45 protein-coding genes and 1 riboswitch (1 of these 46 only partly in view) are annotated in these 57,671 nt (G+C 39.0%); of the genes, 7 read left to right on the top strand and 38 right to left on the bottom strand.

Features of this window, described 5'->3' with window-relative positions:
* The 17 genes from EM808_RS17325 to EM808_RS17405 form a co-directional block, all read right to left on the bottom strand.
* A protein-coding gene (locus tag EM808_RS17325) for an alpha-mannosidase (protein WP_328590385.1) crosses the window boundary here: on the bottom strand, window positions 1-2,609 show its 5' portion. It extends 517 nt beyond the left edge of the window; only the first 2,609 of its 3,126 coding nucleotides appear in the window; its start codon is at window positions 2,607-2,609; its stop codon lies beyond the left edge, outside the window.
* Window positions 2,610-2,701: 92 nt separating this feature from the next.
* A complete protein-coding gene (locus tag EM808_RS17330; RefSeq protein ID WP_127739459.1) occupies window positions 2,702-5,701 on the bottom strand; it encodes an endo-beta-N-acetylglucosaminidase in 3,000 nt (999 codons plus the stop codon).
* Between the two features lie 736 nt (window positions 5,702-6,437).
* The gene (locus EM808_RS17335) at window positions 6,438-7,334 is read right to left on the bottom strand and encodes an ROK family protein (RefSeq protein ID WP_127739460.1); all 897 of its coding nucleotides are present in this window, start codon (window positions 7,332-7,334) and stop codon (window positions 6,438-6,440) included.
* A 23-nt stretch (window positions 7,335-7,357) separates the two neighbouring features.
* Window positions 7,358-8,743, bottom strand: coding sequence for a glycoside hydrolase family 1 protein (locus EM808_RS17340; protein ID WP_127739579.1), 1,386 nt, complete (start codon window positions 8,741-8,743; stop codon window positions 7,358-7,360).
* Window positions 8,744-8,765: 22 nt separating this feature from the next.
* On the bottom strand, window positions 8,766-10,271 hold the full coding sequence (locus EM808_RS17345) for a response regulator transcription factor (protein WP_127739461.1): 1,506 nt from the start codon (window positions 10,269-10,271) through the stop codon (window positions 8,766-8,768).
* Window positions 10,264-12,054, bottom strand: coding sequence for a sensor histidine kinase (locus tag EM808_RS17350; RefSeq protein ID WP_127739462.1), 1,791 nt, complete (start codon window positions 12,052-12,054; stop codon window positions 10,264-10,266). The genes EM808_RS17345 and EM808_RS17350 overlap by 8 nt, the downstream gene beginning before the upstream one ends.
* Window positions 12,055-12,195: 141 nt before the next feature.
* Window positions 12,196-13,650: an ABC transporter substrate-binding protein gene (locus tag EM808_RS17355; RefSeq protein ID WP_127739463.1), complete on the bottom strand. Its 1,455-nt coding sequence runs from the start codon at window positions 13,648-13,650 to the stop codon at window positions 12,196-12,198.
* 211 nt (window positions 13,651-13,861) lie between these two features.
* Complete coding sequence (locus EM808_RS17360; RefSeq protein WP_127739464.1) at window positions 13,862-15,316, bottom strand: ABC transporter substrate-binding protein; 1,455 nt, start codon at window positions 15,314-15,316, stop codon at window positions 13,862-13,864.
* Window positions 15,317-15,337: 21 nt separating this feature from the next.
* Window positions 15,338-16,321, bottom strand: a complete 984-nt coding sequence (locus EM808_RS17365; RefSeq protein ID WP_127739465.1) for a carbohydrate ABC transporter permease — start codon at window positions 16,319-16,321, stop codon at window positions 15,338-15,340.
* Between the two features lie 48 nt (window positions 16,322-16,369).
* Window positions 16,370-17,299, bottom strand: a complete 930-nt coding sequence (locus EM808_RS17370) for an ABC transporter permease (protein WP_127739466.1) — start codon at window positions 17,297-17,299, stop codon at window positions 16,370-16,372.
* 192 nt (window positions 17,300-17,491) lie between these two features.
* Window positions 17,492-20,599: an alpha-mannosidase gene (locus EM808_RS17375; protein WP_127739467.1), complete on the bottom strand. Its 3,108-nt coding sequence runs from the start codon at window positions 20,597-20,599 to the stop codon at window positions 17,492-17,494.
* A gap of 24 nt (window positions 20,600-20,623) precedes the next feature.
* Window positions 20,624-22,504, bottom strand: a complete 1,881-nt coding sequence (locus tag EM808_RS17380) for a beta-N-acetylhexosaminidase (protein ID WP_127739468.1) — start codon at window positions 22,502-22,504, stop codon at window positions 20,624-20,626.
* A gap of 35 nt (window positions 22,505-22,539) precedes the next feature.
* Window positions 22,540-23,163, bottom strand: coding sequence for a YesL family protein (locus EM808_RS17385; RefSeq protein WP_127739469.1), 624 nt, complete (start codon window positions 23,161-23,163; stop codon window positions 22,540-22,542).
* A gap of 27 nt (window positions 23,164-23,190) precedes the next feature.
* Complete coding sequence (locus EM808_RS17390) at window positions 23,191-24,522, bottom strand: glycoside hydrolase family 125 protein (protein ID WP_127739470.1); 1,332 nt, start codon at window positions 24,520-24,522, stop codon at window positions 23,191-23,193.
* Window positions 24,519-27,224, bottom strand: coding sequence for an alpha-mannosidase (locus tag EM808_RS17395; protein ID WP_127739471.1), 2,706 nt, complete (start codon window positions 27,222-27,224; stop codon window positions 24,519-24,521). The genes EM808_RS17390 and EM808_RS17395 overlap by 4 nt, the downstream gene beginning before the upstream one ends.
* Window positions 27,225-27,519: 295 nt before the next feature.
* Entirely contained in the window at window positions 27,520-28,737 is a 1,218-nt protein-coding gene (locus tag EM808_RS17400) for an MFS transporter (protein WP_127739472.1), read from the bottom strand.
* A 175-nt stretch (window positions 28,738-28,912) separates the two neighbouring features.
* On the bottom strand, window positions 28,913-29,830 hold the full coding sequence (locus EM808_RS17405; RefSeq protein WP_127739473.1) for an AraC family transcriptional regulator: 918 nt from the start codon (window positions 29,828-29,830) through the stop codon (window positions 28,913-28,915).
* Between the two features lie 176 nt (window positions 29,831-30,006).
* Here EM808_RS17405 and EM808_RS17410 point away from each other — a divergent pair, with 176 nt between their 5' ends.
* The gene (locus tag EM808_RS17410) at window positions 30,007-30,273 is read left to right on the top strand and encodes an HPr family phosphocarrier protein (protein WP_127739580.1); all 267 of its coding nucleotides are present in this window, start codon (window positions 30,007-30,009) and stop codon (window positions 30,271-30,273) included.
* A gap of 11 nt (window positions 30,274-30,284) precedes the next feature.
* Here the strand turns inward: EM808_RS17410 and EM808_RS17415 are convergent, their stop codons facing one another.
* The 6 genes from EM808_RS17415 to EM808_RS17440 form a co-directional block, all read right to left on the bottom strand.
* Window positions 30,285-31,046: a class I SAM-dependent methyltransferase gene (locus tag EM808_RS17415; RefSeq protein WP_127739474.1), complete on the bottom strand. Its 762-nt coding sequence runs from the start codon at window positions 31,044-31,046 to the stop codon at window positions 30,285-30,287.
* Between the two features lie 120 nt (window positions 31,047-31,166).
* Complete coding sequence (locus tag EM808_RS17420) at window positions 31,167-32,240, bottom strand: sulfate/molybdate ABC transporter ATP-binding protein (RefSeq protein ID WP_127739475.1); 1,074 nt, start codon at window positions 32,238-32,240, stop codon at window positions 31,167-31,169.
* A gap of 21 nt (window positions 32,241-32,261) precedes the next feature.
* Window positions 32,262-33,140 (bottom strand): sulfate ABC transporter permease subunit CysW, encoded by an 879-nt coding sequence (gene cysW, locus EM808_RS17425; protein WP_127739476.1) that lies wholly within the window; start codon window positions 33,138-33,140, stop codon window positions 32,262-32,264.
* A gap of 16 nt (window positions 33,141-33,156) precedes the next feature.
* The gene (gene cysT / locus EM808_RS17430) at window positions 33,157-33,999 is read right to left on the bottom strand and encodes a sulfate ABC transporter permease subunit CysT (protein WP_127739477.1); all 843 of its coding nucleotides are present in this window, start codon (window positions 33,997-33,999) and stop codon (window positions 33,157-33,159) included.
* Window positions 34,000-34,079: 80 nt separating this feature from the next.
* Window positions 34,080-35,132, bottom strand: coding sequence for a sulfate ABC transporter substrate-binding protein (locus EM808_RS17435; RefSeq protein WP_127739478.1), 1,053 nt, complete (start codon window positions 35,130-35,132; stop codon window positions 34,080-34,082).
* Window positions 35,133-35,555: 423 nt separating this feature from the next.
* Entirely contained in the window at window positions 35,556-36,680 is a 1,125-nt protein-coding gene (locus EM808_RS17440) for an ROK family transcriptional regulator (RefSeq protein ID WP_127739479.1), read from the bottom strand.
* A 213-nt stretch (window positions 36,681-36,893) separates the two neighbouring features.
* Here EM808_RS17440 and EM808_RS17445 point away from each other — a divergent pair, with 213 nt between their 5' ends.
* From EM808_RS17445 to EM808_RS17460, 4 genes are all read left to right on the top strand, one after another.
* Window positions 36,894-37,670: an SDR family oxidoreductase gene (locus EM808_RS17445; protein WP_127739480.1), complete on the top strand. Its 777-nt coding sequence runs from the start codon at window positions 36,894-36,896 to the stop codon at window positions 37,668-37,670.
* Between the two features lie 24 nt (window positions 37,671-37,694).
* The gene (locus EM808_RS17450; RefSeq protein ID WP_127739481.1) at window positions 37,695-39,224 is read left to right on the top strand and encodes an FGGY-family carbohydrate kinase; all 1,530 of its coding nucleotides are present in this window, start codon (window positions 37,695-37,697) and stop codon (window positions 39,222-39,224) included.
* A 32-nt stretch (window positions 39,225-39,256) separates the two neighbouring features.
* The gene (locus tag EM808_RS17455) at window positions 39,257-40,615 is read left to right on the top strand and encodes an MFS transporter (protein WP_127739482.1); all 1,359 of its coding nucleotides are present in this window, start codon (window positions 39,257-39,259) and stop codon (window positions 40,613-40,615) included.
* Between the two features lie 328 nt (window positions 40,616-40,943).
* Window positions 40,944-41,363, top strand: coding sequence for a DUF1284 domain-containing protein (locus EM808_RS17460; protein ID WP_127739483.1), 420 nt, complete (start codon window positions 40,944-40,946; stop codon window positions 41,361-41,363).
* A gap of 44 nt (window positions 41,364-41,407) precedes the next feature.
* Here the strand turns inward: EM808_RS17460 and EM808_RS17465 are convergent, their stop codons facing one another.
* The 3 genes from EM808_RS17465 to EM808_RS17475 are packed head-to-tail and all read right to left on the bottom strand — an operon-like array spanning window position 41,408 to window position 42,658.
* Complete coding sequence (locus EM808_RS17465) at window positions 41,408-41,866, bottom strand: NUDIX domain-containing protein (RefSeq protein ID WP_127739484.1); 459 nt, start codon at window positions 41,864-41,866, stop codon at window positions 41,408-41,410.
* Window positions 41,856-42,410: a nucleoside/nucleotide kinase family protein gene (locus EM808_RS17470; protein ID WP_127739485.1), complete on the bottom strand. Its 555-nt coding sequence runs from the start codon at window positions 42,408-42,410 to the stop codon at window positions 41,856-41,858. The genes EM808_RS17465 and EM808_RS17470 overlap by 11 nt, the downstream gene beginning before the upstream one ends.
* Before the next feature lie 50 nt (window positions 42,411-42,460).
* A complete protein-coding gene (locus tag EM808_RS17475) occupies window positions 42,461-42,658 on the bottom strand; it encodes an acetyltransferase (RefSeq protein WP_127739486.1) in 198 nt (65 codons plus the stop codon).
* Between the two features lie 152 nt (window positions 42,659-42,810).
* Here EM808_RS17475 and EM808_RS17480 point away from each other — a divergent pair, with 152 nt between their 5' ends.
* The gene (locus EM808_RS17480; RefSeq protein ID WP_127739487.1) at window positions 42,811-43,113 is read left to right on the top strand and encodes a hypothetical protein; all 303 of its coding nucleotides are present in this window, start codon (window positions 42,811-42,813) and stop codon (window positions 43,111-43,113) included.
* Window positions 43,114-43,156: 43 nt separating this feature from the next.
* On the opposite strand, the gene EM808_RS17485 is transcribed toward EM808_RS17480, so the two are convergent.
* The 9 genes from EM808_RS17485 to EM808_RS17525 form a co-directional block, all read right to left on the bottom strand.
* Window positions 43,157-43,780 carry a GyrI-like domain-containing protein gene (locus EM808_RS17485; protein WP_127739488.1) on the bottom strand — a complete coding sequence of 208 codons (624 nt, stop codon included), beginning with the start codon at window positions 43,778-43,780 and terminating at the stop codon, window positions 43,157-43,159.
* Between the two features lie 15 nt (window positions 43,781-43,795).
* Entirely contained in the window at window positions 43,796-44,680 is an 885-nt protein-coding gene (locus EM808_RS17490) for an anti sigma factor C-terminal domain-containing protein (protein ID WP_164849700.1), read from the bottom strand.
* A 162-nt stretch (window positions 44,681-44,842) separates the two neighbouring features.
* Window positions 44,843-45,577: a polysaccharide deacetylase family protein gene (locus tag EM808_RS17495; RefSeq protein ID WP_127739490.1), complete on the bottom strand. Its 735-nt coding sequence runs from the start codon at window positions 45,575-45,577 to the stop codon at window positions 44,843-44,845.
* 105 nt (window positions 45,578-45,682) lie between these two features.
* The gene (locus tag EM808_RS17500; protein ID WP_127739491.1) at window positions 45,683-47,122 is read right to left on the bottom strand and encodes a glycoside hydrolase family 1 protein; all 1,440 of its coding nucleotides are present in this window, start codon (window positions 47,120-47,122) and stop codon (window positions 45,683-45,685) included.
* A gap of 64 nt (window positions 47,123-47,186) precedes the next feature.
* A complete protein-coding gene (locus tag EM808_RS17505) occupies window positions 47,187-49,052 on the bottom strand; it encodes a beta-glucoside-specific PTS transporter subunit IIABC (protein ID WP_127739492.1) in 1,866 nt (621 codons plus the stop codon).
* 123 nt (window positions 49,053-49,175) lie between these two features.
* On the bottom strand, window positions 49,176-50,018 hold the full coding sequence (gene licT, locus EM808_RS17510) for a BglG family transcription antiterminator LicT (protein ID WP_127739493.1): 843 nt from the start codon (window positions 50,016-50,018) through the stop codon (window positions 49,176-49,178).
* Between the two features lie 182 nt (window positions 50,019-50,200).
* Complete coding sequence (locus EM808_RS17515) at window positions 50,201-51,049, bottom strand: hypothetical protein (protein ID WP_235856641.1); 849 nt, start codon at window positions 51,047-51,049, stop codon at window positions 50,201-50,203.
* A gap of 164 nt (window positions 51,050-51,213) precedes the next feature.
* On the bottom strand, window positions 51,214-52,203 hold the full coding sequence (locus tag EM808_RS17520; protein ID WP_127739581.1) for an aromatic ring-hydroxylating dioxygenase subunit alpha: 990 nt from the start codon (window positions 52,201-52,203) through the stop codon (window positions 51,214-51,216).
* Between the two features lie 27 nt (window positions 52,204-52,230).
* Window positions 52,231-53,574: a nucleobase:cation symporter-2 family protein gene (locus EM808_RS17525; protein WP_127739495.1), complete on the bottom strand. Its 1,344-nt coding sequence runs from the start codon at window positions 53,572-53,574 to the stop codon at window positions 52,231-52,233.
* Between the two features lie 155 nt (window positions 53,575-53,729).
* A riboswitch (purine riboswitch) is annotated at window positions 53,730-53,831 on the bottom strand.
* A gap of 168 nt (window positions 53,832-53,999) precedes the next feature.
* Here EM808_RS17525 and guaD point away from each other — a divergent pair.
* On the top strand, window positions 54,000-55,367 hold the full coding sequence (guaD, locus tag EM808_RS17530; RefSeq protein WP_127739582.1) for a guanine deaminase: 1,368 nt from the start codon (window positions 54,000-54,002) through the stop codon (window positions 55,365-55,367).
* A gap of 135 nt (window positions 55,368-55,502) precedes the next feature.
* Here guaD and EM808_RS17535 read toward each other — a convergent pair whose 3' ends face one another.
* The 3 genes from EM808_RS17535 to EM808_RS17545 all read right to left on the bottom strand — a co-directional run bounded on the left by EM808_RS17535 (window position 55,503) and on the right by EM808_RS17545 (window position 57,632).
* Complete coding sequence (locus tag EM808_RS17535) at window positions 55,503-56,099, bottom strand: NADPH-dependent FMN reductase (protein ID WP_127739496.1); 597 nt, start codon at window positions 56,097-56,099, stop codon at window positions 55,503-55,505.
* An 18-nt stretch (window positions 56,100-56,117) separates the two neighbouring features.
* Window positions 56,118-57,101, bottom strand: coding sequence for a ring-cleaving dioxygenase (locus EM808_RS17540; protein WP_127739497.1), 984 nt, complete (start codon window positions 57,099-57,101; stop codon window positions 56,118-56,120).
* Between the two features lie 141 nt (window positions 57,102-57,242).
* Entirely contained in the window at window positions 57,243-57,632 is a 390-nt protein-coding gene (locus EM808_RS17545) for a DoxX family protein (protein ID WP_127739498.1), read from the bottom strand.
* Between the last annotated feature and the right edge of the window lie 39 nt (window positions 57,633-57,671).

Below are 57,671 nucleotides of genomic sequence, written 5' to 3' on the forward strand. Positions count from 1 at the left end.
GCTTCAGACAGGTCGGCGAACCTGTGTCCACATACTTCAAACTGTGCTTGCTCCCAGCTTGTGTTTGTATGTGTGGCTCGTTCTACAGCTCCAAACGGGATTTCATATGTTGCTTTGCTGCTCATCACATCAACTGGAAAAGCAACCTTTAATAATTTATGCTGTTCTTGCCAATCGACTTTCGTTTGAAAATCAATTCGTTTATTGTGGTGGTATAAAATCATGTCTTGTTCAACAATGGATTGGCCAAGCTGCCATTTAAACCGAATGATATCCTTCGTTGCACCCTTAGTGCTGCTTTGCTCTAAAAGGCTGACCGTTTCTGCGCGCTGTTCTGCAAAATTCGGATCGATATCCCATGCGTCCCACAGCATCGGTCTGTCATGGAAAAGCTGGAACTGATTGCCCAAAGCTCCACCATGCACTACCTCACGCCGTAAGTTCTTATCATATAGACGAGTAATTTCTCCACATTCGTTCCATTCCACAAGATAATAATCTGTTTCCCAATTGCTCACAGCTTTCTCCTGCTTATCCATTTGGATATTTTCCAGCTCCTTCAGCCAAATGACTTTATAACCCATTTCTGGAATCGCTGGAACATAAACAGATAGCTCAAATTGCCCATCTTCCATTTGACTAATATCTACAGGCAACACTTCCCCATCCTGATTGACGGCGCCTTTTCCTGCCAATTCTAATCCTCCGGTGATTTTTACTGTTTCAGACCTCTCCCATGACAGACTGTTGAAGACAACAACAGGTATCCCATCACCTTCTGTGTTAATTTGCTGGTCCAGCTCCTGTAAAGCAGTATTTCTTACCTTTTCCGCGCATGCAAAAATATCTTTATAATCAGACTCCGAATCAACATATACCTCTGGAATAGATGAGCCTGGAATAATATCATGAAATTGATTGAGCAGAAGCAGCTTCCATCCATGCTCCAATGAAGGATCATGGTTTGCACCTGCAAAGCTTGCAGCAACGCTTCCCCAAATTTCAGCATCTCGGTAAAGAACCTCTGCTTTACGATTCCATCTTTTATTGCGGGCATGTGTTGTATATGTTCCGCGGTGAAGCTCTAAATACATATCACCAACCCATGCTGGCAAAGCCGGATTTTTCTCTGTTATGCCATCGAAAAATTCATGTGCTGTACTGTTTACGACAGAAGGTAATCCAGGCAAGGATGCAGACCGATCAACATAATCAATCATTTCTTGTGTAACTCCGCCGCCGCCATCTCCATGGCCGTAAAGCAGCATTTGATGCGGGTGGTCATTTTTTTGCTTGAAACTGTCCCAGTGGCTTTGGATTTCTTGTGGATGGGTATACTCATTTAAGCCATGATTCAAAAAGGACAAAATCCTCGTCCCATCGATTCCTTCCCAGTAAAATAAATCAAACGGAAAAGGGTTGGTATCATTCCAATTCATTTTTGTGGTCATAAAGTAGTCAATTCCAGCACCCTTTAACAATTGCGGCAAGGAAGCACAATAGCCAAATGTATCTGGAAGCCATTCAACCCTTGGTTTAATTCCAAATTCTTCCTTATAAAACTTCATTCCATATAGCAGCTGACGAACCAACGCTTCACCTGATGGCATATTTAAATCAGGCTCCACCCACATCCCGCCGACTACCTCCCAGCGTCCATCGGCAATATGCTTTTTCACTCTTTCATAAATGTCAGGATAATGCTCTTTAACAAAGGCATATGCTTGAGGCTGGCTTTGTGCATAAGTAAAGTTCGGATTCTCCTCGAGCAGTGTACTCATTGTTGAGAAGGTTCTGCTGCACTTGCGAATAGCTTCTTTTACAGGCCACAGCCAAGCCAAATCAATATGAGACTGACCTACCATCAGTATTTGTCCGTTCGTGCTGTCAGATAAATCTGCGAGTTTTTCTATTAAACTTTCTTCTATTTCTGCAACGAAGGAAAAATCTGTTAATGCTGCCGGCTTTTCGGACAGTATTTTCCGTTCCACCTCTGACAAAGAGGTGATAATTGTGGATTTATCTATATTACCTTCAGGCAGTAGTTTTGCTGTTTCATAGTAACACTTCACTGTTGCAAGCAGGCTTTGCACAGCGCTATTTACTAAATCAAGACTGCCCTGCAAAAGGGTCAACGGAGGTGGATCAAATTCTGCTGGTTCATTTTGATAATTTAACTCATCAAGTGTTTGGCCGGCATAGTTATATAATTCTATATGAATAGTAATCTTTTCTGATTTCCGCACATCTTCCGGGAAAGGGACATAGCTGCGGTTACGGTCAATTCCGTGATGTGGTTTGCCATTAATAGAAACGAGTCCCTCATGAAGAGTCCTGCGCCCCTTTGCACTGGAAAGAAACGTAAGACCGAATGGGCGATTTCTCCAGTTGTCTGGAATCGAAACTTCCTTTTCCAAAAACATCGTGGCACCAGCATCAATTAGCCAATCACCCTCATTAATAAGAACTGTTTCATCTGAGTTAAATTCATATTTTCCCGGCTCCATATAAACTCCACGTTTCGCCCGCCAATCCTTCATTTGAATCGATTCTAAAACTTCAAACTTCCCTAAGTGCTGAATAAATCTCTGTATTCTTTCCAAAGACAATGTCTTCCCCTCCGATGCTAGTATTCTTAAAAATTGAAAAAGAGGATGGCAAACAGGAAATCTATCTGCCAACCCTTAACCTACGTTACTTACTACTTCGACATATTTCTTAGGAAATAATCCGCACTAGCATTTAATGTAGTTTTTGCGCCGACTGACATTTCCTTCATTTTCTTACTGTTTAGTTCATCCTTAAATTTCTTCATTTGGATTGCTGCTTGCTTTATACGATCTTCTTCATAATGCTTCTTTGCAGCATTCAAGACTTTTGTTAATTGCTTTCCGGCTGTCTCAGTCATTTCACCACTAGCAACAAAATCATTGATTTTATCGTAAAGATCATCTAACGACATTCTGATAACTGTTGTCGCCTTATTACCTGAATAATCCTCTATCACAAATTCAAGAATGCTGTCTGTTGCTTTCGTTTGGAAGGTAAGCTCCTTCAAATGTGTGCGCCCCCGCACAATATAAGGCTTTTTGCCTTGACTGTAGGTCGTATCAAATGTTTTGGCTTCTCCATTTTCATAAACATATATATGGTGCCAATCTCTTGTATTTGGTAAATCCCACTTAACAGAATTTCCATCAATGGAGACCTTTTCAGCCGGATATGCTTCTATCGATTTATCTAAAAACGTACTGCGATAGCTAATCCAGTTTTGGCTGCCGATTTTGATTTTAATCAGATATTTATCTCCATTCAGCGGCATATTAGGTAGCGTTACCTCTGTTTTGCCTTTTTTTACGGTGACAGTTTTATTAACTTTCTTTGCATAATCGTACTCTGTTGCAATATTCACGGTAATTTTCCCATCCGCATTGTCTGGATTTTGCCATGTCACGACCATATCACCATTATCTGCTTGAGTTGCTTCGATGTTATGCACACCCTTTGTTAAATCATATTTCACAACAGCAGGCGCACTTTCTTGGCCATCTTGGCTCACAGCTGTCAGAGAAATATCACCAGATAATTTTTGCAAATTTTTGATGTAAAATACTTTGTCGTAAACTCCGCCCACATAAGCTCCATTGTTATAGACATTGTATTGCTTAACATTCTCATAATCGTCCAGCTTCCATGCGATATACATTTCATTCGAGTCACTTAATGCTTCTGTTATCTTAAGATCTGTCGGAGCTTTCGGTTTTTTAATCGAGCCATCGCTAATTTTCACTTGCCCGATATTCATCTGATAATCAGCTATCTTTTTCTGTTCTCCATTTGCAAATACGATGCCAAATGCAGCAAGCTCTTTTCCTGCATATTTGGACAAGTCAAGATTCGCTGTTACCCATCCATTCGTCTTTTTACCGGAATTAGGCACTTCCACTTTGACTGCCTTTTCTGGATTATCCTTAAAGAATAAACCGATACTCATAAGTGAGGAGTCATCTTGAGATGGTTTGTTATAGGTAATTGAAAACTTCGAGCTTTTTTTCACTAGTAAATCTGTTTTATAAAGATGCAATAGGTTTTCTGCATCCAACGAGCCATTTACAACAAGCGAGCTGCCGCCATTAAAGGCTCCAACCTTTTGATAACTGTATCTTGCTCCAGTATTGTAATCAGGACCAAAATCAAAATCTGCCTGCAGTGGTGTTCCAGTTGTATCCATCCACCATTGCCATGTCACCGGAATGTCTTGAATATTAATATTTGACCATTCTTCTTCATTGCTTATCTTGCCATTTACAAAATAATCTAAGCCACGGCCCATATTAAAGTTGGACACAAAGTTGGAGCCTTGAATAACACTGCGCTCAGCGATATAGGAAGCAACACCGTCCCAGTTATCTCCTTTTGCCGCTACGTCTGCAAGCTTAGCTTCTGCGTTTCTGCCAGGGTTTGTTGGGTCAAGATTAGGTCCACTCCACCATGCACGGTCACGAATAAAGGACATCCATTGGAAGTCACTGTTATTACGTCGATTTGTATCTTCTCCGCCAAGATCCTCATCCAAACCATGATGAGTAAAGTCAGCTCCGAGCATAGCAATACTATTCATCGGCTTTCCGTTGCTGTCCAAATTATTTCGTAAATCATTGCGCTGTTTATTAAATCTGTCACCACCTGCTTCAACACCTGCAAACACAGTTTGCAAAGGATCTAACCCTAAGCTTTCAGCATGGGCTTTCGACTTTTCCAGCTTTTGTTTGTTCCAAAGATAGTTTAAGAAAATAGAGTCCGTCAAAACTCCGTATTTTGAATCCTTTACAAATGGACTGTTGACAGCCGTGAATTCGTTTTCATATCTTGTTTTGCCAGTTGTATTATCAACTGAATCGTACCACTGTACATATAATCCACTTTGTTTTATTGCCTTTAAAAACTCTTTATATACAGGAATATCCTTAACAGCAACCCCTGCCCTTGCTTCCTCCTGATTAAAGAAATAGCCATCATACCCATAGTATTCAGCCATTTCAATAAGCTTTTCAGCAACAGGGAAATTGCCGTCCTTGTCTTTAACAAACATTTGTGAATATGTCTGTGGTCCCCTATCATTATCAGAGAAGAAAATAACAGCGAGTGATTTAACCCCGTTTTTATGGGCCGCATTCGTATAAGCAGGATTTGGAATATTTAACGCCCCAAATTCAAACCATCTTTCATACCAAGGTAGGCTCGGATTATATAAATCATCTGGAACATCAGCTGACGCTGTTCCATGCCAATACGAATAATAATCGACATATTGCCAGTACGGAAACGTATACTGACCAAACTTATTCGTATATGCTGTACTGTCCATAAACGCATTCCCATAGTCACCAGCAAGATTAAACATTTGCGTATCCGCACTTATCTCCGGGTTTGCCTGTGTAGCGGCAAACGCTTGATTTCGGTCTTGTAATGGCACTCTCGATCTAAGCATTTCAGCATTTTTATCTGTCTCTGGTGCCCAATCTAAAATGTGATTCACCGTATATCCATGCTGTGTAGGCTGATTCAAACCAGTTGCACTGTCACCAGTAAATGGCAATGTATCCCCCGCCAAAGCCGGAGACAAGCCTGCCTGCAGCATAAACAGCATTATAACCGTGACAATTACCGTCTTTTTCGTTTTTCCCCATTTCGAAAACATCCATTTGCCTCCCCTTTTTGTAACGAATGTATGTAATAACAAAGAAGTGAAGGATTGCTTTCTGTAGTAATCAATAGCTGCCCATTAAGATTGAATGAGTGATAGCTTCACCTCCATTCACACATATTGTTTACACCAGCTATAAAACAGGCAAAATGTAAGCCCTTCCATTATTTTAGCAGTCCTAATCTAAGCATCCTATTGGTAAAAGCATAGATTCATTGGTTAAAGTAAAGAACAGTTTTGCTTGAAGCGGAATAAAAAAAGTGTCCGCTTATGCTGACACTGGAATAGGTTATTGGTTTAACTATAGGCTTATTGCAGTTAGCAACTATATATAACATTAGGACTTAAGGAAATTAGAGAAGTGAATTAATTGTAAGATGAATGATGATTGATTCGTATTTCTCGTATAATCCTTATTTTTCGAATGAATAGTTGCAGAGAATGGTGGGATATATGAACAATGGACTAAGGGAGAACTCTATATTGTGAGCATCGTATTATTGAATATAACGTATCAAGAATAACAAGGATTTAAGTGCGCTGTAATTGGTGTGTATTTGAATCCTCTTTCATCGGTATTGTTTTCTGGTTGGATTTTAATATCCTATTCTAAAAAAAAACTCACCTATAAAAGGTGAGTTTTGGCTTGCACATTTATAGGTTTAAGTTATTCCCTAATAAATCCCTTCGCATTAGTCTAGCTATTCAGCATATTTATACGCTTTTCTAATCAATACTTAGAATTCAAAAAATGGAACAAAGCTCCTACTAAATTAGCATCATTTCCAAATTGACATGCTTCTACTTCTATCTCTAATGTAGAAACATCGTTGCGTAATTTCTGTAATTCGTGGTTAATTCTGGCTATGACGTCCTTACGGGAACTGATTCCACCGCCAATCAGGATTTTCGCTGGGTCTATTGCGTATTGTAAATTGTAGATTCCGATTGCAAGCCTTTTATAAAAGTCGCTAAGAGCTTGTTGGGCAATTGGGTCGCCTTCTTCAGCCATTTTGAATACGTCTTCTCCACCTAGAGCTTCTTTCCTGAGTGGCTGTCGATTGTTCACTGCTTGCACAAGGGCATTTGTTGAAGCGTTAAGACTCCATGTTGCTTGCAGCGGTTCGCTAAAGGAAGTTCCCATAATCATGCAGCCGAACTCTCCGCCATGAAGGGAAGCACCGCGTAGGATTGATTTGTTTAGCACGATGCTGCCGCCAATACCTGTTCCTATCACTATACAAATATAGTAATCAACCTCTTTTGCTGCTCCTAACCAGCCTTCTGCCAAGGCTGCGCAATTTGCGTCATTTTCAATCGTTGTCTCGAGTCCAGTCCTCTCCTTGATGAGATCAGTCATATTTACTCCATGTATATAGGGAATTGCACTTGCTCCGCCAATAAAACCTGTTTTTACATCGACTGCACCTGGAGAACTTATTGCTAATCCTTGAAGGTTAAAGTCAGCGGCGTTTTCCTCGACTACTTTTTGTACAGTCAGCAAAAAACTGTCCAATCCGTCCTTAGGTGTTGCTAGTTTGCCGCTTCTCCGTTTGTTTGCGGTTTCATCCATGACAGCATACTTGATATAGGTGCCGCCAATATCGATTACCATAAAGGCTTCCATCAGATTACCACTCTCCCATCAGTTTAAAATCCATTATTCTCTGCCAGCAGCTTATACCATTTCCCTGATTTCTTTACAGTTCGATTCCTTCCATTCTTCAAATCTACTTCTACTAAACCGTAGCGATTCTTATAAGCGTTTGCCCAAGACCAGTTGTCCATGAATGTCCATATATGGTATCCGAGACAATTGGCGCCTTCCTGTATGCCTTTATGTACCCATTTTAAGTGCTCCTTCACAAACTCAATCCGGTATTCATCTTCAATATATCCCTCTTCATTGCGGAACTTCTCTTCCCCCTCAACCCCCATGCCATTTTCGGAAATAAAAAAGGGGATATTACGATAATGATCACGAAGGTCAATCATGATATCATAAACAGCCTCCTCTGCAATCTCCCAGCCGCGGTGGGGGTTAATCCTTCTTCCAGGCATAATATAAGAATCAAATAGATGTTCTGGCATAAACGGTGCATTGTCCGGTTCTGGGTTCTCTTTTGCTTTTACACGGCGGGGCTGGTAATAGTTCACTCCTAATAGGTCAATCGGGTTATTACTAATTACTTCCAAATCATCTGCTTCGACAATTGGAAGCAGCTCTTTTTCTGCTAAAATATCAACTAATTCAAGAGGGTATTCCCCCTTTGTGACAGGGTCAAGAAAGCTGCGGTTAAAGAATAGATCGGCAATATGGGCGGCAGCTCTGTCCTCTTTATCCTCACTTCTTGGATAGGAAGGAGTTAAGTTGAGGATAATACCGATTTGGCCAAGGGCATTCGATTCCTTAAATGCCTCCACAGCCCGAGCGTGTGCAACAATCGTGTGATGTGCAACAACGGCAGCCCGTTTGAAATCTACGATATGTGGATAATGCAAATTGTATAAATAACTGGCTTCAACAGGAACGATTGGTTCATTAAATGTGAACCAATATTTGACACGATCACCAAATAAACGAAAGCAGGCTTTCGCATATTGGACATAAGCATCGATTACTTCCCGAGATTCCCAGCCGCCTTTTTCCTGCATACACATTGGCATATCAAAGTGGTAAAGATTAATAAACGGTTCAATATCATTTGCCAGCAGCTCATCAATAACTTGGTTGTAGAAATCAACCGCTTTCTCATTTACTTGTCCAGTTCCGTCTGGAATTAACCGTGACCATTGAATGGAGGTGCGAAAGGAGTTATGCCCTGTTTCTTTCATTAATTGGATATCATCTTTAAACCTGTGATAAAAATCCGATGTCTGCTCAGGACCGACACCATTATGAAAGCTTTCAGGCTCAATGCTGTACCAATAATCCCAAATGCTTTGCTTTCTGCCATCCATTAGCGCTGCACCTTCCGTTTGTGGTCCTGATGCTGCACTTCCCCACCAAAACTTTTCAGGAAAAGGATAATCTATTTTCATCATAATCACCGCTTTCTTAAATTTTCCGCCACTCACTTGGTGTTGTACCAACGATTTTCTTAAATTGCTTATAGAAATAAGTTGTGTCAGAATACCCTACTTTTTTGCCAATATCTCCTGCTCGATAATGGGTTGTTTTTAGCAGCTCTTTCGCTTTTTCCAAGCGGTACCGATTTATATATTCGGAGAAGACGACTCCAACCTCTTTTTGAAATAATTGTCCTAAGTAAATCGCATTCACATGAAATTGCTGCCCTAGCGTCTTTAAAGACAAGCCTTGGTCAAAGTGAGTATGGATAAATGTAAGGACATTTTGGACAATTGGACTTCGTAAATGAACATGGTCATGAATGGTGAGGATCAACTCATAACAATATTCCATTAATATATCCTTCATTTGCCTGATATCTGAACTATATACTATCCGTTCCACAACAGCTGAATATAAACAAAGCTCCTCTGTTTGCAGGGAGTGATGAATATAGGAGATCAAATCAAATGTATATTTTTTCGCCACTTGTGGTGAAATGATATTGTTCTTCTCTGTTAAATTCTTAAAATATAAGTCAATCAGCTCTAATGATTCTTCCTCTGCATTCATGAGCCGTTTTACTATATATTCTTTTAATTGCAGCTGCTTTTTTAGCTCTTCTTGTCGATCAATTGTTAGTTTATTGGAAATAAGTATATTCGGCTCTAAATGTAACTGCATCATGCTGTAATCTCTTGCTAATGTAAAACTATCTTCCAATTCATCAATTAAACGGACTGGCTTTCCCATAGTTAAATAAAAGGAGCCAATCTCTCTATCTTCTTGCAGCAGGTCCTCTACTAAGCGCTGATTATGAATGATCAGTTCTTCCTCACTTGCACCGCCAAAAATAATCACTATTTCCTGATTAGGATTATTAAAACATAAAGAAGAGTAGTTAGTTTCAAGGAAGTGGCGAATGTCATTAACAACATCCTGCTGATGATAATGTTCAATATTTAAAATAGACACATTGTAATATGGCTGGTTTAAGTGAATATTGTATAATGCTAATCGCTCCAGACAATCATGCTTGTCTATTTCTCCAGTCAAATAGCTCCACATCGTATTATCCAGCATCGTGGTTGATTCCTTAGCCCTGCTGTTTGCCATTGCAACCTTTAACTTCATCCCCACCGCTTGAAGCGTTTTCAATAATTCCTCTTCATCTACAGGTTTAACCAAATAGTTTTCAATCCCTAATAACAGCCCTCGTTTAAGATAATCAAACTCTTGGTAGCCTGTTAAAACAATGCTTTTAATCTCAGACCGAATGCTTTTCACCTCTTGTATTAAGTCAAGACCAGACATTTCGCCCATTAATATATCCGAAATTAAAATGTCGATAGAATGTTGTTTAATATAGGAAAGTGCTTCCTCGCCGCTTTCTGCAGTATGCACAATCTCAAATCCGTAATCTTCCCAATCGAGTATGGCTGACAGTCCTTTAGTAATGATCGGTTCATCATCCGCAAGCAGCACCTTATACATAGGCAATCCCCTGAACCGGAATGGACAAAGTGACCTTTGTTCCAGTGTTTTTAGTGCTCTCCAGTGAGAGCCCGTACTGCTCTCCGTACTTTACTTTCAAACGCTGATGAATATTCCTCAATCCAATTGACTTCATTTCATCGCCCTCTTCACAATTAATATGGTGAACAATGTTGGCCAGTTCCTCCTCAGACATTCCCTTGCCGTTATCCTCAATACATATTTCGATTTTTTCTCCACGATTCTCCGCATAAATAATTAACTCATTATCGGCACGATCCTTTTTAAAGCCATGGACAAAATAGTTTTCTATAATCGGCTGAAGAATTAACTTTTGAACGGGTGTGTGTTCTAATTCGTCTGGAATATGGAACTGAATCTTCAGCTTATCAGGATGTTTAAACTGCATTAAGGTCAAATATTGTTTGACATATTCAATTTCGGTGTAGAACGGTACAATATCCTTCGATTCCAATGAATAGCGGAATAGCTTTGCTAAATGCACGATCATTTTGCTGGAGGTCTTTGAGCCCTCCAAGACTGCAACCATGCGAATTGCCTCAAGCGTATTAAATAAAAAATGAGGGTTAATTTGTGCTTGAAGTGCTTTTAATTCTGCTTGCTGCTGCTTCATAGTGAGCAGGTAGAATTGTTCAATGTAATTATTCAATTCATCTAGCATTGTATTAATATTTAATGCAATCTGAGCTAACTCATCTTCATCTTCGGATTCTGGAACACGTGCAGCCAGGTTGCCTTTTTCTACTTGGCGAATCGTTGTAACAATCTTATTAATACGCTGCGAATAATTGCGCATAAACGTATAAGACATTAAAATCGCAGCTACTATAAGCAGGATGATAACGACCCACATCGTTCCTCTAACAATAGATAGCTTTTGCCAGCCTTCATCTGTTATGACGCTGACGAATGTATAGTCACCCTTATTCGCAACAGTATTAATATAAAATTTTTTAGATTTATAACTTGTTTTTGTTTCATTTGTTTCTTGCCGCAGTTGATCAACAATTGCGGGAGGCACGCCTTCATTATGTGAATAGATAATTTGTCCCTCTGCATCGATTAGAAAGAAAGAGGCAGGTGCTCCTTCATCCCTTTTGACCATCTTATTTAAATGTTCCGTAGAATAATAGATGGAGATTTCACCTATTTTCTCCAATGTGACGGGGTTATTAATGACAACCTTTTTCGTGATTGTATCCTTTAATATCCGCCCTTTCGGAAGACCTGCCTCAATTAAGTTAGTGTCCCCTTCCTGCAGGGTATCTGTTGCTTTTTCCTCATTAATACTATTATTCCAGCGAAGATAATTATTGATAAGCAAATATTCAACTCCGGCATTATCTAATGAACGTAAACTAATGGCGTTAATATCACTATCTTGACTAAAAAAGCCATTAAAATACGTATCAAGATTACTAGGAAAATAAGATTGGTCCTCTGTAAATCGATCAAGGCGGTATTCTAAGTATTTCCCATAGCCATTATGAAGAGCAAAGGAGATATCATCGATTAAATCACCTTGAACATAAATATCACTTATCGCTTTATTTATATCTGAATCTTTGGCAGAGAAGTAATCCTCTACCCTTTCTATCGTTCTTGTAGTAACATTAACTTCCTTTTGGATAATTATTTCAGAATAATAGTTAGTGATGGTTACAATCAAAATAATAACGGTTACAACAATAGTGATAGATGAGGCTAAAAACAATTTATTAAATATTTTTTCATGAAAGCGGCTATTCTGGTTCAAATTCATTTTCAATCCCTCAATTATGTTAAGTTGTCAGTTTTAGTTATCCAAATGGTTAAGGATCGAAGATGAGAATGTTTTCTCTGCTGTTACAAATAAATTCGCTTGGAAACAGAATATCATATACTCAGCCTAATATTTTTCCCTTTATTTCTGAGTGCTTTTCCACTCATCAAATTGCTTCTGGATTTCTGTTAACACCTTGTCTACTCCAGCTTCTTTTAATTTTTTATTAAATTTCGGCAAGTATTTTTCAGGGTCTACAGAACCTGTTGCAATGGCTGGGTAGAATTCTTTTGTAATATTTGTAATTGCGGCAAGCTCTGAGCGTACAGGATCACTGGTAAATTTGAAGCCAAGTGACGGTCCTCTTACTGCAGAATCATTAAATTCCACAAATTTATCCCATTTATCCTTTGGATCACCTTTATACAAATCCAGTATATAGTTGTTTCCCAAGGTGTAGGACGGGATGTTATAGCCTTCAATACGTGCAGGCAAGTCTTCAATGGTACCGTCTTCATTTTTTGTGTAGTGTGTACCTTCGATTCCTTTATCAATAAGGTTGCGAAGATACGGATCTGTGTTAAGCAGTGTTAAAAACTCCATTGCTTTCTGCGGATTTTTTGATGTTGCAGAAATCGCCTGAATCGAACCAGATACAGAATCATTGACAATCGCTGCTGGTTCGGCAGGAATGGACACTACTTCATACTCTGCTTCACGTGACCATAATAACTCGGCATAAGGCTGGTAATAGCCCATACGAACAAACCAGTTTTCGACATCCATTGGCCAATTTTCTTTGCTTACTGCTGCATCTTCCTTTAAATAGCCTGCTTTATAGTACTCATGCATTGTTTTAAATTGCTTCATTGCATCATCTGTTTCAAAATGATTAATAACTTTGTCTGTTTCTCCTTCAAATGGGAAGGCAAAAGGCATTTCACCATTGAACACAATGTCATAGCGCACTGGTGCCATAAATGTCGCTATTGGTGTAATGGCAGATTCATTTTCTTTTATTATTTTCAGCATTGGTTCAAGATCCTGCAATGTTTTAACTTTGGAAAGATCAAACTTATATTTGTCCACAAGGCGTTTGTTAAACGTATAAACATTTTGTTTAGCAACCTCCTTATTAGCAGGAATACCATATAGTTTTCCGTCCACCATATTCCCTTCCAGCAGGACAGGATTAATTAGGTCTTTAAGGGCCTTTCCTTCCTTTTCTAACAAATCATCAATAGCTAAGAATGCACCTTTTTGAGCATTTTGAACATAATTATTACCAAATGTAAAAATTATATCAAATTCTTCACCAGAATTAATCATTACTTGAGATTTTTGATCCCAGTCTCCCCAATCAATTTGCGTCATTTTGACTGTGGCATTTATTTTTTCCTTCGTATACTTGTTAACCTCTTCGAATACCTTTTCTGTATCTTTTTGTGGTGTTCCAAGTGTGTACCATTTAATTTCATATGGTTGATTTTCGCTACCGTTACCACTCTGTGTAGCGCTTTCTTTACTGCAGGCGGACAAAAGGGTTCCGACTGCCAAAAACGCTGATAAAATAAGACTTAATCTTCTTTTCTTCACTATTCTTCTCCTCTTCCTATTGAATATTTCTATTGCCAGCAATCATTCAACTATCCTAATAAAACAGATGATTGCGGTGTTTAAGTTCCAATCCCTCCACTATTCAAGTTAACAGTTCATGGATTATACAATAGGAAGGATCAAAGACATATAACTATATAGGTGGATACAGATCAAGCTGGAAAGAATAATCCAGCTTGAAGTATATTCCTTATTGCTGTGAGCCTTTCCAGTCATCAAATTGCTTTTGAATTTCTGTTAGTACCTTTTCCAATCCTGCTTCCTTCAATTTTTCATTGAATTTCGGCAAGTATTCTTCTGGGTCCACAGAGCCTGTTGCCAATGCTGGGTAGAATTCCTGTGAAATATTAGTAATCGCCGCAAGCTCTGAGCGCACTGGATCACTATTAAACTTAAATCCTAGTGACGGAGCTTTTACAGCAGAAGCGTTAAATTCCTTAAATTTCTCCCATTTATCCTTTGGATCATCTTTATATAAATCTAAGATAAAGTGATTTCCTAAAGAATACGATGGCATGTTATATCCGTCAATACGTGCCGGCAAATCTTCAATTGTGCCGTCATCATTCTTTTTGTAATGAGTTCCTTCAATTCCTTTATCGACAAGGTTGCGAAGATATGGGTCTGTATTAAGCAGTGTTAAAAACTCCATCGCTTTTTCAGGATTTTTTGATGTTGCAGAAATTGCCTGAATTGAACCAGATACAGAATCATTAATAATTGTCGGCTCTTCAGAAGGAACAGACACTACTTCATACTTAGCAGAACGTGACCACAGTAAATCAGCATACGGCTGGGAACCGCCCATACGGACAAACCAGTTTTCCACATCCATCGGCCAGCTGTCTTTGCTTGTAGCTGCATCTTCTTTTAAGTAGCCTGCTTGATAGTACTTCCGCATTGTTTTATATTGCTGCATCGCATCATCCGTATCAAATGGATTAATAACCTTGTCTGTGTCTCCTTCAAACGGGAAGGCAAAAGGCATTTCATTATTAACAACATAGTCATAACGTAATGGTGCTTTAAATGTTGCCATCGGTGTGATTCCAGGTTCATTTTCTTTGATTGTTTTCAGCATTGGTTCAAGGTCTTGCAATGTTTTAACCTTTGAAAGATCAAAACCATATTCGTCTGCAAGACGTTTGTTAAATGTATAAACATCTTGTCTGGCAACCTCTTTGTTTGCAGGGATACCATAAAGTTTTCCGTCGACCTTATTTCCTTCCAGCAAATCAGGATTGATTACGTCTTTAAGTGCTTTACCTTCCTTTTCTAACAGATCATCAACAGCTAAAAATGCACCCTTTTGGGCATTCTGAACGTAAGCGGTACCATTTGTAAAGATAATATCAAACGATTCACCTGAATTAATCATCACCTGTGATTTTTGGTCCCAATCACCCCAGTCAATTTGCGTCATTTTGACTGTAGCGTTGATTTTTTCTTTTGTGTATTTATTCACTTCTTCAAAAACTTTATCGGTATCCTTTTGTGGTGTTCCAATCGTGTACCATTTGATTTCATATGGCTTGTCACCATCAGCACCGCTACCATCTGTAGAACTATCCTTACTACAGGCAGACAGAATTGCTCCAGCTGCCAAAACGGATGCTAGCATAAGACCTAATTTCTTCTTCTTCATCGCTTTTCCCTCTTTCTATGATTATTCTTTAACGCCACCAATTGTCAGTCCACTAATAAAGTACTTTTGGAAAAATGGATAGGAGACTGCAATTGGCAATGTGGCGATTACTACCATTGCCATTTTGGCTGATTCTTGCGGTATCGTATCGAATAAACTTTTCTGCAGGATGGCAACATCCATATTTTTTCTCATAAATTCAAGGTTTGCCTCTATTTTCATGAGTAAAGCCTGGAGCGGAACGAGATTGGGGTTATCTATATACAGCAATGCTGTAAACCAATCATTCCAATAGCCTAGTGTACTAAACAGGGCTATTGTGGCAATTCCCGGTAAGGAAAGCGGGAAGATGATTTGAAAGAATATTCTCCATTCACTTGCCCCATCCATTCTTGCAGATTCTAAAATGGATTCAGAAACAGACTTCAGAAAGAAAGTTCTCATGATGATAATGTAAAAGGCGTTCATAGCAAGCGGTAAAATCAAAGCCCATATCGAATTCTTTAGATGCAAAAATTGTGTGACAACGATATATGTCGGCACGAGCCCGCCGCTGAACAGCATCGTGAAAAAAGCAAGAAATGTGAAGAATCTTCGATATTTAAATTGAGGTCTTGAGATTGCATAGGCATAAAAGGTTATCATAAATACACTGATGACAGTCCCCAAAATGGTTACAAGGATTGTAACACCATATGAGCGGAATAATGCTTCCTTCATACCCCATAAATACCTATATGCATCGATACTCCATTCCTTTGGAATAAGCTCAAAACCATTTCTTACAATGCTTTCCTCTCCTGTAAAGGAAATGATAATAACATATATAAAAGGAAAGACACATGAAAACGCGAGGATTCCAAGCAGTACACTAATTACGGCATTAGCTGCCGGATGTAGGGCATGCGGATCCCGAAACTTTTTGGAGAAGTTAGTCTTTCCCTTTTTTATTCCTTGTGTGGAGGCTATTTCAAGCGTTGATTCTGTTTGGTCTAGTTTTGGCATATATTTAGCCGCAGGGCGACTTTTCCTCCCTTCATAAAGAAATGAATGTTAAAACAGTGCACTTTCCTCATCTACTTTACGCACAATATAGTTAGTAATCATAACGAGGATAAATCCAACTGCCGATTGATAAAGACCAGCTGCCGTACTCATCCCGATATCCCCTAAATTCATGAGTCCTCGGTAAACAAATGTATCAATAACGTTTGTTACCCCATACAAGGAACCTGAATCTCTTGGAACTTGATAAAACAATCCGAAGTCGGAGTTGAAAATGCGGCCAATATTCATGATTGTTAAGATAATCATTAACGGCTTAAGCATTGGTAAAGTAACATGTTTTATCTGTTTCCATTTCGAAGCACCGTCTATCATTGCTGCCTCATAATATGTTTTGTCAATCCCGACAATGGAGGCTAAGTAAACGATACTTCCGTACCCCACACCCTTCCAAATGCTCATGATGACCAGAATAAACGGCCAATATTTCGACTCGTTATACCAAGAAACAGGGTCAGCATTAAACCACCCAAGAATCATATTTAACAAGCCATGCTCTGTACTCAAAAACGTGAAAACAAAGTAACTGCCGATAACCCATGAAATAAAATGAGGAAACAGAATAGACGTCTGGTAGACCTTTGACAGCCTTTTATTAATTAACTCATTGAGCAGGACCGCTGTTGCAACTGCAGTCACTAACCCCAATACAATAAAGACAAGATTATAGAGTATGGTATTTCTTGTGATAATCCAAGCATCATTAGTACTGAATAGATAGGTAAAGTTGTCAAAGCCAACCCATTCACTGTTTATGACGCTTGCAAAAAAGCCATCAGGATCTATTCGGAACTTTTTAAAAGCCAGCACTTGCCCGAACATCGGAAGATAGGAAAATAACAGCAGCCAAATTGTTCCTGGTAAAACCATAAGCAGCCAGATTCGATTTTTATATAGGTCTTTTAATACACTTTTCATATTTTCCCTCCCCCCGCTATTAATGTAAGCACTTACATATTCTTATTTTATAGGGAAAATTGTTTTAAGGATAGTTGACTAATTTAGGATTAAGTGCAAAAATCTAAGAATTTTTAAAAAATTATTCATTAAATAGACAATATAACACAAAAATGGCCGGCTTTTGTGCTCATGCCGGCCATTTCTATGCATTTATAAAATTCTAAAGGTTTTAATCTCATATGGCTTGATGTCAAACTTAATAGGAGTAACAGCATATTCTCCAATCGGTTCCTCCATCAAATCCGTTTCAACCCAAGACGAATTGTTCTTTAAGACATTTAGTGTCACATTGCCTCTTCGCCCTTCGTATTCATGCAGACGAATAATCATTCCGTTGCCATCGTATGCTGGTTTAATTGCATCTATCCAAACATGATTGGCATCCACTTCTAAAAAGGACGCTTCTTTCGTCTCTGTACCTGCAAATACCTTTACAGGGTCGTTCAAATCATATGCTTTCTCCACGGTCCTTGCTTCGCGCCAATCACCAATATGAGGGTAAAGTGAATACACAAACGAATGTGTCCCTTGATCTGCATGGGGATCTGGATGTATGGCTGCTTTCAGCAACGTAATTCGCATCGTATTTTCTTTAATGTCATAGCCATATTTAGAATCATTCAGCAGACTAATCCCATAATCCGGCTCTGACAGGTCTGCCCACTGATGGCCGACCGTCTCAAATTTAGCCATATCCCAGCTAGTATTCCAATGGGTTGGTCGCTTCACATTGCCAAATTGTATATCATAGGTTGCCTCTGTTGCACGAATATCAACAGGGAATGCACTTTTCAGTAATTTGCGCTTTTCATGCCAATTTACCGTTGTTTCGAAATCAATTCGACGGTCATTGTGATAAAAAACGATGCGCTGGGAAATGTCAGAATGGTGATAGGACCACTTCGCATGAATAGCAAACGACAGTTCAGCATTTTCGACTACCTCAAACACATCTAAATGACGGATTTCTTCCATTTTTTCTTGATAAAAGATATCAATATCCCAAGCATCATGGGCGAGCGGCTTATCCTCAAATATTTGCAGCACATTTCCCTTTTGACCACTGCTAAGCACTTGGCGGTTTGCCTCCTTATCAAACATGGACGTTATTTGACCATACTCGTTCCACGCAACTGTATAATACTGTGTTTCTAGTTTTCGATTTTGATAGGAGAAGTTCGATTTTTTCTCCGGAACTGTTTCCTCCTCAAAATATAAGTTCATTGCACCAAAGGATGGCAGGTTATTAACCTCGATCATCCAGCCATTATTTTGTTTTTGCTGTGGCAAGATGTCTCCATTGCTGTTTTTCCAAATACCTTCCTTAACACCGGGAATGGAAGGGATTGTTACATTTCTTTTTCCAAAGCTTCCGGCTGCATTAACTAACACAACAGAGCGGTCATTCTTCACCATATTTTTTTCCATAATACTGCTTTCCAAATTCTGAACTATCTCTCGCGCTTCTTTGTATTCTTCTCTAGCATCCTCATACACTTCATGGATGGAGGAGCCAGGAATAATGTCATGAAATTGATTGCGCAAGATGATTTTCCAGCCATCATTAAGTTCTTCCCTTCCGTACCACTGACCACTTTCAGAAAGCCAAGCTGTCAGGAATTCGGCTCGTCTGTATGACAGCTCTAATTTCCGATTCATCTGCTTCATAAATGCCTGGCTCGTATAGGTACCACGATGATATTCCAGGTATAGCTCACCATCCCATTTATGAATATAGCCATCCGATTCCACAACATTTTGGTGCAGCTTTTCAAAAAATTCTCCTGCTGTCGATGTTTTCACATTCGGCATACCTGGCAGCTTATCAAAGCGTCTGCGCATTTCCAGCATATGCCGATTAACGCCGCCGCCACCATCACCGTAGCCATAGGAAAGAAGCAAGTCCTTCGATAATTCCTTGTCTCTGTACCCTTTCCAAGCACCACTTACTGTTTTCGCTGTTATAAAGCCATTATACGTATAAAACCAAGAATCGGCAGAATTCCACGGCTCTGGTGTAGTAATGAAATGTGTTAAAATTTCCGTTCCATCCATCCCTTTCCAATAAAAGGTATCATGAGGCATTCGATTATACTGATTCCAGCTGATTTTCGTCGTCATCATTGTTTTGATACCCGATTTTATTAAAATCTGCGGCAATGCCCAGCTATAGCCGAACACATCTGGCAGCCATAAGTATTCACAGTCAACACCAAACTCTTCTTTGAAATAATTTTTGCCGTGGAGAATTTGGCGGACAAGTGATTCTCCGCTCGGAATATTACAATCTGCCTCCAGCCACATCGCCCCGCCAGCTTCCCATTTGCCCTCTGCAACTCTTTCTTTGATTTGAGCATAAATATCTGGATAATCGCATTTCAGATAGTCATAGAGCTGAGGCTGTGTTTGCAGGAATAAGTAATCAGGGAACTGTTTCATCAAATGCAATACCGTTGAGAAGGAACGAGCAGATTTCTCCCTCGTATTCTTTAGGCGCCAAAGCCATGCCACATCAATATGGGTATGACCGACAGTATGGATCGTGATATCAGAGGTTTTAGAGATGGACTGCAGCGCCTCAGTAACACTTTCGTCTGCCGCATAACAAGACTGGTAAAACTCATTGCTGCCTGGCTCTGTCCAATTAATTTGCTTAAGGCCATCAGAAATCAATTTTTTTAAAATCGTATAAGCCGAGTCAGATTCACTTGTTTCTGTCAGCACCTCAAATGCCGCTAAAAGTGTATAATATAAGTTATCTACACGGCGATCTAGCCAACCGATTCCAGCACTTTCGAGCTTAAATTCATTTTGAACAGGGACACCTCCCCCTTCAAGCCCTGACCAAAGCCGGAAATCTAATTCGATCGGTCCTTTTGCTGTTTCTTCATCAAACAGTACCTCTTCATGATTGGAATCCACGCCTTGATAAGGTTTGCCATTAACAAATAACAAGGATTCAAAGCCGGAATTATTACCGCCGCCAGTTTTTCCAAAGGAAAAGAGACCTGCCACCTGCTGATCGGCATATGGCAAATGAGTATCGATCTCTGCATGAAGCCAAAGATAACGATCTCGTCCTTTCCAATAGTCACCGATTTTCATAGTATTTTGACTTTCATAGCTTGTTGGCGGATAAGCACCTATTTCTCCATTATCCTCCTGTATGTGAAATGAAGTGATATCTGTAAAATCTCTATAGCGGTAACCTGCCAATTCCTTTATGCGCTCTTCAAATTTTCTTTCTATTAAAAACATATTTTTCACCCCTACATAACAAGATTAAATGGAAAAGCTCCCGGCAGTGACAATACGATGATAAACATTGCCGCCCACTATTCCATCAGCCATTTCCCATGGTCCTTCATGCTTCAGTCGTACCTCCTCTAACTCGTCTATGAAGGAAATCGTCCCATTAATCCACTCCTGCAATCGGAATTTAGTGGAAGCGATGCGAGCCAAAACACCGCCATAACGAACATCCATTACTTCCCAGCCAAATGGCTTGTTTGCCTGAAACCAAAGACTGCGATGCTTTTGTCTTAACAGGTCAACATTCGCACTTATTTTATCCAAAATAAGCAGTAGTGCTTTCATCTCTTCATAATCTTTCTGCTCATATGCCGCTTTCACTTGAATTCCAATTTCGGCTTTATCTGCTAAAACCGCAGCAAGCTGTTCATAAAAGTTAAATAAAGCTTCCCAGCTCGGATTCTTCTGTTTGCCTTTGTTGAGCATTTCCCATACACGCTGATAATGCTTTCCAAGAGATAAGCCGCGAATATTCTCATCATATAAGCCTATTAAAATATCTTGATAAAGGAGCACTTTTGACGTCATCGAGCTATTCAAGTTATCTTCCATAACACCAGGTGTTTCATCTAATAATTTGAAATGCATAAAATCCTCAAAATTCCCTTCACCGCAAAAGGCAAAACGCTCTGCTACTTCATCCATCGTCACACCATTACGGTAAGTATGCTCGGCAAATAATTGCAGTAGCGGATAAGCAGTTGAAATCGGTGTTTCTGCCCCATTATCCCCCCATAATGTCACAAAGATTTCATCAATCCCTTCCTTTTTACAGGCAGCGAGTGCAGCATTTGTCGTTACAATCGCCTTGCCGTAGTTTGGCGCAAGTCCGTTCCAGGTCCATGCCCCTCCGGCAAAGATTGGCTTTGTACCAAGCAGCTTATGCTTTTGAAAATCCTTTTCATACACTTCCTGTTCCTTGCGGTAATAATTCCAATAAACATATTCCACATCAGGAATATTCCTTAGAATATCTTTCCGTATGTTGCCATCCTCATCCAAATACGGGCTGTTATCAGCAAACAAGGGAAAATACATATCGCTCCAAATCATTGGCTTTAGACCAAGCTTATTTGTAATCCCCACAACCTGCTTGAGATGACGGGTCATTAAATCAATATGGTGTTCATAGCCATGCTTCTCTAAATATTTCCCTAATCCGAGCTGAAATGTCTCATCCATGCCGATATGAATCCGGTTCGTGCGAAATGGCTCGGATACAGCCTTAAGACAGTTTTCTAGGAACTCATAGGTTTTCGGTTCATCAACAAGGAGGATATCGTCCGTATCCTTCATCGCAGAGGCATAGTTCCATTTAATGCCCTCCCGCATATGGCCTAGTGTTTGAATGCAAGGAATCATGTCAATGCCAAGCTTCTCCGCATATTGATCACACTCCTTGAGCTCCTTATGAGTGTATCTTCCACGCATATATCCAAAATAAGGATACTCCTTCACCTCATATGTATCCTCTGTATAAAGCATTAGGGTATCTAGACCAATAAGCGCCATATGCTCCAGCAGCTTTTTCACCTCGTTAACTGTTGGCACCGCATTTCGCGATGCATCGAGCATGACACCGCTCATAGTAAACTGCGGAGTCTCTTGTTTGTCGAACTCTTTGCTTTTTTGATAGTTTTCCAGCCATAATCCTAATGCCCGAAAAAAATGGATAGGCTTTTCAAACGAAATTTCACCTACACCACTTTTATTGGCAACCCTTAACGGTCCCTTCTGCTGCTTCACCTTAATTGGATAACCATTAGCACTCAGCTGCACCTTTAATCTTTTTGCCATATATTCAAGACCTGCAGCGACATTTTCTGTGTCACCTTTTAAGAACAGTTCCACAAGATTTCCTCCTTTTCATACAAGAGATATTTTGGTTAATACTGCTGTTGTAGCCTTTTTTCTAAAAAGGCAAATCTGCTGAGACAAACCTTCATCATCCAGAAGGCCGGGGCCACAGCAGAGATAAACGGGATAAGACCGGGCATCTGATTTATGAGACTGCTAATCACAAAAAGGCCTGCAGCAATTCCTATTGTTGATGGTAAACTTGTTAGCGTGAACAGAAGCGATTGCTTGATATATTCCTTATTGGACAGCTCATAATGAACATAGACGGCAAAGAAATAGCACACAACCAATAATAAAAACAGCAGCATTATTGATATTAGGATAGTGAGAAAGCTTGCAAGCATGCCGGACATAAAGCTATCAATAATTCTGAGATCCATATAAAGAAACAGGCCAATGCTATAAAAAACAAGGCCTATTCCATTTGTTCGCTTCCACTCCTTCACATACACTTGCTTAAACGTTTTCCATACAGGGAAATCCGATTCCTTCCTCAGCCATTTCCGGACTATCGTAAATAAGGCAACAGAAGCAGGGAAAAACCCTAAAACCCCTAATCCTAAGGCGGTAAAGGCTATCCAGCATAAATTGACAAAGATACCCCGCCATAACCATTCACAGCCAACAATCATCCAAGAGTCTTTTTTCATTCGGCACCACCCTTTCTAAACAACAGCCTATGCCTGCTTACTAGTATTTTGTTGCAAATGTTGATACAGGGGACTTCCTTTAACAGCTTTTCCTGTTAAACTGAGGACAAATTCGCTGAACATCGTGTTGGCCCATGCAAACCAATCTCTCGTAAATTCCTCAGGACAATCTGCATTAAAGCCTTCATGCATAAAGTTGGTACCGCCATCTGTGTTTTTGAATGCTGTTAATATTTGCTGTTTCTCTTCTTCACTAACCGCAGTCATTCCTTGAATAGCCAAGGCTATATGCCAAATATAGTGGTCTGGTGTATGTGGACTGCCTATGCCGTTGGCAAATTTCCCTTCATAATAATATGGATTATCCCTGCTTAATAGAAAATCTCTTGTGTTGAGATACGTCGGGTCATTAAATGGCTGGAAACCTAAATACGGCGCTGCCAGCAAGCTCGGCACATTGGCATCATCCATTAAATGAACACCGCCTTTACCATCTGTTTCATACACATACATTTCTCCATAAATGGGATGCTCCAATTTTGCATATTGCTCAATGCCCTTTTTGATCTCCTCCTGCAGTTTTAAGGATTCCTCTTTTAAGGAAGCGTTTTGCAGCACCTCTTCACATATCTCAGCGGCATATCCTAGCACAACTACAGCGAACATATTTGCCGGCACGAGGTAGCCATATGTGCAGGCATCATCACTAGGTCGGAAAGCACTCCAAGTCATGCCGGTTGGAACGACAAGGCCACCTCTCCCTTGACGAATTAATGTATCGGATTGGCGTACATCTGCCCTTTCAAACAAATAAGCAGAGTTATTCTCATGATCCTGCTCAGTCCGCCAGACACGGATAACCGTTTCGAGCACTTCCTGGAGGCTTTCCTTTAAAAACACCGTACGGCCAGTTGACTTCCAAAATAGGTAAGCAAGCTGGATTGGATAACATAAGGAATCAATTTCGTACTTTCGTTCCCAAATATGTGGGGTCATATCCGTATGATCTGTTTGGTGCCCCCTGCCATTTGCGCTTTCATTAAATGCATTGGCATATGGATCATGCAGGATAAAGGCAAATTGCTGACGAATGACACCCTCGAGTAAATCAGCAAGCTCTTCATCCTCTTCAGCTGCAAGCAAGTATGGACGCACCTGCGCAGCCGAATCTCTTAGCCACATCGCCGGAATATCTCCTGTTACGACAAAGGTTTTTCCGTCTGCCTGCTTTTTTAATGTTGTTGTATACGTATTAACAAAGCATTGTTCGAACATATTGTGCAGCTTTTCATCCTCTGGAAAATAATCTTTTACATGTTGGATTAATTTTTGTAATGATTCTGGAATTGCAGTTGTCATAGTCTCTCTCCTTTTCGAAAGCCGAGTGTTATAATTTCATAGCCAGCAACAATATATTGATTGCTAGAATGATTGCTTTGTTCTTCAATAATCGTACTTTTATAGGAATTGGCAGCAGTATCTAACGATGCTTTAAGTTGTACGCTTGACGCGGCAGGGTTAAACCACCGAAGCATTACATCATCACTATCTTCTGCCAATTTCATCGATGTCCACGCAAGACCCTCTGACTCCCACTTCACAAATCTATATTCGCTCGGCAATATTCCTTTATGTGCATTTGTTTGAATAACCTGAAGAGGAACCTTATATTGATACGCATCAACATATGCACTAGCGGCTATAACATCCTTTTCATGTAAAAGTACTTGCCACTCAGCTGAATGAATACCTAAACATTGCGCCTCAAGTGTCGGGAAATAACCCCAGTCACCTAATTCTGCAACGGAACGCAAAACAGTGACCGCAATTGTTCCGTCTGCTTGTAAAATCTCATATTCCTGAAGTCCATCTGTTGCCACGGTTAAGCCGACCTCGTTATCGGCAATGCTGGCAAAGCGCTGCTGATGATGACAAAAACTTGGATTTTCCCATTCTGGATCATGTGTATTTGGGCGTGATACAATTTCAAAAATACTATCAGCGTAGTGTGTATCCGTTTTCAATTTTGTTGGAAAAAGAACACGTAAACGATGATCTGTTGCTTGATTATCAATTATCAGCTTAAAAATTGGACCCTTCATTCCCTTTTCAAGCGTTACTGTTGTCCTTAATATGATGGTTTTTGTTTCGGAAGATCTGCCTGCTTGCCTTTCCTTATGCCAAATCAAGCTGTTTCTTTCCATTTCTAGCTGCACATCTGCTGAAGCAGGGATTGTTAAAGTATGTGTAAATTCAACCACTGTTCTAAGAGCTGTCCGTTCCATGAGACGGAATTCGGCTCGAACACCCTTTGTTGTTATCGGAGGATGGTTACTTGCTTCCTTAAACATATATTCATTGCCAACATCGCCAGTATCCTCGTAAATACCAAGCTGAGTTAAGGTATTTCCTGTTGCTTTGTCTGTTAAATTATATGTACCATCTTCGTGAAAGAGGATGTGAACATATTCATTTTCCATTTCCATATCGTCATTAACTGCTTGTTCCTGCATCACTACTTCTGGCTGCTCACTTGGAATAAGATAGAAGGTTTTGTATCCGAATGCAGGAATATCCTCCGCAGCAAAGGACAGCTTTGCTCGCTTGGCAAAATACGGCTGACGGAATTTATCATCTGGTAAATCATATCCAAACTCAACAACTGGTTTCTCCATAAAACACTCGATATTATTACCAGCTTCATCAACGAGTCTGTATGCTGACGTTTCTTCCTCTTTTAGATAGGCTGGAATTTGTTCAAAATGCATTTCTGAAAAATACACTACCTTTAAATCGACTGTTTTCGTAACAACTTCGTTTTTATCCCATCCTGTAGTATTCAAAACAATCAGGGGAATTCCACCCTCTGGTCCGCCTGAGGTATCAACTTTATCAGCAAGCTTTGCTGCATGCTCCTGCACAAATACCTCTCCCATTTGCGATACTGCTTCGAATCTAGTCACCATCTCACGGTGCACCTCATCAATACTGCAGCCGCAAATACTGTCATGCGGATGATTTTTCATCAATGATTTCCACATAAAGCGCAAATATTCCCTTGGGTATTTCCCACCCGCTAAAAAGTCCATCACGGCAAGTGGCTCTGCAATCTTTTCCAACAGTGTTTGGCAGCGATTATTCCACTGTTTTAAGTAAATACGACTGGACGCCGTATTAACAAGAGTGGACCATCCATCTGTCCTTTGATTACGTAATTCACCTTCTATGACCTGAAGCTGCTCAGGCAGATTTTCTTTTAGGGCCGTTATATATTCATCAAAGCTTGAATGCTTAAAGGTATACGCAGGAAAAAGAGATGCTGCAGCATTAATGGCCTGTGGAATTGTATGCTGGAGCGGCTGATGATCACATCCATTCATAAACAATAACTGATTGGTGGAAGCATACTTTTCGGCATCCTGCAATTTTCGGTTCCAGTATATTTTTGCTTCCTCTTCATCGACAGGTATTTCATTACCGTTCGAGTACCAATTGGCAAATAATATACCCAATACATTAGAGCCATCTGGTGATTTCCAAATCATCTCTGAATATGGTGATTCAAAGTTTGGAGAATCTGACACCATATTATTAAAGCCTGTTGGTTTTACTCCCCTTCCAAAGGCAGCTGTGTCAATTCCAGCTTGCTTTAATAGCTGCGGTGCTTGCCCATAAATGCCAAAGGTGTCAGGGAAATAGCCAAGTTTTGATACATGCCCGTACTGTTTCACATCATGTAACCCGATTTGCAGGTTACGGACATTTGCTTCTGAGCTTGTTAAAAAAGCATCCTGGAGAACATACCATGGCCCAATATGCAGCTTTCTTTCTGTAATTAATTGTGTAACAGCCTCCCGGTTTTCCGGATGAACAGCAAAATAATCCTCCAACAGAACAGTCTGGCCATCAAGATGGAATGATTCAAAAGCATTTCCCTCTTTTTTAAACTGCTCTAACAGGTTATTCATCAATTTTATGAAATAATAACGATGCTGTTCAAAAGGCAGGTACCATTCCCTGTCCCAATGGGTGTGGGAGATAATATGCGCCGTTTTTTTCATTAAATCTTACCCGCCTTTCTATATACCAGCAATAAGAAAACGCTGCCATTTTATTATATTTGCTTTTCTTTCATTTTAATCCTCCTGCATTTAAGGGCAATAGATTGGAAGTAAGTTCTATGGATTTTACAGTGTATCTAATATTAGTCCATGAAAAAAGAGCAGGTCTCATTTTCAGCAATGAAGGCTGCTCCTTTAGGCCTTTAAATTTGTACACTACATAAAACTAAGCACAATTCCCTTTCCTTTTACATTCTCTAATTATAAAAAAAACCTCCACTACAAAAGCGGAGGTTTAATCAGTATTATTCGAAACGTCGTAAACTACGCCATCTGCTTTCTCTTTCCATATCATCGTAAGACCCAAGCCAACAATCATCACAACACCTGCAAACAGGAATGGAAAATTGATATTTATATCAAACAATATTCCGCCAAGTGCTGGTCCAAAAATTGTCCCTAAACTTGTGTAGGTTGAGTTCATGCCTGCCACGAAGCCTTGTTGTTTACCGGCAGTTTTTGACAGAAATGTCGTCAGAGCTGGTCGCAGTAAATCAAAGGCTAGGAAGATAAAGCAGGTGACAAGTAAAACAGCGATAAATCCAGACATAACCGTTGATACAAATGCTAAAACAGCACCGATGATTAAGCAAAGCTGGATGACTGCTTTCTCTCCAAGCTTATTTACTAATTTACCGAACCAAAGAATTTGCACAATAACAGCAAATATCGAGCTAATCATAATTATTGTGGCAATATCCTTCGGTGTAAATCCAAACTTATGATCAGAAAACAAGCTGAATACTGTTTCATAGGCTGATAAACCAAAGGCTAGGACAAAGACAATAATAAAAGCAATTAAGTAAATCGGTTGTGTCGATTTCTTCAAGTCTTTAAAGAAATTAGACTTCTGTGTATTTGCGGCAAGCTCAGCAAGCTCACTTTTAGATAATGGCTCTTTTAAGATAAAGACAGAGCTGAACGCTGCTAAGAAGGCAATCACTGCTGCGAAGAAAAACGGCACGCGAATTCCAAAATCAGCGATAAAGCCCCCTGCACCTGGTCCAATGATAAACCCAGTGCTGATAGCAGCAGAAACATAGCCCATCGCTTTTGATCTATCTTGGATTGTCGTAATATCGGCTACATATGCTGTTACAGCAGGCATAATGAAGGCAGCACTGACTCCGCCTAGTATCCTTGATATATATAATACGGAAACATTGGTTCCCAGACCGAAAATTAACTCTGAGATTCCAAATATCACTAAACCAAAAACAATCATCTTCTTTCTGCCGATACTATCTACCCATCTGCCTGCAAACGGAGACACAATCAACTGGGCAAAAGCAAAAACAGCAACAAGATAGCCCATCGTACTTCCTGTTATATGCATCATATTCATGAATGATGGCATAACTGGAATGATTAGGCCTATTCCTAAAAATACGATGAAAAGATTACTTAATAAAATGATTAATACCATTTTTTGTTCCTTAATTGGTTTTTGCATGTGAACTCACTTCCCTAAAATGATGAAATCATTATTTTTATCTCGATCAACTTAACGACCGTTCGTTAGTTATCATACCAAATTATAGTGTTATCGGCAATTATTATTACCTATAAAGGGAAGCAAATACAAAAAAATGTGGTGGAATAAAGATTCCCCACATTTTTAGTATGACTTATGCATTTTTACTTTGGAGAGGATTTGCTCTTAACTGCTTAATATCTTCTTTTGGCGGAAGTCCAAACATCCTCGAATACTCACGACTGAATTGGGAGGGGCTTTCATATCCAACTTGAAATGCTACTTCGGCTGCATCGGTAGATTCGGCAAGTAATCTGCGCCTTGCTTCCTGCAGCCTTAAGTTCTTTTGAAATTGTATCGGACTCATTGCTGTCACTTGTTTAAAGTAACGATGAAGTGTTGCCACACTCATGTTTGCCTTATCTGCAAGATCTTCTATGCGAAAGGCACTGACATAATTAAGCTTTATATGGTCAATCACTTCACTAATTCGATATGTTTGGCTGCCTTCTATCGCCATTTGCCGCAGAATGGCTCCATGCGAACCTTGTAAGACCATATACAGGATTTCTTTTTTGTATAATGGCGCAAGCACATGTATATGCTCTGGCTTTTCCAACAATTGGCCAAGCCTTGTTGCCGCATCTAACAGAGGATGATCTGCCTTGCTAATATACATGGCTCTATTCATATTCTTCTTTCTTTCGAATTGGCTGTTAGAATCGCTTATCAAGCCAAATATCTCTCTCGGTGTGAACTCAAGCTTAAAGGCTAAATAAGGAGCATCTTTAGAAGCCTTGATTACTTGACCAATAACAGGTAAATGAACGGATGAAACAATATAATCCTCTGGTCCATACTGAAAGCGATCCTGAGCAAGCAGGACCTCTTTTTCACCTTGAAGAATAATACAAATCGATGGCTTAAAGACTGCATGTATTGGCTCTGTTACCTGTGATTCCCGAATAAAAAACAAGGATGGCACAGCTGTTTTATTTAAGCCTTCTTCCTTTGTAAACCGCTCTACAAGTTTGCCTAATTCACTCAATTGATTTGTCGTTTGCACTGTCATACTGTCTCCTTTGCACTTAACTACTTACATTATAAAAGATTTACACGGATTCGATAAGTGTCGTGATAGGAATAGGCAACCTTTTGCGATGAATGGGTTATCACTTTCCTTTCATCATATACGATAATGAAAATAATAATTTATTACTTAACGGAGGAACTAGAAAATTGACCGAAATGCGATTCAACATTATTGCCGTCACAGGATTTGCCCGGCCCACATGCTTATTAATTAACACAGCTTCCTTGTTCCAATCCAGCATCCATTTAGAATATAAAGGCCGGTCTGTTAGTCTCAAAAATTCGCCAACATCGATTATGGACGTCATGTCTTTGGAAATTAAACCTGGCACAGCCTTTAAGATTTGGGCAGATGGTGTAGATGAGCATCAAGCAATAAAGGCAATTGAAAAAGCCCTCATAGAGACTTGGAGAATTTCTTGACTTTCTGCTTGTTATTTTGCCTGAACAACGCCGTATCTGCATTTTGTTAAATTAGGTATTGATAACAGTCCGTTTTCGCCATACTTGTCAAATAAAGCTGCTAACGCTTCAACAAGCAGAGGGTACTGCTTATCCCCTTCCTGCAGGGCAAATGATGATGATAAATGTCTGCCAATGAAAGTTGCTTTATTATACTTTAGTGGATAATCATACACTATTTCATGGTAATTTCTATTAAAGAAGGAGTCATAAATCTCCTGTGAACCATTCAATCCATTCGAAAAACCGTTAAAATTTGGACAATAACGTCTGTATACATCAGCAATTTCCAAGTTCACTGACGCTTCATTCACCCGTTCATTTGCGATTATAGCGACTTTCCCATCCTTTTTAAGTATTCTTTGACATTCTTTATGAAATTCTTCTTCATTAAACCAATGAAAGCTTTGAGCCGCTGTAACTAGATCAACACTATGTTCTGGTAATGTCGTGTTTTCTGCCGCTCCATTTACTAAAGTAATGCCTTTGTAGTCTTTTAGTAATCCTGTCGCAGCTTGCCGCATGTCTTCGTTTGGTTCAACAGCAAACACGGTTAGCCCTAAATCTAAAAGCTGTTTTGTTAGGATTCCGGTTCCTGCCCCAATATCAGTTGCTGTTGAATTTATACTTAGCTCACACTCGGTGAATAAATCATTCAACAGCTGCTCTGGATAGTATGGTCGGAATGCTGCATACACCTTCGCTTTTCCATTGAACTTCGTATTATTATCCATCTATCACAACTCCTTCTATTTAGAATAGACTATTGGAAAATGGTAGACAAGTTAAGAGCAATTTTTCTAGGAAGGGTTTGGCTTACATAAAAAAAAGCTGCAAAATGCAGCTTCATCCTATCATATAGAGTAATCGTCAGGAAAAAACACCTTCAGCTGACTTGGTTTAACATATACATTATCCTTAGTTTGTAAGCCAAGTGTACGATAAAGCTCCTTTGTTATTTCTGCTTCTAAAAACTCGTCATTATCGATTCTTTTCAACTCAATATGAACGATAGGACCAACGACGTGAATATGTGTAATCGTTGCCTTGATAGAATCCTGACCACTTTCCTCTTTTGTTATTGTTATATCATGTGGGCGGACATACCCAACTGCTTTCTGGTCCTGTTCATGAACCACTCCTGGAACTGGAAACTGAGCATTACCTTGACTTAGCTTTCCGTTTTCAAGTCTGCCATGAAACAAATTAACATTTCCAAGGAAATCATACACAAATGGGTTTTTCGGGTGCTCATACACCTCCTCAGGTGATCCGATTTGTTCTACCTTCCCGTCATTCATTACGACAATTCTGTCGGCGACATCAAGCGCTTCCTCTTGGTCATGTGTAACGAAAATGCTTGTGATATTAAATTCATCATGAAGATTTCTTAACCAGCGTCTTAAATCCTTCCTGACCTTTGCATCTAGCGCTCCGAACGGTTCATCCAAAAGCAATACTTTTGGTTCTACAGCCAAAGCACGGGCAAGAGCTACACGCTGCTTTTGCCCACCTGACAGCTGGGCAGGATAGCGTTTTGCCAATTCTTCCATTTTCACTAGCTGAAGGAGCTCATTCACTTTTTTTTCTATTTCCTTTTTATCTGGTCTTGCGCTTTTCGGTCTTACCTTCAAACCATAGGCAATGTTATCAAACACATTCATATGGCGAAACAATGCATAATGCTGAAAAACAAAGCCTACCTTTCTGTCTTTTGTACTTATATCTGTTATTTCATCACTGCCAAAATAGATCGAGCCTTCATCGGCATATTCTAAACCTGCAATAATTCTTAACAGTGACGTCTTTCCAGACCCGGACGGCCCTAATAACGCAACAAGCTCTCCTGTTTGGATTTCCAAATCTATATCCTGTAATGCTTGAAAAGAGCCAAATGATTTTGAAACATTATTTATGACAATACTCATTTCCAACCACCCCTTTGCTTCCTACTTAATTGCTGAATTGTTTTTTGTTTTCCACTCCAGCACACTTTTTATAATGAGTGTAATAATGGCTAAAATGGACATTAATGTGGCAACTGCAAAGGCTGCTGCAAACTGATACTCCCCATATAAAATTTCGATATGAAGAGGCATTGTATTTGTTAAGCCCCTGATATGTCCTGACACAACGGATACTGCGCCAAACTCGCCAATGGCTCTTGCATTACACAAGATAATTCCATATAACAAGCCCCATTTAATATTCGGAATGGTCACATACCAAAAGGTTTTCCAGCCATTTGCACCTAATGTCAGAGAAGCTTCTTCTTCTGATGTGCCTTGTGCTTGCATTAATGGAATCAATTCCCTTGCTACAAATGGTAATGTTACAAAAATGGTGGCAAGAACAATTCCCGGAACAGCAAAGATTATTTTAATGTCGTGAGCATAGAGCCATTCCCCAAACAAGCCGTGTGTACTGAATAGCAGAACAAACACTAAACCAGCAATAACCGGTGACACTGCAAACGGTAGGTCGATAATGGTAATCAGCAAGTTTTTCCCTCTAAACTGGAACTTGGAAACAGCCCATGCTGCAGCAACGCCAAAAATAGCATTTAAAGGGACTGCTATTACAATAACTAATAATGTCAGCTTAATTGCAGACATTGCTTCAGGGTCTGTGATTGCAGCAAGATAGACCTTCATACCCTGATCAAATGCCTGTATGAAAATAGTGATTAATGGAAGAACTAAGAATAATCCCAAAAAAACAAGTGATATATTGATTAAAATAGTTCGCACCCACACCGGCTCTGATACAGCTGTTTTCTTTTGCGATGCTGGTGCTGTGTTTGGTTGTAATGGTACATTTCCTGCCAATGGTTTTCCTCCTTTCTTAATTTGCTGTCATATTCCTGTTTGTCCACCACTGTAAAAGGTTTATAAAGAAAAGTAAGAGAAAGGAAACAAACAACATTACAGAAGCAATTGCCGTCGCCCCCGTATAGTCGTATTGTTCTAGCTTTGTAATAATCAGCAATGGGGTTATCTCCGTTTTCATCGGCATATTGCCTGCTATAAAAACAACTGATCCATATTCTCCTAAAGATCTGGCAAATGCTAATGTGAAGCCAGCAAGAATGGAGGGAAGCAGCTCTGGGAAGATAACTCTTGTGAAGGTTTGAAGTCTAGAAGCCCCAAGACTCGAAGATGCTTCCTCTACTTCCCGCTCAAGATTTTGCAGAACTGGCTGAACCATTCTCACTACAAAAGGCAAGCCGATGAACGTCAATGCAATCGTTACACCAATAGGCGTAAAGGCCACTTTAAAGCCTAGCAGACTTCCAATCCATCCATTTGGTGCATACAAAGTAGTCAAAGCAATCCCAGCAACCGCTGTTGGCAGAGCGAAAGGTAAATCAACAAGACCGTCCACAATCCTTTTTCCCGGAAATGGATACCGAACAAGCACCCATGCAAGGAGAACACCAAATACAACATTGATTAATGCTGCTGTAAATGATGCTCCGAAGCTTAACTTATAAGAAGCAACAACGCGTGGATCAAGGACAGTATCCCAAAAGTCACTCCAGCCCATTTTAGTAGTGTTAAAAAATATCATAAATAATGGCAATATAACAAGGATGCTTATGTATAGCATCGTATATCCTAATGAAAGGCCAAAACCAGGAAGTACATTACTTTTTTTTCCTTTCCTTTGGTTCGTTTCTTTCCTCATTTACTCACCTCTTTTATTGTAAAGAATCGTAAATCATCATTACCTTTTTACAAGTCACAAAGGTAATGATGATTCATTGATTAGTTTGATGGAACGTAAATTTCGTCGAATGTTCCTCCATCAGCAAAATGTGTTTCCTGAGCTTTAGTCCAGCCGCCAAAATCATCATCGACTGTCACTAAATCAATATCTTCGAATTGGTCAGCATATTTTGCCAGTACATCTTTATCACGAGGACGATAGTAGTTCTTCGCTGCAATTTCTTGTCCTGTTTCACTGTATAAATATTTTAAGTACTCTGTAGCAACTTCGGTTGTTCCTTTTTTCTTAGCAATATCGTCAACTACAGCAACTGGTGGCTCTGCTAATATACTTAAGGATGGGCTAACAATTTCAAAGTTTTCTTTCCCTAATTCATTTATAGCTAAGTATGCTTCGTTCTCCCAAGCAATTAACACATCACCAATCTCCCGTTGTACAAATGTGTTAGTAGAATCGCGTGCCCCCGAATCAAGAACCTCTACATTTGAGTATAGCTTTTTCACAAAATCTTTAATTTTCGTTTCGTCTCCATTAAATTGTTTGTCAGCATAAGCCCATGCCGCAAGGTAATTCCACCGGGCACCGCCTGATGTTTTTGGATTCGGAGTAATGACAGAAACATCGTCCTTAATTAAGTCATTCCAATCTTGAATATTCTTTGGATTGCCCTTTCTTACTAAAAATACGATAGTCGAGGTGTATGGAGTGGAATTGTTCTCCAGCTTCGATTGCCAATCCTCTGAAATGATTCCTCTTTCCTTCACAATCGCATCAATATCTCCAGCTAGAGCCAATGTCACAACATCTGCTTCAATCCCATCAATGACAGCTCGTGCTTGTTTTCCTGATCCGCCATGCGACTGCTGAACAGTTACCTCCTGCCCTGTTTTCTCTTTCCAATAATCTGCAAACGCTTTGTTATACTCTTCATACAGCTCTCTCGTTGGATCATAGGATACATTCAATAATTCTACTTTTTTGGAATCAGAACTTTCCCCGCTGCTTTCCGAACTGCTGCACCCAGCAAGGGTTACAAAAGCGGCCAATATTAGTGCAGTTGCTTTAAAAAATGATTTCTTTTTTCTCTTCATTGTTAGAGCTCCCCCTTTTTTTTATAAAAAAAAGCTGCCAACTTTTTAAGAAAAAAGTAGCAGCTTTCAGTTATCTGATCAGCGTCATTTTTATAAAATTTTTAAAATTGAGTTTTCTAATTTGTAATTTATACTTATTTCACCCATCTGTCAACTAGGGATTGAAAAGTTTACAATTTTTCTTTCTTCTCTTTGCCCCTTATAGACTCCCAAAAATTAACAAACAATAAATAAAACAGGAAAAAAACTTTCTACAAATATACAAAAGAGCTTTTATAGGAGGCTTTTAGAAATAGTATTGCTTAAAAGGGAATATTAAGGTTAACACCGAATGAAACGACTCGAAATTAAAACAAAGCAAATTAAGCAATCAGACAGGAAGAAAGCTAGACACAATGAAGTATCTAGCTTTCTGTTTTCTTTCTAAATTTTGTTCAAAAATGTCTGTATGAATGGAATAGCAGCACCCATAGGTACACCATTTGCGGCAGAACGACTTATAAATATAAATGCTTCATTGCTTGGGAACGCTGTTTTTCCATTTACTTTTTCATGTAGAGTATCCATATCCTCTTCCGTTAAGTAAGGCGATAAATGTCCTCCTAATATAAAATCTCTATTGAGGACAAGGTGGATATTGTTAATGGAAATGGCTAAATACTCTAAAAAGGCATCCCACCTATTTGTATAGGAAGGGACATTTGAACGGACTTTTTCAAAGAAGAATGGTAATGATTCCTCCTCTTTCAGCAATGCATTAACAGAGCTGTATGTTTCCATGCATCCCCTTTTCCCGCAGTAGCAGGCAGGACCCTCAGCATTCACTGTCATATGCTCAACTGTGCCACTATGCCCTTCTTTTCCCATGTAAATTTGACCATTAATAATTATCGCTCCACCAAGATGGGGACCAATTGACAGATAAACAGCATCGCCAATATCGTCTCTTACCCATAGCTCGGTCGTTGCAGCACATTTAGCATCATGCAAAAAACTACAAGGATATGGAAGATATTGTGCAAATACGTCAATATTCAATCCGGTTGAAATTAATATTTTTCCATACGTAATGTTTTGTCCATTGTTTGATGTTAACCCCTGTACAGCAAAGCCAATCCCAAGTACCTGTTCTTTCTTTACTTCAAGTTTCGAAATAAAGGCTTGAACTGCTTGACTTAAGCTTTTATAATAATGCTCCTCCTCTGCATACTCCATCACTAATTTCTCCTGCTGAACAGCATGTCCACGCAAATCAATCGCCACTATTTGCACTGATTTCTTTTCAATCTCAACACCAATGCTGACTCTTGCTTGCGGGCAAATCGCATAAGCAGCAGCCCGCCTTCCTACAGAGGATTCAAATTGCCCGCTCTTTTCTATTAGTCCCTCATTTTCTAAGCGAACAAGGTTTTGGGTAACTGTTGGCAAGCTTAGATTAAGCTGATTTGCTATCTCTTGTTTGGAAAGCTTCTCATGATGATAGATTAGATGATAGATCGAGGAGTAATTACTTTTTTTTATATCTTTAAATGTGATGTTATTTTCCATGATAAGACCCCATTTTACAAACTAATTTTATAAAAAACCTTTATGTTAGCACATTAAATATACCATATATGCGGTAACAATCACAGCTTTGTCAAAAACCATCTGCCAACTTTTTCTTTTCTAATTATTGACTATTCGCTTAACAGGATTTATTATGTAAATATATTTTATAAAAGTATTTTACAAAATACATTAACAAAAGGAATGATAACGATGGGTATTATTGAAAAAATGCGTTTAGACGGGAAAAAAATCTTTGTAACTGGTGGCGCAAGAGGTATTGGTAAAAGCGTTGCGACTGCCTTCGCTGAAGCTGGAGCAGATATTGCCATTGTGGATTTAGATATCGACGAAGCTACAAAAACTGCGAAGGAATTGGAAGAAAATAATGGGATTAAGTCGATTGCCATTAAAGCGGATGTTACTAACCCAAAAGATGTAAGCGCTATGATAGATACGGTGTTAGAAAATTTCGGCCGGTTGGATGTTGCTTTTTGTAATGCGGGAATCTGCTTGAATATACCTGCAGAGGAAATGACTTTTGAGCAATGGAAGAAAGTTATTGATATTAATCTCACAGGTGTTTTCCTAACAGCTCAAGCAGCTGGAAAGGTTATGTTAAAACAAGGCGGCGGCTCTATTATTAACACTGCTTCCATGTCAGGACATATTGTAAATGTACCGCAGCCACAGGCCTCCTATAATGCTTCGAAAGCAGGTGTCATACAGCTGACGAAATCACTGGCAGTTGAATGGGCAACAAGAAATGTTCGTGTTAACTGTATCAGCCCAGGATATATCGGAACAGAGCTTACTTTAAACTCACCAAGCCTAAAGCCGCTTATCGAACAATGGAATGAAATGGCACCGCTTAAGCGTATGGGCAGACCTGAGGAGCTTCAATCCATTTGTGTATATCTCGCAGGAGACACAAGCAGCTTTACGACTGGATCAGACTTTGTCATTGATGGAGCATTTACTGCAATTTAATAGATTCCTAGGAGGTTTTGAACGATGAACTACTTACTCGGCACAGACATTGGCACATCTGGTACAAAAACAATACTAATGGACACAGATGGCAATCTAATTGCTCAAGATCTGCAGGAATACGATGTGTTAACACCAAAGCCTTTGTGGGCAGAGCAATGGCCATCTGTTTGGCTTGATGCGGCGAAAGCATCTATTAAAAACACTGTATTAAAATCGGGAATTCCCCCTGAGAATATACGTGGGATTGCTGTCAGCGGCCTTTACGGCGGCTCTGGCATCCCATTGGACGAGAATATGGAGCCTGTCAGACCTTGTATGATTTGGATGGACCGCAGAGCAGAAAAAGAAGCAAATTGGGTCCTCGAATCTATTGGAAAAGAGAAACTGCTTGAGGTTACCCATAATGGGGCAGATCCCTACTACGGATATACGAAAATATTGTGGATGAAAAATAATGAGCCGGAAAACTGGCGTAAAACGAAGCTCTTCTTACCGCCAAATGATTATGTCATTTATAAACTAACTGGCGAAGTTGTCATTGATTATTCCTCTGCAGGAAATATTGGTGGAATTTTCGATATGAATAATCGAACTTGGTCAAAGGAAATGATGGCTGCAATGGATATTCCCGTCTCCATGATGCCGGAAAAAATCGTCGAATCAACAGATATTGTCGGAGGATTAACGAAAGAAGCGGCAGCCGAATTAGGACTGACTGCAGGTATGCCTGTTATTGCAAGTGGAATTGACTGCGGTGCAGCAAATATCGGACTTGGTGTATTCGATTCAGGGATTTATGCTGCAGCAATTGGTACCTCGATGTGTGCAGCTTTAATTTCTGATAAACCAGTGCAAGGAAAAGACTTAATTGTCTGGCCATATCTATATGACGCTAAACGTCTCTCCTACTATTTTGCAGGAGGTGCGACTGCAGGTGCGATTGTAAAATGGTTCCGGCAAACCTTATGTCAATTTGAATTGGAAGCAGAAAAAGCCGGCGGCAAAAATGCTTATGATGTATTAAATGAACAGGCTGCTAATATTCCGGCAGGAAGTGATGGCTTGGTTGTACTTCCCTACTTTATGGGGGAAAGAAGTCCGATTTGGGATTCTGATGCAAAAGGCACCATTGTCGGACTTTCACTCGCTCATACAAAGGCACATATGTACCGAGCCTTTTTAGAAGCGGTTGCCTACAGCTTAAGAGATGCAATTGAAGCAACTGGAGAATATTTAGGGGAATATATTCTCCTTGCCGGCGGTGTTACAAAGTCGAAGCTTTGGAGACAAATTTTCGCAGATGTTACCGGATATCCAATCGTTTGCCCTATCCATGATGTAGAAGCAAATATGGGGGATGTCATGCTCGCTGGTATTGGCACAGGCCTTCTTTCTTATGACGATGTGAAAAAGTGGCAGGTGTTAGATGATAAAATTATGCCTAATCAAGAAAATCATCGTAAATATAATGACTATTACAAGGTATATAAATCAATCTATCAAAACTTAAAGGCAGATATGAAAACATTGACAAGCATTTCGGCACGTTGACTAAGTAAATATGCAAAAGGAGCTGGGACAAAATGGATAAATGGAAAAAGAGAATTGGATACGGGGCAGGCGATTTCGCCTGCAACCTCGTATTTAGTACAATGGCGTCTTATCTCCTTTTTTTCTATACAGATGTGTTTGGTATTAGTGCAGCTGTTGCTGGTACGTTAATGTTAGTAACCAAAATCATTGATGCATTTGCAGATACTGGCATGGGATTATTAGTGGACAGAACAAAAACGAGATGGGGCCAAGGAAGACCTTATTTCATCATTGGAGCAATACCATTCGCTGTCTTTACAATCATGACTTTTATTGTTCCTGATGTCGGCATGTCAGGTAAGATTCTCTGGGCATATGTCACATACTGCTTATTAAATATTGCATATACGGTCGTTAATATCCCTTTAAACACCATTGTGCCAAGATTAACTTCAGATAATCATGAGCGTAACTGGTTAGTTTCGACGAGAATGATTTGCGCATTAATTGGAAGCGCTTTAGTAATGACAATTACAACACCAATGGTTCATTACTTTGGTCAAGGAGATGATCAAAAGGGTTATTTAGTAACAATGACTATATATGGTATCGCAGCTGTGTTTGTATTTGTATTTACCTTCTTCAATACGAAGGAGGTTGTGCCACCAACCGTCCAGCCAGGCAAATCCTCCTTTAAAGAGGATTTTAAAGGATTAACCGGGCCGGCTGTTATTTTCTTCATCTTAAATTTTCTTTACTTTGGCCTATTTGTTATTCGCAATACAACCGTCATCTACTATTTCACTTACAATCTCGGACGGACGGATTGGCTCACATTTGTAGGATTATTCGGGATATTATCAGGTTTGCCAATGCTGCTTCTATTACCATGGCTGCAAAAGAAAATGCCGAAGAAAACCGTATTGCTTCTAAGCACTGTCATTTATATTATTGGCGATTTAGTTATTTATTTCGGAAAAACCTCCCCTGCCCTGCTGATTGCTGGCCTAACAATAACAGGACTTGGGATTTATGGAATATTCGGCACGACCTTTTCCATCCAGCCAGACGTTATTGATTATTCAGAGTACAAAAACCATCGCAGTATTTCCGGCATGATTGCTGCTTTCCAAGGCTTTTTTGTTAAAGTCAGCTTAGGTCTCGGCAGTGCGCTTGTAGGTGTGTTTTTGAAATTGGGCGGCTATGTGCCAAATGCCACCCAAACGACAACCGCCTTGCATTATATTGAAATCAGCTTTATCTGGGTTCCATTAATTATTTGTGTACTGATAGGAATTACCATGTTCTTTTATAAACTGGATGAAAAGCGGTCAGATATGGATGTTGAACTCGGTCGCAGACGAGCATTAGCAGCTAAAGATGCAGAGGAAAGTATCGTTAACCATTAATATGTGAAATAGGGGCTAGCAAAATCGCTAGCCCCTTATAGTTTTCATCTAAGCATCAGGTTGACATCCATTAAAAACAAGAGGAAGCAGCTTGCTTTTATTTGCGGAAGCTCTATTGAACAGTCCGTCGCCTAACTTATCTGTAAGACTATATCTCGCCCTCTCCACTTTCACTTTATAATCCTTGTGTATTTTCGTTTGTAATTTCCAAAATATATAGTTCCGAATAATTTCTTTATTTACGCTTGTATGAAAGAAATGCTATATTAATAATAAGTTAACCGAAATACAATCACGGTTTACATATCGATAATATAGGAGGGCTTTCATGTATAAACTTCGGGGTCATCATCTTTTCTGTCTGTTAGGATATCGGGGGATGGGCTATTCAGCAGAGTATGTACAAAACATGACCAAGCTGCATCAAACATTGCGGAAGAATCCCGACACATTTGTTCAAATTGTAGACGGTCCAGATCAATTATGCGAGAAATATCCTAATTCAGGAAAGTACCATTGTTTAGACAGTCATATATATGATAGAGATTCTGCTTTTTTAGAAAAACTAGGACTTCATGTTGGTGAGATTATTCGTTGGAGGGATATTGAAACAGCTATTCTAACACATGCTATGCCTTCCGATATCCCAATTATTTGTGAAACATGCTCCTGGCGTTCATACGGAGTATGTGAAGAAGGAATCCAGGAGCTTCATGAAGGCAAGCCACTAAGAGAAATTAAAGATTAAAAACTCCTAAACTTTGTCAAAACAGATAGACTCAGTATTCAGGCTTAATTTATATCCCCTAAATAAACAGGGGTTGATCTATTTTTTGTATATTTGATAAGATACGAAAGCAGTTCCTTCGGATAAATCCTATAGTTTTGTAAATGTTGAACAGGCAGCCATTCCATCCCGACTTGGTGACTATCTGGATTTGATGGCAGAATATCATTTTCATTTAACAAGCGGCATATAAAATAATGTTCGACTTGGTGAAAGTTTGAATCAAAGGACGCGTGCTCGTGATTTTTCCCGATGTATTCTCGGATAAACAGCAGCTCGCCAACCTCCACTTCTTCGCCAATTTCTTCTAAACACTCTCTTTTCACGGCATCATGTAATGTTTCTCCATGCTCCTGTCCGCCCCCTGGGAATAAATAAAAATGCCCCTCGTCGTCTTTATTCTTTGTTAACAATAATCTATCATTATCTATAATAATGGCTTTTGCTGATATTCTAACGTTCATTTAGGCTTTTGCTCCTTATTATATTTACTAGTTTTTGCGTGATGGCTTCTACTGAAAGAGCTCCATCTATAACTATATCAGCACTTGGTTTTACCTTCTCAATCATGATTTGATATGCTTTTCTGCCCCTATCCAGATAGATTTGAGAATCTATTTTTATCATATCCACTGTTGTGTAATTTTCACGGATAAGCCTTCTTGCCATAGCTATATCTAATGGGGTATCAATGAAAATAGAGATACTAATCAAATCCTTCAACTGAGCATGAAGATAAGAAAAAGGATAATCCAGAATAATGTATTTTACTTCTCGATTTTTAATATGCAAATTAATTTCTTTAACAATTGGCGAAACATCCCAATCATTATTATCTCCACTACTAACAGCCCAATTGCCGAAGTCACTTGGTCCGGTTAACTGATAATCATCATAATGTACAATTTTTACTCCATCATTTAGATGAGCGGCTAGCCTTTTTGCTACTGTCGTTTTTCCACCGCCTGATATTGCTGCAATTGACAAAATTAACGGAAATTCACCCATAGTTACCACCTCGATTTTTGTGTACTGCAGGGTGTCGGCATAATACGCTATTAGTCTGCTAATCTATTGGGATTCTCCACAAACGATCCAATAATATAGCCACATTCCCCACAGTAATAAGACAAAATTGGGGAAGACCCGCGTCTTCTATTTTCATACGCATACATATGCAATTCCTTAACTCCTGATACAATAACTCCTTTGTTTATATTGTCGCTGTTGCATTGAGGGCATGTTGTTTCAGTCATGGTCATCACTCCATTTTAGTTTCATATATAGGCCAACTTGCTTATAGCCTTATAGTTTGCGGTCCTTCAATCGGGTAATATTGCACTTTTACCGATACCATTATTTGTATATTATGAACCAATAATACAATTATTGGAAGAGGTTTTTACTAATGAAAAATATTTACACTTCCTTCTCTTTTTATTGCTTTTTAGGAACAATAGGATGGACTTTACTGGCATACATGGTTGGCAGTCTATACTCTCCAACAGGCAATTCATATTTTACTAGTGAATGGTTAGGATATTTGTTTTTCGCACCGATGATTATCACACCTATACTCGGGGTTGTTTTCGGGTTTAAGGGGGAGAAATCAGTGTTTAAGCTAATCTCCATATTCGGTAATACCATACTCTTTTTTACCGTTTCTTTACTTTCCATTGGTTTAATTGTTTATGACTTTATCCCACAATAACAGTCGAAAAAGGGAACTTAATCAAGTTCCCTCTTTTTCAGCTTCATTTTGGTTGGACTCTATATCTTAAAACAGTTTTTAGTTTTTCTGGAGCCGCTTTCCTTGCATCAGACAAGTATATTTCTCTGTGCTCCTTTTCTATTCTCAGGAGGTTATTTTCCTGCGCAAACTCGTCCATTTTGGCAAAGCTTTTCGGTTCTTCATCATATGGACCGATATGCAGCATTTGAATATTAAGGCTTTCCTCGGAGGTCTGGAAATACACTTGCTCTAAGAAGGGATGAGGATTCTTTTTCATTACTTTTTCTAATGCCATTTGTGCAACTTCCTTTGTCACAAACTCGGGCTGTCTTATCATGATTGTATAGAGGAATTCCTCTTTATTCAGTTCTTGAAGTTTCCTGCCTTTCTCTGTTAAACTCCATATTCCTTCTAGCGGATAAACTGTATATTCTACATAACCGGGAGGAGTAACTCCTCCTTTAGGCATCATACGAACAGCATACGCCATTGAATATAACACTTTAACCCTTTCGGCAAACTCTTCTCCATTAGGATTGCCTTGTCCATTTATCATAAAAAACCTTTGTGCTGGTACCTCGACAAGATCTGGTGTTGCTTTGGGCAAATACAAGCTCTTTTCATGCTTTCTCCATTCATGTTTCAAGCCTCTCGCCTCCCTTTATATCTGGTGTATTTTTGTTCCTATCGTGGATGCTTTAATCATTTTTACTTTCATAAAGGCAGCCAACTGTTCTGGTGTGCCTGAAATAACAGCGCCTCTCACTTTGATATCTTTTACGGACGGAAAAGTACTTTTATTTATTCCAGATAAAATGAGTTCAGCTTCTTTTCGATATGCTTCATCATCACTGAGCTTTTTTAGTTTATCAAGGAATACTTGTCCATGACTAACAAATCCGGCCCCTTTCACTTGAAAACCGATTGTTGTATCCCCAGCGTAAGCATTATCTTCATTTAGCGACATATTCATCTCTTGTAATTCTGCATCTGTGGCTGTGTCTACCCACATCCAATTAACATGCTTGGAGCCAAGTATATCCTCTATTTCTGTTAAGGAATAGGCTTTATCGAAGGAAAGTGCAACCTCTGCCATTGTATTGCTGTTCATGTCAGCCAGCATGTTCAGCTCCCGCGGTAGGTTCTTATAGTCTGTTTTCGGATCAAAAAAAAGCAGTTCTTTGCTTCCGTCATCTTCATAGCTGCTGTCTGCTAAAATGGAAGCTTCTACTATCGATTCCATATTGCCAAGAACACTAACCTTCTCCTTCAATGAACTTGTGACAACTTTTTGTTCGCCAATCGTTTTTTCTTCTTGGAAATAGGAAATCGCACTCCACAAATGAAATTCCTTACCTGAGCTTTTCCACTGTGTATTTGCGCCTTGCACTGTATTTAAGAGCATATTTTCTTTCGCTACATCATGCTTTAAATTGAAATAGGCTACTATGTATAATGCAGCTACGGCAATAATGATACCCAAAGTCAAAAACCGTATAGTTTCACGCTTGTCGTCCTGTTTAGGTATATTAACAGTTAAACTCATTGTATTTCCCCCTTCCCCTTTCCATGTTTTTTCTATCATATCTTATTTATGAAATAGCGTCTCAAAATTCCAAAGAATGACATATAACGTTCATAAATTATATCTCATTATTTTCCAATATTCTTTAGTATTTTTTTCGTCATCTGCCTTTTTTAATAATGGCTATCGACCATTTACTATTTTTTCAAAATCACTTATTGAAGTGGAGTACTTAATATATATACGCGGCAGCAGAAACAACTCGTTTTTAAGACCATTCTCGGAATAATATTGTGGTGTTGTACTTAATCCGAATGAATAATATTTTTTCGTTTCCTCGATAACTTTGCTGTTAAAGCTGCCGTATGGATAAGCTACGGCTATAACTGGTTTGCCTGTAATACTCTTAATAGCATCTCTTGCCCCCTCCAGCTCTTCCTTATAATTTGTTATCTTCGTCAAGTCAGGATGTGTCGCCGTATGTGATTGGACAGAGACCATTCCACTATCAGCAAGCTTTTTCAATTCAGGCTTTGATAGGCGGTTGGAACGGCCGATAAAGTCTGAGATAACAAAAAATGTAGCAGTTGGACGAAACTGGTCTGTTTTCAACTTTTCAAAGATAGAATAAACGTTCATATTGTTTTTGTATCCATCATCAAACGTAAGAAAAATTGGCTTTTTAACCTTTGAAATGTCCTGCCAATGTTCGAATGTTAATAACGTAAAACCATGGTCTCGTAAATATATCATTTGTTTTTCAAAGTTTTCAGGTGTAACGTATAGCTCCTTAGAGCCTTGGCCTATAAATTCATCAATAGAGTGATATATAAGGATTGGCACCCTTTGCTGCGCCCCAGCTTGAGAAGGAAGTAAAAGTAACACAAGCATCCAAATAATTGCCGAATATTTCGCCATAAAAAACCCTCCTTTTTGTGTATTTTCCCTCCAATTATGGTTTCTTATGTTAACTTATTGAATACACAAAAAAAGCATGAGACTAAGTCCCATGCTTCTTTACTATTATAGCTCTTCACCATTTGTGGCAATCACATTTTTGAACCAGTCAAATGATTTTTTCTTGCTGCGCTCTAATGTTCCGCTTCCATCATCATGTTTATCTACATAGATGAAACCGTAGCGTTTTGACATTTCACCTGTTGAAGCACTTACTAGGTCGATACAGCCCCACGGTGTATAGCCCATAAGCTCAACACCATCTTGTACTGCTTCTCCCATTGCTTTAATATGCTCACGTAAGTAATCAATACGGTAATCATCGTTAATAGCTCCGTCTTCTTCTACTTTATCATAAGCACCTAATCCGTTTTCGACAACGAATAGAGGTTTTTCGTAGCGATCATATAATTGATTTAGTGAGATTCTTAATCCAGTAGGATCAATTTCCCAGCCCCAATCACTTGCTTTCAAGAAGGAATTTTTGATTCCGCCCAAGATATTTCCTTTGCCGACTTCTTCTGGTTTTTTGTCTTTCTTTTCTGTACGTGACATATAGTAGCTCAGTGCTACATAATCAACTGTATTTTCTTTAATCAGCTCTAAATCGCCGTCTTGAATATCTAGCTCAATATTATGTTCTTTGAAGTAGCGCTTAATGAATGCTGGATAATGACCACGCACTTGCACATCTCCACAGAAATAATTAAAGATTTGTTCTTCTTGCAATGCGAAAAGAACGTTTTCTGGATTGGAATCTACTGAATATGTTGGCAAATAAACAAGCATACAGCCAATTTGTGCACCAGGAATGATTTCATGGCAAAGCTGAACTGCTCTTGCACTTGCTACAAACTGATGATGATATGCTTGGAATGTTGGCTGGTAACGGTCTTCTTCGTTTTGGATTGCAAACCCTAAGCCAAGGATTGGCATATGAAGGCTGCTGTTGATTTCATTAAATGTCATCCAGTATTTTACTTTGTCTTTGTATCTGTTGAATAAAACAGTTACATAACGCTCGAAGAATGTTACTAATTCACGGCTTCTCCAGCCACCATATTCTTTTACTAAATGAATCGGCAATTCATAGTGAGAAATAGTCACAACTGGTTCGATATTGTATTTTAGTAGCTCATCAAATACACGATCATAGAATGCTAAGCCTTCCTCATTTGGAGTAAGCTCATTACCATTTGGGAAAATTCTGGACCAAGCAATAGACATACGGAATGTCTTGAATCCCATTTCCGCGAAAAGTGCAATATCTTCTTTATAACGGTGATAGAAGTCGATTGCCTCATGGTTTGGGTATGTATACTTCTCTGTGTCCAGCTCAAAGTCAAAGCCTGGATCTGAAAGTACTTTTAAGCGAACCTTTCCACCTGGCAACACGTCTGGTGTATTTAGTCCTTTTCCGCCTTCATTAGATGCACCTTCTAATTGGTTTGCTGCTGTAGCTCCGCCCCAAAGAAAGCCTTCTGGGAACTTAAATGTTGATGTCATAATTGTTTCCTCCTTTATAATAAAGGAGAGAATAGTGTAACACTCTCTCCTTATTCACATTGGTTTATACAATAACAGTTAATAATTTTTCAGATTGGACAATATTTTCTTCCATTGTTCCAACGATTTCTGCATACTGACCTGTGTTTGTAATAATCACAGGCGTTGTTACCGGGTAACCAGCTTCTTTAATTTTTTCAATATCAAACTCTACTAACACATCGCCTTGTTTCACTACATCATCTTGTTTAACATGCGGTGTATAGTGCTGCCCATTCAATTGAACAGTATTAATACCAATATGAATTAATATTTCTACTCCATCTGTTGACGTAATACCAATCGCATGACCTGTTGGGAAAATAGTTGTAATAGTCCCGTTCACTGGAGAAACAGCTTTCCCAACTGTTGGTTCAATCGCTATCCCTTTTCCCATTGCTTCAGAAGCAAATACAACATCATCTACTTCTGATAATGGAAGAACAGATCCTGTTAATGGACTAAGAATTACTTCTTGTTTTAGAAGTGGCTGTGCTGGTACTTCTACCTTCTCTACTTCTTTTACAACTACTTCATCTTGAACTTCTTCTGTATTCTTTTTATCTTCAAAACCAAGTACTAATACTAGTACTAAAGCAATGACAAAAGCAATTAGCATTGGAATGATAAAGGAAACAATTGGTGTGTAAGCTGGAATTGTTAAGAAGGCTGGGAAAGCAAATGACATTGCTTTATTTCCAAGCGCACCACTAATTCCCCCTCCGATTGCTCCAGCAATCGCCACAAACGGAATGGTTCTTTTATTACGAAGCAATAGACCATAAATAATTGGTTCTGTTACACCTGCTAATGCTGCTGGTAAGAATGTTGAACCAGCAACTGTTTTGACCTTTTTGTCTTTTGCTTTTAAGAAAATACCAACTGCTAATCCCATTTGGGCAAATACAGCTGCGGAAAGCATCGCCATTAATGGATCATAACCTTCTGCCAAATTCTGAAGGATAAGCGGCACAAGACCCCAGTGAAGTCCAAGTATTGTTAAGAATGTCCAGCCTGCACCCATAACAGCACCTGCTAACCAACCACTCTTAGAACTTAAGAAGCTAATTCCATCACCAATCCAGTTTCCTACATACACTCCAAATGGACCGAATGCCAGCACAGTTAATGGGACAATAATCATTAACGAAAGCATTGGTACTAAGAATAACTGCAGGTCTTTATGAATAATTTTCTTTAAGAACTTATCTAAAAGTGCATAAATACAAATCGCAATAAACACAGGGAATACAGTAGAGGAATAATCCATTAGTACAACTGGAATTCCAATAAAGCTAGACACATTGCTTGTATCTGTCATTAACCCAGTGAAATTAGGCTCAAGTAACGCTGCTCCAATTGTTCCACCAACATATGGATTTGCGCCAAGTTTAGTAGAAATGGTAATCCCTAAAAGAATCGGAAGGAAATAGAATACTGCATTCCCAGCCGCAGACAGAATCGAGTACGTACCACTTGTTGTTGATAACAGTCCTGACATTGTTAAGACTGTTAAGATTGCTTTTAACATACCTGCACCAGCTAGTGCTCCGATTAATGGAGAGAAGCTGCGAGAGATAACTTCAAAAATCTGTGCACCAATTCCTTGTTTCGGTGCATTTGCTGGAGCTTGCTCTGAGCTGCCAATATTGGCAATCTTGTTTATTTCTTTATAAACTTCTGGAACATGGCTGCCAATTACTACTTGGAACTGGCCGCCACTTTCTACAACACTAAGCACCCCATCTAAGTTTTGCAAAGCATCTTTGTTCGCTTTGCTGCTATCGTTTAATTTGAAACGCAAGCGTGTTGCACAGTGAACAAGGCTTGAGATATTTTCTTCTTTGCCGACTAAATCGACAATGTCATTAGCAAGTTTAGTATTACTCATTTTCTTTTCTCCTTTTCTTTCTAACACTTATATTCATTCCCTATTGACATAAAAATTTCCAACAAAAAAACCTAAATCAAAACATCTCTGTTTGATTTAGGTTTTGCCCGCTAGGTTACAACCCTATTTGTCATTATTACTTTTGACAACTCGTTCTATATGGATGGTTAAATAAATCATTTCTTCGTCTGTTAACACATACGTATACATGCTCTCAATAAATTTCTTTATTTTCAGCGCACATGTATGTGCATCAGGGTATTTCATTTGAATTACTTGATATAAATCGTCATTTGTTGAGCTGTTATAGTGATTACCTTTCACTAAACGTTGCGCAAAAAACTTAAGATGGGTAATAAAGCGGTAGAAATGCAGCGAATTTTCATTAAAATCAATTTTAAAGTGATACCTTACAAGTGTTAAGATTTCCTGCATGATTTTTGTCATATCATGCACAACTGGCATCTCCTCATTCAATTCAGCGTTGATGAAGTGAAGTGCCAAAAATCCTGCTTCATCCTCTGGCAAGATTACACCAAATTGATCACAAATCATATTCAATGCTTCTAGTCCTACCTCATACTCATCTCTATACAGTTGTCTAATTTCCCAAAGTAATCCATTTTTTATTGGAAGGTGGTTCTTAAAGCGATCCACCGCATAATAAATATGGTCTGTTAAATGAATATAAATGCTTTCGTTTAATTTCTTACCAAGCTTCATCTTTGCATAAGCAATAATCTTCTCTGATAATTGCATATATTCAATCGGCATATCAGCTATCAAGGTTTTGAAATTTGTCATCATATCTTCGTTTTCTAAAGTGAAAATTTTATCAATTTGCTCTTCAGCAATCTGATCACCAGCTCGCTTTTGAAAAGCTATCCCGCGACCAATGATAATAATTTCTTGATTATCTTTTATTGAGATAACCGCATTGTTGTTTAATATTTTCTCGATTTTCACTTTATTACCCTCCGATATATAGAGAAAAAGGCAAAACCCACCCTTTAAAAATAAGGTAATCGGTTTTGCCTGATTTAACAGTTACAATCCGTTCTGTATACGCTTCCTATATCTTATCAAATAAATTTAAAAATAGCAAGAGTATTTTTATCAAGGGTACTTCAGCCCATTATTTTACAAAATTAAAGAGTCACTTTTCTTACCTGTAATGATGCTTGGTTATTACTTTGGATAGTTATGTCTACATCATAGTAGCCACTTTCAAAGGAAGAGCATTTATAATCACCAGAACAACCAGTCACAAAAAATGGCGTATTTGGAAAGTTAGCATGAATATTTGTTAGCTTTGAATAAAAAACATGGGCATGATGTGTGAAGATACCAAGTATTCTGCTTCTTACATTAGCTGGAATTGCATTAAAAAACCGGTCTGTTTCTTGTCTGCTCACGACATGATCAGAACTAACCGTATTATAGATTCCTGGTACATAAAGGGGCCAATGTGTATCAATAATATAGTAATGGTTAGGATCTAAATTATTTAATAGATTAATACTGTCTTGGCTGAATGTTCCCGTTCCATTATCAAGCCATACATGCTGCACTAACCCTCGAGTTCTCGGAATACTCACCCTGCCTGTTAACGGGTTAAAATATTGCAGAAATAAATTCCTACTATCATTTCTGCTCGTATCCTCCCAGTTTCCTATTGATGTTCGATAGTAGATATTTTTCGGTCCTAAATTATGATCCACAATGTTTTTGAACTGCTGATAATAGCTTCGCGCCTCTGCTGTTGTAAAAGCTCCTAATGCATGGGCATTGTCTCCGCCAAAAATAACATATCTTTTCGTCCCGCTATTTATCGCCCTTGGGAGAAAATTATTAAAGATACTTTGGCTGTTCAAATAACCTACATGACTATCCCCAATAACTGCTATATTGACAGTATAGCTTGACGTTGCCTGTAAACTAGATTGGGTTAACGGAATACGGTTAAAGCCAGAATTATCCCTTCTTTGTTTATTCATTTTCATCACACTCTTTTTCATTAACTTCCTATATGATATTCAGTAAGTGATTAAGTGCTTGTACCTTTTTATCTGTTTTATTGTGTAGTAAGAGGTCGAGACGAAACAGCTATAACGTATCAACCTCTTACTACACAATAAAAAAAGCACGGGTATCCCCGTGCTCACACTCTCTCTAAAACTGGTGTAGTCCCATTCTCAACACCCAATTGATTTAACCATCTGCGATAAGCAATTGTTAACGCATCTGATTTAAGATGTAATTCCGCTTGTAAATCTAACGGAAGCAATTCTGGTTTTTGACTTTGTACAATATCAAGGTCCTGATAAAAAATCGTGTCTTGGAACTCAACAAATGGTTCGTCAGGCATATCCAAATCATAGTTTCTTGTTAACAGCATATAAGCCTGTGATTGTTCATTACCAGCTTGATTAACAATTAACAGAATCGTTAACGCATCATCAGAGCCTTCAGATGTTTTCGTAAATCGAGCTGTTGTTGGATTTAAGATTTCGTATACATAGTCTGCATACCCGCCTTTTGAACGTCCATCTGGATTTGGCTGGTAAACAGGAATTTTGCTTGTAATATAGCGATTATCGATAAAATCTACTTTATAATCTACTACTTCCGCATGTTCCTCGTCTCCTAATAAGCCTTCATGTACGAACATAAGATGTGAAACATCAAGAAAGTTCTCAATAATTCTTGGTGCATTTGCATTTACATCATATGGACCACAAATGACAGTACGGTGATTCTCCATATTATATTCTGGATAAGAAATAAGCGGAGACGGATTGTCGCCTAAGTTCACCCAAATCAGCCCAAGATATTCTTCACAATGATAAACAGTTGCTTTTGCCTTTTTTGGAATCGCTCTGCCATTTGGAAGGGCAGGAATCTTTACACATGCTCCTACACAATCATATTCCCATGCATGGTAGGCACATACTAAATTCCCATTTTTTACCTTCCCAAGCGAAAGGGCAGCACCACGGTGGATACATAAATCCTTAAAGGCATGTACTCCCTTTTCGTTGCGGAAAATAGCGACTCTTTCGCCAAGCACAAATACTTGCTTTGGATCTTCTAATAGCTCCTCTGCTTTACATACTGGATGCCATTCATTCCATAGTCTATCCTGTTGCATCATAGTGTTGACTCCCCTTTTTTCTACCTAGTTTACGTTCATGGATACATCATTAACTTTAACTTTATCGTCTTTTTTCTGTGGTAACACTAAGTTCAGTACCAATGCTGCAATTGCTCCAATCGCTGTTCCAGATGATACAAAATAAGTAACGATTTCCGGCAATCCTGCCAGCACGTCAGCAGGCATCAATACAGCGAATAATGCAAGCATGATCGGCACACCAATCACAAGCATATTTCTTTCAGTGAATGCTTCATCTTTAATAACTTTAAAACCATTCATCATAATAACTACACATAAAATCGCAAACACACTATTAATAACGACACTAGGAATACAAGCGATTAGGCTTGTAAGCTTTGGCATCATGCCAAGTAACACTAAAATAACTCCACCTACAATAATTGGTTTACGGCTCTTCACTCCAGTAATCGCAATAATACCAGCATTAGAAGAATAACCTGTTACTGGTGTTCCTCCAAAGAAGGAACCGACAAAACAGCCTAACCCTTCACCAAGTGCTCCACCATTTAAACGCTTGTCATCTAGCTCTTCGCCAGTTACTTTACTTACAGTAAACCAAGTTCCAGTGGTTTCTATAGTGACAATGAGGTAAACAACGATCATAACGATAATGGCATGGAGATTAAACTCTGGCATACCGAATGAAAATAGACCTGGCATTTGGAACCATGCCGCTTGCTTTAACGTGTCAAAATGAACTAAACCAAAGAAGGAAGCAATGATTGAACCTATAATAAGTGCTAATAAAACGGATACAACTTTAATATATTTCCATTTGGATTTTGCTTTTTCGCCAACATACATACAAAATATGAGAATAGCAGCTGTAATTGTAGCAATAAGGATGTTCTCTCCAAAGCTGCCTTCTGCTGAATAAATAGAATTAATGGCACTTGGCATTAATGAAAGTCCAACAACCACAATCACCGTACCTGCAACGATTGGTGGAATGATTTTTCTAACGACCTTACTATATACCTTAAGCGGGTAACCTAATAAAGCAACGATTAACGCACCTGGTATTAAACTGCCAATCATCGCCCCAATACCTGATGTTGTGCCAATTGCTGCCAGTGCACTTAATGGCACAAATGATGGCCCTTGCATAACAGGAAGCCTCATGGCAAATCCTGCTTGAATAATTGTGGCAATACCACAAGCAATAAATGTCATTTGAATCAACAAAGCACTATCTGATACAGAAAATGAAAGTAAACCTGCCAAGATGATTGGCGGAATAAATAAATCCATTGCTAATACTTGCTGTAACCCTAAAAATATCGACTTACCAACGGAAATATTTTCTTTTTGTCCCGTCATATTCTCCTTCATACCTTTTGCCATTCTCCCATTCCCCCTGTAGGTTACTAGACATTCATATAATCATAAGTTTCTACCAACGCAAAAAGCTCGAAATACATAATTTTCCAGACGACAGAAAAGCATGTACTTCGAGCTTTATAGATTCAAAGTATCAAAAGAATAGACTAAACCCATTGACCATTCTTTTTGCTTTTCATAGTCAGTTTATTTACGGTAAACAGGTAGAAACTTGTAGGCCATATCCCCACGATTATATGAAAAACACTATTTAGTTTTGTTTTTTACTACAATACCACGATTTTTTCTTAGTGCAAGATATTTTTCAAAAATAGTTTTTTCTTAATATTTAAAATCTAGTAAAACTATCTGATTTCCTGTAGACTAGCTATTAATCATCTATTACAATATTTATATTACCATAAAACACGAACGATAGGAAGGTGTTTATTATTAATTATACGTATATTTTTCATGGAACAGCATTTAGCAGTTATTCCCCTGAAAAAGTAAATATTTTGGAGAATCATCTCTTTTTTATAAATGACAATGGGATAATTGAAAAGATTGTTGGTCCTGAACAAGAGGATTACACTTCCCTTTTATCTAAACATCAAGATGATGCTAACTTTCATCAGTTAGAAGATGGCCAATATTTCTTACCTGGTTTTGTTGACTTACATGTTCACGCTCCGCAATGGGCACAGTCAGGTACTGCCCTTGATCTTCCGTTGTATGATTGGCTGCATACGTATACCTTTCCACTTGAAGCAAAATATGCAGATTTGGCATTTGCCAAAACTGTGTATGAGGATTTAGTTAGTACATTACTCGCTAATGGAACAACTACTGTCCTGTATTTTGCGACAGTCCACAAGGAAGCAAGCTTGTTATTAGCAGAAATTTGTGCAAGAAAGGGTCAACGCGGCCTTGTTGGAAAGGTAGTCATGGATGATCCAGATCAAAATCCAGATTACTACCGAGATGCAGATTCAAAAACAGCTATAAAAGATACGGAGGAGTTTATCCTTGCAATGAAGGAACTAGCCAAGGAAGTAAAGCAGGGTGTCTACCCTGTTGTAACGCCGCGTTTTATCCCTAGCTGTTCCGATGAAGCATTGAAAGGACTCGGTGAGCTTGCAGCTAAATACGACACTCATATCCAGTCACATTGCAGTGAAAGTGATTGGGCTCATCAATATGTGAAGGATAGATTCCAGAAAAATGATGCATTCGCACTCCATGACTTCGGATTGTTAGGCGATAAATCTGTCATGGCTCATAGTAATTTCCTTGATGACAGGGATGCTGAATTGTTCGCTAGCACTGGTACGGCCATTAGCCACTGTCCTCTATCAAACGCGTACTTTGCCAACAGTGTCTTGCCGTTGAAAAGGTTTCAAGCGATGGGAATCGATATAGGGCTTGGAACAGACATTTCAGCAGGTGCTACACCGAGTATTTATGACAATGCAAAACAAGCAGTCGTCTCGTCTAGAATGCTAGAGGATGGTGTCAGTACCGCTCTTTGTGCAGCAGAACGTGGCGTGGCAGATTCTCGTATTTCCATTCATGAAGCCTTTTATTTAGCTACTGCTGGCGGTGGTGAAAGCTTAAGCCTGCCTATTGGAAAATTAGAAGAAAACTATACGTGGGACGTCCAAATTATTGATACAAAGATTGCCTCAGCAAAGCTTCCTATTTTTGATGCTCATGAAGCTTTAGATGACATTTTCCAAAAGATCATTTACCTTGTCCGCCCAGAAAACATTAAAGAGGTTTGGGTTCAAGGGGAAAGAGTTCATTCTCGAGTGTAATAAAAAAATACAGCAAAACACGAACATTGCATAGCAGGGTACGTTTAAACTTGGATTGATTCGCTGTAAACATAAAAAACTTCCTTATATTAACAAACAAGCCTGTGCAGCATGCACAGGCTTATCTTCTTACTATTATTTACGGATAGTTTTCAATGCAGTTGACCATGGTATTACTTGGTCCAGCATTTGGTTAACTGACTCTGCTTGAACTTCTTTCGGTTTAAATTCTGTACCATTTTCAAAATCAGTGAATAAAGACAATGCAGGGTGTACACGAACATCTGCCACCAGCAATTCTCCTAGTATTCCACGCAGATGCTCTGCTGCACGAGCTCCTCCAACTGAACCGTAAGAAACAATACCTGCAGCTTTGTTATTCCATTCATCACGAAGGAAGTCTAAAGCATTTTTTAATGCTGCTGTAATAGAATGGTTGTATTCTTGCACGATAAATACGAAGCCGTCTTGTTTCGCGATAATTTCAGACCAAGCAGCAGCTCCTGAAGCATCCGCTCCTGGCTCACCTAAGAATGGCAATTTATAATCAGCAATATCAATAACTGTATAATTTGCATCACCGCGTTTATCTGCTAATTCCTTCACCCATGCGCCAACCTGTGGACTTACACGTCCTTCTCTAGTAGATCCAAGTATAATACCGATATTTAATTTTTCCATTGTTTGTTCCTCCTCTTGTTTTGTTCCAAATAGTTTACTAAAAAAACCCATTAACATAATCCCCTTTTATTACAAATATTCTTTGTCTATTTTTAGATTGCTGCGAACAGTGTTGATTGGGCGGACAAGCTGCTCAATTTCATCCCGTTTTGATTCAAAGAATGGCGGTAGTGATAATTTTTCTCCAAGCGTTTCATACGGCTCATCACCCATGAATCCTGGTCCATCTGTTGCCAATTCAAATAATACTTGTGGTGCCACATTAGAGTATAAAGAGCCGAAATAGTAGCGCTCCACAAAACCTGAATTTGGTAATTGGAAGCTTGATAACCGATTTGTCCACTCATCCAGTTCCGCGCGATCTGCCACACGGAATGCAGCATGGTGGATTGTCCCGAATCCTTGTCGAGCTTGAGGGAGAATGTTATTGAATTCGACGATTACTTGTGCCCCATTCCCGCCTGCGCCCATTTCAAATAGATGGAACGAATCTTCCTGGCCTACCTCCTTCATAAGGAACACTTTCTCCAATACTTCTTTGAAGTAATCAAAATAAGATGTTCGAACGAAAATTGGTCCTAAACCAGTTATCGCAAATTCTAAAGGCACTGGACCATTTTGCCACGGTGTACCTGCTGAAACTCCTTCATTTAGTTCATCTGAAATTAACTGGTACTGCTGGTCGTCAAAATCGACAAATGCTAACGTCTTTTTACCAAATTGCTCTTGAATGCCTTTATGTTTTACATCGTATTTGTCAAAGCGTTTCACCCAATATGCAAGAGCCGCATCTGTCGGCACACGGAAGGAGGTTTTCGAGATTTCATTCGTGCCGTGCACTCCTTTTGGGATACCAGGAAAATCGAAAAATGTCATGTCTGTACCAGGACTGCCAACATCATCTGTGAAGTATAAATGATATGTTTGGATGTCATCCTGATTAACTGTTTTTTTCACAAGTCTTAATCCTAGAACATTAGTAAAAAACTCATAAATTTTTTCAGCGCTGCTTGTGATTGCTGTAATGTGATGAAGTCCTTTTAATTCATTCATGGAATAGTCCTCCTATTTTTATCTCGATATCGAGATATGAGCGAAAAAAATATTTTTATTTTTAATTAAGATATCTTTAATTCGTGATAATTATATCATTAACATAGATAAAGGTCAATAACAGTATGCCCACTTATTATCTTATAAACCTAATGCAAATGCTCCTGGTCCAACTAAAGCCATTCCAATTGCCACAACAATAAGCATTAAATTATATTCATAACCGCCTGCGCCATTGGCAAATCCTTTCGAACCATGAACTTTTACAATTGCTCCTGCCATAATGATTGTAATGATAGCCGCTGCCAATGGTAAAAATAATCCTATAATAAACAAAATTCCACTTATGAACTCACCAAGGCCGCTCAATACTGCTGCAGGTACCCCTGGTTTTACACCAATAGACTCAAACCAGCCGCCTGTTCCTTTTATTCCGTGTCCACCAAATAATCCGAACAGCTTCTGTGATCCATAAAACATAAATACAATCCCAACCATCACTCGAATTAATAACAAACCTAAATCTTCCATTTTTATCTTCTCCTCTACTATTTCTTTATTTTTTTATGT

Origin of the sequence: Niallia taxi (genome assembly GCF_004005475.1) — a bacterium.
Classification (GTDB): Bacteria; Bacillota; Bacilli; order Bacillales; family Cytobacillaceae; genus Niallia; species Niallia taxi.

Bases quoted from the DNA above. Each gene is read 5' to 3' on its own strand.
- EM808_RS17330 (WP_127739459.1), bottom strand. From the start codon at position 5,701: ATGTTTTCGAAATGGGGAAAAACGAAAAAGACGGTAATTGTCACGGTT.
- EM808_RS17335 (WP_127739460.1), bottom strand. From the start codon at position 7,334: ATGGAAGCCTTTATGGTAATCGATATTGGCGGCACCTATATCAAGTAT.
- EM808_RS17345 (WP_127739461.1), bottom strand. From the start codon at position 10,271: ATGTATAAGGTGCTGCTTGCGGATGATGAACCGATCATTACTAAAGGA.
- EM808_RS17350 (WP_127739462.1), bottom strand. From the start codon at position 12,054: ATGAATTTGAACCAGAATAGCCGCTTTCATGAAAAAATATTTAATAAA.
- EM808_RS17360 (WP_127739464.1), bottom strand. From the start codon at position 15,316: ATGAAGAAGAAGAAATTAGGTCTTATGCTAGCATCCGTTTTGGCAGCT.
- EM808_RS17365 (WP_127739465.1), bottom strand. From the start codon at position 16,321: ATGCCAAAACTAGACCAAACAGAATCAACGCTTGAAATAGCCTCCACA.
- EM808_RS17370 (WP_127739466.1), bottom strand. From the start codon at position 17,299: ATGAAAAGTGTATTAAAAGACCTATATAAAAATCGAATCTGGCTGCTT.
- EM808_RS17375 (WP_127739467.1), bottom strand. From the start codon at position 20,599: ATGTTTTTAATAGAAAGAAAATTTGAAGAGCGCATAAAGGAATTGGCA.
- EM808_RS17385 (WP_127739469.1), bottom strand. From the start codon at position 23,163: ATGAAAAAAGACTCTTGGATGATTGTTGGCTGTGAATGGTTATGGCGG.
- EM808_RS17390 (WP_127739470.1), bottom strand. From the start codon at position 24,522: ATGACAACTGCAATTCCAGAATCATTACAAAAATTAATCCAACATGTA.
- EM808_RS17395 (WP_127739471.1), bottom strand. From the start codon at position 27,224: ATGAAAAAAACGGCGCATATTATCTCCCACACCCATTGGGACAGGGAA.
- EM808_RS17400 (WP_127739472.1), bottom strand. From the start codon at position 28,737: ATGCAAAAACCAATTAAGGAACAAAAAATGGTATTAATCATTTTATTA.
- EM808_RS17405 (WP_127739473.1), bottom strand. From the start codon at position 29,830: ATGACAGTGCAAACGACAAATCAATTGAGTGAATTAGGCAAACTTGTA.
- EM808_RS17410 (WP_127739580.1), top strand. From the start codon at position 30,007: ATGCGATTCAACATTATTGCCGTCACAGGATTTGCCCGGCCCACATGC.
- EM808_RS17415 (WP_127739474.1), bottom strand. From the start codon at position 31,046: ATGGATAATAATACGAAGTTCAATGGAAAAGCGAAGGTGTATGCAGCA.
- EM808_RS17420 (WP_127739475.1), bottom strand. From the start codon at position 32,240: ATGAGTATTGTCATAAATAATGTTTCAAAATCATTTGGCTCTTTTCAA.
- cysT (WP_127739477.1), bottom strand. From the start codon at position 33,999: ATGAGGAAAGAAACGAACCAAAGGAAAGGAAAAAAAAGTAATGTACTT.
- EM808_RS17435 (WP_127739478.1), bottom strand. From the start codon at position 35,132: ATGAAGAGAAAAAAGAAATCATTTTTTAAAGCAACTGCACTAATATTG.
- EM808_RS17440 (WP_127739479.1), bottom strand. From the start codon at position 36,680: ATGGAAAATAACATCACATTTAAAGATATAAAAAAAAGTAATTACTCC.
- EM808_RS17445 (WP_127739480.1), top strand. From the start codon at position 36,894: ATGGGTATTATTGAAAAAATGCGTTTAGACGGGAAAAAAATCTTTGTA.
- EM808_RS17450 (WP_127739481.1), top strand. From the start codon at position 37,695: ATGAACTACTTACTCGGCACAGACATTGGCACATCTGGTACAAAAACA.
- EM808_RS17455 (WP_127739482.1), top strand. From the start codon at position 39,257: ATGGATAAATGGAAAAAGAGAATTGGATACGGGGCAGGCGATTTCGCC.
- EM808_RS17460 (WP_127739483.1), top strand. From the start codon at position 40,944: ATGTATAAACTTCGGGGTCATCATCTTTTCTGTCTGTTAGGATATCGG.
- EM808_RS17465 (WP_127739484.1), bottom strand. From the start codon at position 41,866: ATGAACGTTAGAATATCAGCAAAAGCCATTATTATAGATAATGATAGA.
- EM808_RS17470 (WP_127739485.1), bottom strand. From the start codon at position 42,410: ATGGGTGAATTTCCGTTAATTTTGTCAATTGCAGCAATATCAGGCGGT.
- EM808_RS17475 (WP_127739486.1), bottom strand. From the start codon at position 42,658: ATGACTGAAACAACATGCCCTCAATGCAACAGCGACAATATAAACAAA.
- EM808_RS17480 (WP_127739487.1), top strand. From the start codon at position 42,811: ATGAAAAATATTTACACTTCCTTCTCTTTTTATTGCTTTTTAGGAACA.
- EM808_RS17490 (WP_164849700.1), bottom strand. From the start codon at position 44,680: ATGAGTTTAACTGTTAATATACCTAAACAGGACGACAAGCGTGAAACT.
- EM808_RS17495 (WP_127739490.1), bottom strand. From the start codon at position 45,577: ATGGCGAAATATTCGGCAATTATTTGGATGCTTGTGTTACTTTTACTT.
- EM808_RS17500 (WP_127739491.1), bottom strand. From the start codon at position 47,122: ATGACATCAACATTTAAGTTCCCAGAAGGCTTTCTTTGGGGCGGAGCT.
- EM808_RS17505 (WP_127739492.1), bottom strand. From the start codon at position 49,052: ATGAGTAATACTAAACTTGCTAATGACATTGTCGATTTAGTCGGCAAA.
- EM808_RS17515 (WP_235856641.1), bottom strand. From the start codon at position 51,049: ATGAATAAACAAAGAAGGGATAATTCTGGCTTTAACCGTATTCCGTTA.
- EM808_RS17520 (WP_127739581.1), bottom strand. From the start codon at position 52,203: ATGCAACAGGATAGACTATGGAATGAATGGCATCCAGTATGTAAAGCA.
- EM808_RS17525 (WP_127739495.1), bottom strand. From the start codon at position 53,574: ATGGCAAAAGGTATGAAGGAGAATATGACGGGACAAAAAGAAAATATT.
- EM808_RS17535 (WP_127739496.1), bottom strand. From the start codon at position 56,099: ATGGGTTTTTTTAGTAAACTATTTGGAACAAAACAAGAGGAGGAACAA.
- EM808_RS17540 (WP_127739497.1), bottom strand. From the start codon at position 57,101: ATGAATGAATTAAAAGGACTTCATCACATTACAGCAATCACAAGCAGC.
- EM808_RS17545 (WP_127739498.1), bottom strand. From the start codon at position 57,632: ATGGAAGATTTAGGTTTGTTATTAATTCGAGTGATGGTTGGGATTGTA.